Consider the following 57,369-nt stretch of genomic DNA (forward strand, 5'->3'; position numbering starts at 1 on the left):
GGCCAGGCCAGGTGGGCCAGGCCAGGTGGGCCAGGCCAGGTGGGCCAGGCCAGGTGGGCCAGGCCAGGTGGGCCAGGCCAGGTGGGCCAGGCCAGGTGGGCCAGGCCAGGCAAGGGCGGGTCCGGGGCGGGTGGGTCACGGTCGGCGGACGCCAGGCAGGACAGGCCAGGGCGCACCCGGCCAGGGCAGGGGGCGGGCCAAGGCCGGGCTGTGGCCGAAGTTGCAGGGTCGGGGCAGAGCGGGGTGGCGAGGGCCGCTGAGCACCGAGACCAGAGGCCGAGCGCCGAACGAGGCGTCAGCCCGCGAGTGCCGAGTCGCACCCAAGTGCAAGCCCCGAAACCGGACGCTGGACGGGCGTCCAGCTTGCAAGGGCGCTGCAACGGCCCTCTGGCCGCGGCTCAGCGCTCCGCGAGCTGGTCGCCCCTCAGCCCTTCCGACCTGAGCGCCTCGGTCACACGGGCTCCGTCGGTCAGCCTCGCTCAGCCTCTGCCTGCCTCCGTCGTCTCTCAGCCCTGCTCGGTCAGCCCTGCTCGGTCAGCCCTGCTCGGTCAGCCCTGCTCGGTCAGCCCTGCTCGGTCAGCCCTGCTCGGTCAGCCCTGCTCGGACTCGGTCAGGCTCCGTCGGTCAGGACTTCGCGAGCTGGGCGCGGACCTCGGCTGCGACGCGGCCGCCCTCGGCCCGGCCGGCGACCGCGGCCTGCGCGGCCTTCATCGCCTTGCCCATGCTCGCCATCCCGCTCAGCCCCTCCGCCGCGAGAGCGTCGCGCACGATGCCGGCGAGGTCGTCGTCGGAGAGCTGGGCAGGCAGGTATCCGGCGAGGATCTCCTCCTCGGCCCGCTCCTTCGCCGCCTGAGCCTCCCGGCCCGCGCCGGCGAAGGCCTCGGCGGCGTCGCGCCGCTTCTTCGCCTCCTTGGTGAGCACCGAGAGGATCTCCTCGTCGGACAGCTCACGGGCGGCCTCGCCGGCCACCTCGGCGTTGCGCACCGCGGTGATCGCCATCCGCAGGGTCGAGGTCACCAACCCGTCGCGGGCCTTCATGGCCGTGCGCAAGTCGGACTCCAGGCGCTCCTTCAACATGAGGCAAGTCTATCCGCGGGGTCTGACACAAATTCGGTTGTAAAGGGCCGCTGAGGGCAGCCCGGTACGCTGAAGCAATGCGCTCGAAGACTGTCCGGCGACTTGCCGTCGGTACCGTTGCGGCCGGTGCCGCCACATTTGCCTATGCCTCGCTCGTCGAGCGCAACATGTTCACGCTGCGCAGGTTCGACGTGCCGGTGCTCGCGCCCGACGCGGAGCCGCTGCGGATCCTGCACCTGAGTGACTTCCACCTCACCCCCGGCCAGCACCGCAAGCAGCGCTGGATCGCCGAGCTCGCCGGCACCGATCCGGACCTGGTCGTCGTCACCGGTGACAACATGGCGCACGTCGATGCCGTCCCCGCGGTGGTGCGAGCGCTGACGCCCCTGCTCGATCGGCCCGGCGCCTTCGTGTTCGGCAGCAACGACTACCGCGGTCCGGTGCTGAAGAACCCGTTCGGGTATTTCGATCGAGACAAGCCGTATGTGCAGGGCGCCGTCCTGCCCACCGAGGAGCTGCGCGACGTGCTCACCGGCTCGGGCTGGTCGGACCTCAACAACGCGCGGACGACGATCAAGGCCGGCGGCCGCACCGTCGAGCTGGTCGGCGTCGACGACCCGCACATCGGCCGCGACGACTACGACAGCGTCGCCGGGCCGGCCTCACCGGACGTCGACGTGCGCATCGGACTCACGCACTCGCCGGAGCCCCGCGTCCTGGACCGCATGGCCGACGACGGCTTCGACCTGCTCCTGGCCGGGCACACCCACGGCGGGCAGGTCGCGGTGCCGTTCTTCGGGGCGCTCGTGACCAACTGCGGCCTCGACCGGCGCATGGCGAAGGGCCTGCACCGGTGGCCGTTCTCCTCGGCGTTCCTGCACGTCTCCGCCGGTCTGGGCACCCACCCGACCGCGCCGGTCCGGTTCTCGTGCCCGCCGGAGGCGTCGATCCTGACCCTCGTCCCGCGATGACCGCCACGCCGGCCGTCCCCGCGGCGCCCGCCGCCGTCCGCAAGTGGCCCCGCCGGGCCGCGTACGCGGGCGTGGCTGGTGCGGCCGGGCTCGCCGTGCTGCTGCCGACGGGCACCGCGGGCGCCGGCTGGCTCCTGGCCGGTCAGGTCCTCAACGCCAATGCCGTGCGGGCCTGGCCGGTGCGGGTTCGCGCGTACGCCGGCAACCGCATCACCTTGACCCGCACTCCCGACACGGCCCGCTCGATGCCGCTCGCCTTCGTGTGGCCCGCCGGCCACGCGGTCCTCGGGCCCGTCATCGCCGCCGACCGGGCGAGCGTGACCCGTGAGATCACGTCACTGACCCGCGGCACACTGACCAGCGGGCTCAAGGGGTACACCACCGGCTATGTCTATGAAGGTGACCCCATGTCGGCCCGTGGGCTCCCTTTCGACGAGGTCCGCGTCCCGGCCGAGCTCGGCGACTGTCCGGCGTGGCTCGTGCCGCCGACGACCGGTCCCGCCGATGACACCTGGATCGTCGCCGTCCACGGCCGCGGCGCGCCGCGCGGTGAGGCCCTGCGCATCCTGCCGACCCTGGCCGCGTCCGGGCACAACACGCTCGTCGTCACGTACCGCAACGACCCGGAGGCGTTCCCGAGCCCCGACGCCCTGTTCCACCTCGGCCACACCGAGTGGCGTGACGTGCTGTCGGCGATCGACTACGCCCGCGCCGCCGGAGCCCGCCAGGTGATCCTGTACGGCTGGTCGATGGGCGGAGCCGCGATCCTCAACCTGCTGCGCTCGTGGGACCACGGCGGCTTCGTCCGCGGGATCGTCCTGGACTGCCCCGTCGTCGACTGGATCGCGACGTTGCGGATGAATGCCCGCCAGCTCAACGTCCCGCCCCTGTGGACCTGGACCGCCCTCAAGCTGATCCAGCACCGCCTGGGCGTGCGCTCCGCCGATCTGAACTACCGCGACGTGCCCCTGGACGTCCCGACCCTGCTGTACGTCGACCACGACGACCGCACGGTCGCCCCCGAACCGACGGTCGCCCTGGCCACGGCCTGCCCATCCGTCCAGCTCGTCGAGACCCGCGAGGCCGGTCACTGCCGCAGCTGGAACCTCGATCCGGCCGCTTACGAGTCCACCGTGAGCACCTTCCTCAAGTCCCTCTGACGCGACAGGGGATACCGAGTTGGAGCCCTGCCGAGCGTGGGCTACGATTACCCGGCACGCTCGGGGTATAGCGCAGCTTGGTAGCGCGCTTCGTTCGGGACGAAGAGGCCGTCGGTTCAAATCCGGCTACCCCGACAGCGTCCAGGGCCGGTCTTCCACACGGGAGGCCGGCCCTGACTCATTTTTTTGTCGTACCCCCGTGGGATGCTGCGGGCATGAGCAAAGGTGACCTCCACCGCTATCTGCAGTCCGGCCGCGATGCGCTGCTGTGGAAGCTGGAAGGGCTATCGGAATATGACGTACGGCGCCCGTTGGTGCCGACGGGCACCAACCTGCTCGGTCTGGTGAAGCACGTGGCGAGCGTCGAGTCGGGCTATTTCGGCGTGACGTTCGGCCGGCCGTTCGAGGAGCCGATGCCGTGGATCGGTCCGGGCGCCGAGCCGAGCGCCGACACGTGGGCCACGCCTGACGAGAGTCGCGAGCAGATCGTCGCCCTGTACCGGCGGGTGTGGGCGCACTCCGACGCCACGATCGAAGCGCTGCCGCTCGACGCCGCCGGGCAGGTGCCGTGGTGGTCCGCCGGGCACCGCGACGTGACGTTGCACCGGGTCCTGATCCACATGATCGCCGAGACGGACCGCCACGCCGGTCACGCCGACATCATCCGCGAGCTGATCGACGGCGCCGCCGGCTTACACCAGGGCAACGACAACCTGCCGGCCGAGGACAAGGCCTGGTGGGCGAGCCACTACAACCGCGTGGAGCGCGCGGCGAAGGAGGCCGTTGACGGGTGACGCTTGCGTTCCGGTGGCGAGCGCGGCCGTCGTGGCGAGCGGAGCTGTCGTGTTCATCGAGGGCGCGGCGGTAGGAGCCCCAGCAGCCGCGGGTCGCACCTGCGCCGGTGGGCGCGGCGGCGTCGGGACCTGTCGGTGTGGGCATCCGTCCGCGTTGGCATCCGTCCGCGTTGGAGACGGTGAGATTGCGGGCGGCTACCGGCTGGCCGGCGGCGGTGGCTACTGGATGTGTCGCAGGGCGGTGATGGCGACCGTGGTGTAGGGCATCGTGAAGGTGCCGCCGAGGTGGTCGATGGCGGTGCCGACGCTGTCCAGGATCTCGGTCAGGCGGTCCTGGGGCACGCGGGTGAGGGAGCCTGACGTGGGGAGCTGGTCGAGCCAGGTGGCCGTGGTGTAGGTGTGCTCCCAGGAGAAGGTCCACTCCTCCGGCGCGGTGAAGGCGCCGGTCGCGCGGATGCCGTCGGCGGCCTGGACGAACATCGGGCGGTACATCGCCACGCCTTGCACCGATGCCTGGATGGTGAAGGGGGTGTCGGGCAGGACCCGGTGGTAGACCTCGGCGAAGGTCTCCGCGACGGTCGGAGGCAGCTCCCAGGTGTGCCAGAAGGCCGCCAGCAGGCCGCCCGGCCTGAGCACCTCAGCGGCCTTGGCCGCGCCCGCCGAGGCGTCCACCCAGTGCCAGGCGGTGGCGGCGACGACGGCGTCGAAGGAACGGCCTGCGGGGTCCCAGGACTCGAAGGTCGAGACCTCGGCGTCGATGCCGGCGGCGCGGGCGACGGCGGCCATCCGGGGGTCCGGCTCGACGCCGAGCACCGTGTGGCCGGCGGCTCGCAGCTGGCGGCTCGCGATGCCGGTGCCGCAGCCGACGTCGAGGACGTCTGGGCCGGGTGCGGTGGCGGTGATGCGGGCGATCAGCGCCTCCGGGTAGGCGAGGCGGGTCCGGTCGTAGCGCCCGGCGTCCACGCCGAACGACTCGGCGACCGCCCGGCGCTGCTCCGGGCTCGGACCCGGCTGCGACGACAACAACGCCGGACCCGGCCGCGACGAAGACCCCGAACCCAACGAAGACCCCGAACCCAACGAAGACCCCGAACCCAACGACGGCCCCGAACCTGACGACGGATCCGGACCTGACGACGGACCCGAAGCCGGCAACGGACCCGAAGCCGGGTCGAGGGACGGAGGGGGCGCGGGCGAAGACGGCGGTAGAGTGACCATGCGCCCACTATAAATGGGCAAGCGCCCATTCGGAATGGGCGAGCGCCCACATGTAGGGGCGCGAGCCCGGAACAGCAGGACGGAGACACGGTGCCGACTGGGGTGGCGTTACGCGACGCGCGGCAGCAGTTGCTCGACGCGGCGGAGCGGGTGCTGTTGCGGGACGGGCCGGGGGCGTTGACCAGCAGGACGGTCACGGCGGAGGCGGGCTGCGCCAAGGGCGTCCTGCACCGGCACTTCAAGGACTTCGACGACCTGCTCGTCGAGCTCGTCCGCGACCACGCCGGGCGGACGATGGCCCGCGGGGAGGCCCTGAAGGCCGCCGTGGGCACGGGCACCGTCCAGGACAACGTCGCCGAGGCGTTGGAGGAGTTGTTCACCTCGGTGGCGGTGGCGGTGGTGCCGCTGATGACGTTCCGGGACGAGCTGCGTGCCAGGCTGCGCCAGACCTGGCCCACGAGCCTGCCGGTGTTGCAGGAGGCGGCGGATTCGATCGCCGCCTATCTGGCCGCCGAGCGTGGCCTCGGCCGCATCGCCCCGGGGGCCGACACCGACACCCTGGCGAGGATGCTGATCGGCACGGGTCATCTGCTCTACGCCGACCGCCGCGTCGCCCCGCCGGCCGCCGAGACGGTCCGCGCGACCATCAGCGCCGCCCTACCGATGCGAGGCTGACGGGCGCGCGGCGCCAGAAGATGCGGCGTCAGAAGATCTTGCCGGGGTTGAGGATGTTGTCGGGGTCTAGGGCGGCCTTGATCGAGCGGTGCGCCTTCAGGCCGGTGGGGCCGATCTCCCGGGCGAGCCAGTCGCGCTTGAGGAGGCCGACGCCGTGCTCCCCGGTGGAGGTGCCGCCGAGGGCCAGGCCCAGGGACATGATGGCGTCGAAGACCTTCTGGCCGCGGGCCAGGCTGGTGGGGTCGGAGCGGTCGATGACGATGATGGGGTGGAGGTTGCCGTCGCCGGCGTGGCCGACGGTGGCGACGACCACGCCGTGGGTCGCGGCGATGGACTCGATGCCTTCGATGAGCTCGACGAGCCGGGTGCGCGGGACGGCGACGTCGTCGACCATGATGCCGCCGCCGCCCGGGTAGAGCTGCGCGGCGAACTGCTCCAGCGCGGGGTGGGCGAGGCGGCGGGCGGCGAGGAGGGCGTCGGCCTCGACGCTGTCGGTGGCGACGTGGACGTCGGAGGCCTGTGCGTGGCGGCAGAGGGCGGCGATCGCGGCGAGGTCGTCGGGAGCCCGGCTGCCGGAGTCGACGGCGGCGATGAGCAGCGCGGCGGCGGTCGTGGGCAGGTCCATGGGGCGGTAGGCCTCGATGGCGCCGAGGCTGACCCGGTCGATGACCTCCAGCATGCTGGGCTGCAGGCCGGAGGCGATCACGGACGAGACGGCGGCGCCTGCGGCGGGGAGGGTGTCGAAGACGGCGACGAGGGTGAGCGAGTCGGCGGGCGCGGGGCGCAGCTTGACGGTGATCTCGGTGATGACGCCGAGGGTGCCTTCGGAGCCGACGAAGAGGCTGGTGAGGTCGTAACCGGCGACGCCCTTGGCGGTGCGCCGGCCGCAGTTGAGGACCTCGCCGCTGGCCAGGACCACCTCGAGGCCGATGACGTGGTCGCTGGTGACGCCGTACTTGACGCAGCACATGCCGCCGGCGTCGGTGGAGACGTTGCCGCCGATGGTGGACTGCTCCCAGGAGCCGGGGTCGGGCGGGTAGTAGAGGCCCTTGTCGGCGACGGCGCGGCGGAGCTGGGCGTTGACGACGCCGGGCTGGACGACGGCGACACGGTTCGCGGCGTCGATGTCGATGATCTCGTTCATGGCGACGAGGGACAGCACGATCGCGCCGTCGATGGCGTTCGCGCCGCCGGCCAGGCCGGAGCGGGCGCCCTGCGGGATGACGGGGACGCGGTGCCGACTCGCGGCGCGGAGGACGGCGGAGACCTGGCCGGTGGTCCGGGGACGGACGACGACCGCGGGGGTGCCGTACGCGCACAGGTCGGCCTCGTCGTGCTCGTACGAACGCAGCAGGTCCGGGTCGGTGAGGACACCACCCTCGTGAGGCAGTGCGGCACGGAGCGCCTGAATGAGATCCATGCTGAGATCCATGTTTGGCAGGCTAGTAGGCGTGCTCTACATCGACACGCCGCGGTGGCCGGCGCACGGCAGGTTCTGGGCCCATCTGATCAGCGACGTGTCGGTGGCGGAGCTGCACGCGTTCGCGGAGCTGCTGGGGGCGCCGCGGCGTGGGTTCGAGCGGGATCACTACGACGTGCCCGCCGAGATGGCGCAGCGAGCCGTCTGGCTGGGTGCGGAGCGGGTGACCGGCAAGGAGATCGTGGCGCGCCTGAAAGCTGCCGGGCTGCGTCGGCCACGACATTTGTCCGGTTCAGCGGACGCATCCAGGACAGTGAAATAGCTGCTCAGGGGTTGTTTTTGGGGGTAACTTAGGCGACCCTTGCTTAGGTAAGGCTAAGCGAGGAGTGCAACCGTGTATGTCTGCATCTGTGCCCGCGTCCGGGAGTGCGAGATCCGGCGGGTCATCCGCGCCGGGGCGCACAGCGAGGACGCCGTCGGCGACGAGTGCGGTGCCGGCACCGGCTGCGGGACCTGCCTCGATCGGGTGGCGGACCTGATCGAGGCGGAGGCGCCGAATGCTGTATTGCCCGCTTTGGCCTAGAAAAGCGGCTACCCTGCCCACATGCAGGGGGATGCACGAGTCATTGAATTTCTCAACGAACAACTGACCGCCGAGCTCACGGCGATCAACCAGTACTTCCTTCACGCCAAGATGCAGGAGAACTGGGGATACACGGTCCTGGCGAAACACACCCGGCACGAGTCGATCGACGAGATGAAGCACGCCGAGGTGCTGACCGACCGGATCCTGTTCCTGGACGGTCTGCCCAACTACCAGCGCCTCTTCGCGCTGCGGATCGGCGAGACCGTCCCGGAGCAGTTCAAGTGCGACATGCAGATCGAGATGGAGGCCGTCGACCGGCTGCGGCGCGGCATCGAATACATGCGCTCGATCGGCGACGTGACGTCGGCCAACATCTTCGAGGAGATCCTCGAGGACGAGGAGCACCACGTCGACTACCTGGAGACCCAGCTGGCCCTCATCGAGAAGCTGGGCGAGCCCTTGTATCTGCAGAACGTCACGGAGCACCCAGAAGCGTCGTGATCTCGGCCCGCAGGTTGTCGTGTGCGCGGGCGGTCCACTCCGCCCGCGCCGGCACCGCGCGGAACAGCGATGGCTCGGCGAGGAACGACCCCAGGATCTGTGCCCGCCCGGAGCGGAAGGCTTCCTCAGGAACGGCCGCGTACTCCGCTCGTACAGACGCCGCATAACGGGCATAGTCCGCCGGCGGCGCCGCGAGAATGGCGAGGTCGGCGTCCGCGAGCAGCGCGCCGTTGCGGTCACCGCCGGCGACGGTGTGGCCCGCCGTGAGACGGACGAGCCGGGCCACCTCGGCCACCCGGTCCGGCGGGACGCCCAGGCCGGGCAGCACGTCCAGCGCCAGGGCGGCGCTGCGCTCCTCGTTGTCGGCGGCGAACGGCTCGTAGACCGCGTCGTGGAACCACGCCGCCATCCGCACGGCATCGACGTCGTCGGCGGCATCGCCGTGATCGTCGATGACCTGGAGCATGAATCCCAGGTGGTCGAGGGTGTGGTACCGCCGGTGCGGCTCCGACCAGCGGGCGATCAGATCGGCCCCGATCGAAGCATCACCGGGAAACAGGCGCTGCCAGTCAGCCAACGACACCATACGAGGACTGTAGGGCCTCCACGATGTGCTCGATGCTGACCGCCCGGCCCGCGGCGCGGTCGCGCTGGTGGTCCGGCAGCAGCGGCAGCGTCACGGAGCGCAGCGTCTGCGCGTCCGGCGGCTCCGTGAGCCGGTGCCGGGCCCGCAGGCCGTCCGCGGCGCCGATCAGCCGCGCCGCGTGCCCCGGGTCGTCGGCCGCGACCAGCGCCGCGACCACGTCCAGCGAGATCGCCAGGTCCAGCCGGTCGCCGACCTCGTGCCGGGTGACCAGTGCGGTCACCAGCAGCCGCAGCGCCTCGACCCGGTCGCCCTCCAGCCGGGCGGCGAGGCCGAGCTGGTGCTGGGCCATCGCGGCGCCGAACGCGTCGCCGATCTGCCGGCTGAGGGTGAGGCTCTCGTCGAGGGCCTCGCGGGCCGCGGCGATGTCGCCCCGGGCGAGCATGATCTGCCCGAGGCACTCCAGGGCGAGCAGGATGCCCCGCGTGTTGCCGGCGGCGCGCTCCAGCGCGAGGCACTCGGTGGCGTAGCGCTCGGCGACCGCGATCTCACCCTGCGACAGGGAGACCTTGCTCAGGTTGCCCAGCGACGCGGCGACCCCCTGCGGCACGTCGAGCTCCCGCCAGATCGCCAGGCTGTGCCCGAACTGCTCGGTCGCGCCCGCGTGGTCGCCGCCGCCGATCGCCGCGATGCCCATCGCGTTGTGCGCGTGGCCCACGGTGGCGCGGTCCCCCGCCGCGGTCGCCTTCTCCAGGGCGGAGGCGCCGTAGCGGAACGCCTCCTCGTGCTCGTCCTGGGTCGCGGCGAGGATGGCGGCGGCGTGCAGCAGCCGCGCCAGGGCGCCGTCCTCGAGTCCCGGGGCCGCCAGCAGCGCCGTGAGCCATTCGCGACCCTCGTTGATGTGGGCGCCGTTTCGCCAGTACCGCCAGAGCCCCAGACAGATCCGGGTCTTGATGCCCACGCCCGCGTGCGCGAAGGCGGCCCGCACGTTCTGGTAGTCCGCCTCGACCCGGCCCGTCCACTCGACCTGCTCCGGCCCGGACAGGCCGGCGGCCGACGCCTCCGCGAACTCGGCGTAGAAGTCGGCGTGCCGGTCCAGGGGCGCGGCCTCGTCGCCGAGCCGGTGCCTGGCGTACGAGCGGATCGTCGACAGCAGCCGGAACCGGCCGTCGTCCTCGTCCCGGACGACCAGGTGCTTGTCGACGAGCCCTTCGAGCCGCTTGACCAGCAGGTCGAGGTCGCCGCCGGGCAGCGTGACGGCGAGCGCGGCGGCGGCCGTCCAGCCGCCGGCGAACACGGACAGCTCCGTGAGCAGCCGCTGCCCCTCGGCGTCGAGCAGCACGAAACTCCAGTCGATCGCCCCGCGCAGGGTCTGCTGCCGCGCCGGCAGGTCCCGCGGCCCGGCGCCGCCGAGGGAGTCGAGGTCGCGGTCGAGGTGCTCGGTGAGGTGGTTGAGCAGCTCGTCGGGGGTCCAGCGGTCGATGTGCGCGGCGGCCAGCTCGATGGCGAGCGGCAGGCCGTCCAGGCGCCGGCACAGCGCCGCGACCGGCAGCGCCGTGTCGATGGTGATCTCGAAGTCGGCGTCGACGGCCCGGGCGCGCTGCTCGAAGAGCGTCACCGCGGGCGAGTCGGCGAGCGTCGGCACCTGGTACACCTGCTCGCCGTAGAGCGAGAGCCGCTCCCGGCTGGTGACCAGGGCGCGGACCCCCGGCGCCGCGGCCAGCAGGTCGCTGACGAGGGCCGCGCCGTCGTCGACGACCTGCTCGAAGTTGTCCAGGACCAGCAGCAGCTCCGACTCCTCGAGCTGGTCCAGCACGGTGTCGAAGAGGTGCTGGTCGGGCAGCTCGCTGACCTGCAGCGCCCGCGCCAGGGCGGCGGTCATCTGCTCGGCGTCGGTGCTGTCGGCGAGCGGCACGAACACGGCGCCGCCCTCGAAGTCGTCGGCGGCGACGGTGGCGGCCGCCAGCGACAGGCGGGTCTTGCCGATGCCGCCGGGGCCGACCAGCGTGACCAGCCGCGCGTCCCGGATCAGGGCGGCGACCTTCGCGGTCTCCCGGTCCCGTCCGACGAGCCGGGTCATCGGCACGGGCAGCCGGCTGCGGCGGCGCCTCGCCTTCGGTGGCTTGACCGTCCAGGTGCCGTCGGAAGCGCCGATGAGCTCGCCCTGCGACCGCAGCCGGGCCAGCTCCGCCTCGGCCTTCGCCGGCAGGCCGCCGGAGCGCTCGACGAGCCGGTCGACCAGCGCCTTGCTGGGCTCGCCGGCCAGGGCGATGCGCATCCAGATGCGCAGCGTCGCCGGCGACCACGGGGTCAGCTCGACGACGGCCTCGCGCAGCCCGGTGCGGCGCGGGTCGTCGTCGCGCGGGTTCGTGGTCGCGTACACGATCGCCGCGGCGTCCCCGAGCTCCGGCAGCGGGTCACCCACGTCCGCCAGCAGGATGCATCCGGGGGTTCGCTCCGCCGCCAGTACCGCCGGAAAACCGCGCAAACGGGCGATCTGGGCGACTTCACGGAGGAAACGGGTGTGGCCCGCGCCCGGTGGGCCGACGATCCGCAGGGCGGCGTGGCCACCGGCGGCGACCCGCGTGAGGAACTCCTGCGTGCTGCTCAGCGCCGCGTCGCGCTCCCACAGCCGGGACGAGCCGCCGCCCTGCCCGCCCGAGACCTCGACGTCGTCGCCGACCGCCTGCCCGCGGCCGCGGCGCTTCGCGAGATAGTTGCGGCGGTCGGCGGCGGCGATCAGGGTCTCGCCGTCGGTACCGTCGACGGGGCTGGTCGCCACGCCGAGGCTGATCGACAGGTGCAGCGGCGGGGTGCCGGCGAACTCCCGGGCGCGGATCTCGTCGGTCAGCCGGATCGCGAGGCGCAGCGCCTCGTCGGCGCCGGTGTTGGGCAGCAACAGCACGAACTCGTCGCCGCCGTAGCGGAACAGCATGTCGTCGGTGCGGATGAGCTCGGCGATCCGGTCGGCGAGCTGGCGCAGCAGCAGGTCGCCACGGAGGTGGCCGAAGGCGTCGTTGACCGTCTTGAAGTGGTCGACGTCGAACAGCAGCAGGCTGCACCCGGCGACGTCGTGCAGGGCGCCGTCCAGCGCGGCACGCGAATGAGCACCGGTGACTGGATCCATCGTCACCGGTGCTGGGCCGCCCTGCACGTTCATTGTCAACTTGATCGGCCTTCCGGGGTCGCCGATGAGGTGTTCAGCAGGTTTTGGCCGTCCGGTGTCCACCCGCTGGATGTTCGTCGGCGCCGAATGTCCCTTTGCGTCCGCGCGACGTGACTATCTGTGAACGCTCCCGCATGTTGGGTGAGCCAAGGTCGGCGCCTCCGGTGGCGCCGTGGACGTCTCGCAGGTCATCGCCGGGATCGACTGGGCCGTGCAGCACCGCAACGACGACAAGGCCAACCCGATCCGGATCATCACCCTCGCGTACCCAGCCGACCTTCTACGACCCGCTGAACTACGCCGTCGAGAACGCGTGGCGCAACGGTGTCGTCGTCGCCGCGGGCGGCAACGCCGGCACCGTCGCCACGCTCACCAACCCGGCCAACGACCCGTCGGTGCTGTCCGTCGGCTCGGCCTCGGTCAACAACACCGTCAGCAGCGCCGACGACACCGCATCGTCGTTCAACTCCCGCGGTGTCGCGCGCAACCTGGACCTGCTCGCACCCGGCGAGCAGATCGTGTCGCTGCGTGACCCGGGCTCCCACCTCGACCAGACCTACCCGGGCGCCCGCGTGGGCGACCGGTACTTCCGGGGCAGCGGCAGCTCGCAGGCCGCGGCGGTGACGTCCGGCGGCATCGCCCTGCTCCTGCAGAAGCGCCCCACCCTCACCCCCGACCAGGTCAAGGCGCTGCTCAAGAGCACCGCCACGGCGCTGCCGGGCGGCGTGGGCGAGCTCCAGCACCTGGTCCGCGAAGCGTTGGAAGTGAGGTGTTCGTCCGGCCGGGCCTGACGTCTGCGCTTTTCTTTTTCGTCAGCGTTTCAGTCGCCTCTTTCGTCAGCGTTTCAGTCGCCGCCGCCTGAGTCGCCGCCTGAGTCGCCGCCGCCCCAGTCGCTGCCGCCGTCGTCGCCGTCGGCGTCACCGTCGGAGCCGCCGCGGCCCCTGCGGCGTCCGGCGCCGCGCCGGTTGTTCCGGCTCGACCGCGCCACCTGCCCGCCGGCGAGCCGCGCCCGGCGCAGCACCTCCTCGCGGCTGAGCTCCCGCCGTCCCGACCTCTTCGCGGCGGCGACCGCCACGATCACCAGCAGCAGCACGATGCCGACCCCGATGCCCCACACCATGCGAGCATCATCGTCCGGTTTCTATGCCGGACGCTGCTCGGACTTCGTCAAGGTCTGCTCATTTCTCCCGCGACCGCCGTGCAACCGCCGTGCGGCCTTCATGCGGCCTTCATGCGGTCTTTATGCGATCGCCGTGCGGTCTGACCGGAAGCCGCGGACGTCCGGGACGCCGAGGCGGGCGGCGTCGGCGGTCAGGTCGTCCGGCATGCGCTGCGACTCCTGCTCCGCCGCGACCCGTGCCAGGTAGTGGTCGATCTCCGTGGACCGGGTCGCGGCGTCCCAGCCGAGCACCTCGCCCATGATCGCGGCGGTCTCCGAGGCCGAGGCGGCGCCGCGGTGGTCGGTCTCGAAGGAGATCCTGGTCCGGCGGGTCAGCACGTCCTCGAGGTGCAGGGCACCCTCGGCGAGCGCCGCGTACGCCACCTCGGCCGCGAGGTACTCCGGCGCGCCGGGCAGCGGGCGGCGCAGTGACGGGTCCAGGGCGAGGACGTCGAAGGCGAGCGAGCCGTACCGCTCCAGCAGGTGCTCCAGGACGCCGACGGAGATCCCGTGCCGGCGGGCGAGGTCGGCGCGGTTGGTCCACAGCGAGTGGTAGCCGTCGGCGCCGAGCAGTGGCAGGTCGGCGGTGCGGGAGGCGGGGACCAGCCCACCGTGCCGGCGCAGGCCGCCGAGGCGGTGCGCGACGCGGTCGATGACGTCGGCGGCCATCACCCGGTACGTCGTGTACTTCCCGCCGGCGATCAGCATCAGCCCCAGCATCGGCTCGACGACGGCGTGGGTGCGCGACAGCGCGGAGGTCTGCTCGTCCTTGCTGTGCGGCTGCCGGTGGCGGGCCTCGCGGGACAGCAGCGGCCGGAGGCCGGCGTAGACGCCCTCGATGTCGGCGGTCGACAGCGGCCGGTCCAGGACCTCGTTGACCTGGCCGAGCAGGTATGAGATGTCGGTCGCCGAGGCCGCCGGATGGCCACGGTCGAGGTTCCAGTCGGTGTCGGTGGTACCGATGATCCAGTGCCCGCCCCAGGGGATGACGAACAGCACCGACGTCTGGGTGCGCAGGATCAGGCCGGCCTCGCCGGTGATCGCGGAGCGGGGCACCACCAGGTGGACGCCCTTGCTGGCGCGGACCTGCATGCCCGCCGACTCCCGCGGGCCGGTGCCGGACAGCAGGCCGGCGATGTCGTCCATCCACACGCCGGTCGCGGCGACGACGGTGCGGGCGTGGACCTCGAACTCCTCGCGGGACTCCAGGTCACGGACCCGCACGCCGGTGACCTCGCGCGCGTCGCGGAGCAGCCCGACCGCGCGGGCGCTGGGCACGACGGCCGCGCCGAGGCTGGCGGCGGTGCGCGCGAGCGTCGCGACGAGCCGGGCGTCGTCGACCTGGCCGTCGTAGTACTGGATGGCGCCGCTGATCGCGTCCTCACGCAGCGACGGGAAGCGGCGGTGGGTCTCCGTGCGGGACAGGTGCCGGTGCAGCGGCATCCCCCGCGGCGCGGACCCGTGCAGCTGGGCGGCGGTGGCGAACGCGTCGTAGAGGCCGACGCCGGCGCCGTAGTACGCCCGCTGCCAGACCCGCTGGACGACGCCGGTCAGCCCCCGGTGCGCGGGCAGCGGCACCAGGATCGGCACCGGCCGCACCAGGTGCGGCGCGAGCCGGGTCGCGAGCAGCCCGCGCTCCTGCAGCGCCTCGGCGACCAGGCCGAACTCGAGCTGCTCCAGGTAGCGCAGGCCGCCGTGGATCAGCTTCGAGGACCGGCTGGACGTGCCGGAGGCGAGGTCGCGGGCCTCGACGAGCGCGACGGACAGCCCGCGGGACGCGGCGTCGAGCGCCGCCCCGGCGCCGGTGACCCCACCGCCGATGATCAGGACGTCGAAGCGCTCCCGGCGCAGCCTGGAGACGTCCTGCGCGCGGCGGGCGGGCGACAGGCGGCTGGCCTCGAAACGGGACGTGGAGGGTTCACGGCGCACCTCACTACGGTAGCCGCGCCCGTCACGGGGCATCACATCATCGTGTCCATCACCGAACGCATCATCAACGCGCCCGTGGAGCAGGTCTTCGCCGTCCTGTCCGACGGGTGGACCTACAGCGACTGGGTCGTCGGCACCGCGCACATCCGCGACGTCGACCCGGCATGGCCCGAGCCCGGCTCGCGGCTGCACCACAAGGCCGGCCCGTGGCCGATGTCGATCAAGGACCACAGCGAGTCGCTGGACTGGATTCCCGGCCGGATGCTGCTGCTCAGGGTCCGTCTGTGGCCCGCGGGCGTGGGGCAGGTGCGCTTCACGCTCGACCCGCTGGACGCCCAGGCGACCCGGGTGACGATGCAGGAGCAGTTCACCAGCGGGCCGATGCTCGCGGTCCAGAACAAGATCGGCGACGTGGTGCTGCACTACCGCAACGGCGAGGCGCTGACCCGGCTGGCGGATCTCGCGGAGCGGTCACCGGTCGCCCGCCGCCTGGCTCACCGGTAGATCGCCCGCATCGCCCTCCCGATGCCCGCGGCGTAGGCGTCGCCGAGCAGCGGACGGTGGCGGGCCAGCGCCGCCCGGGCCGCGTTGGCGCCGGCGGCACCGTGCACGCCGCCGCCGGGGTGGGCGCTGGAGCTCGCCAGGAACAGCCTGTCCACGGGCGTGTCCGCGCGTCCGAGACCGGTCACCGGCCGCCAGACGAGCTGCTGGAACGCCGCCGCGGTACCCCCGTTGATCGCGCCGTCGACGAGGCTCGGGTTCTTCTGCGCCAGCTCCGCCGGGCCGCTGACGTGCCGCGCCAGGACCAGGTCGTCGAAGCCTGGCGCGTGCCGGCGCACCGCGTCCTCGACCCGGGCGATCTGCGTGCGGACCATCTCCGCGTCGACCTCGCCGGGCTTCGCGGGGCGCGGCAGGTGCGTGTAGGCCCACAGCGACTCCGTGCCGGCCGGCGAGCGGGTCGCGTCGGCCGTCGTCATCTGCCCGATGAGCAGGAACGGGTCCTCGGGCGCGCGGCCGGCGGCGAGGTCCGCCGCGTACCGCTGGGGGTCGGTGCCGAGGTGGACGGTGCCCGCGCCCGCGACGTCCGGCGAGATCCACGGGACCGGGCCCGACAGCGCCCAGTCGATCTTCAGCGTGGCGTTGTCCCAGCGGAAACCCTCCAGGTCCTGCAGCAGCCGGACCGGCAGGTGCTCTTGCAAGATCAGGCTCTGGTACAGGGTGGGCGCCGGCACGTCCGCGACGACGGCGCGACGCGCGCGGACCAGCCGGCCGTCGGTGCACCGGACACCGAGCGCCCTGCCGCCGCCGACGACCACCCGGTCGACCATGGCGCCCGTGCGGATCTCGCCCCGGCGCCCGAGGCGGCGGACCAGGGCGTCGGTGAGCTGCTGGGCGCCGCCGACGGGCACCGGGAACCCGTGCTGCTGGCCGAGCATCGCGAGCAGCCAGCCGAAGCCGCCGCTGGCCGCGTCGTCGGGGGCCAGGTCGGTGTGCAGGGCCAGGCCGGTGAGCAGCAGCCGGCCGCCGTCGCCGTGGAAGAGCTCCTCGCCGAGGACCCGGGCCGGGACGAGGAACCGGCGGCCGAGGCGAAGCGCCTCGCCGAGCCCGGCGCGGGCGGCGAGCCGCACCCCGGAACGGACCGGGGGAAACGGGGTCAGCAGCGACGGGAGGAGGTCGGCGGAGAGTCGGCGCCACTGCTCGTACACCTGCCGCCAACGTGAACCGTCGCCCGGTGCGAACCGCTCCAGCGACTCCGCCGTGAGGTCCAGCTCCCGGCTGAGCACGGCCGCACGCCCGTCCGGGAACAGGTGCGCGACGACCTCGGGCGCGTGCGTCCAGCGCAGCCCGTGCGCCTCGAGGTCGAGCGCGAGCAGCGGCGGCGACCCCGCGCCGAGGGGGTAGAACGCGCTGCACAGGTCGCTCAGGAAACCGGGCGCGGTGATCTCCGCCGAGCGGACGGCGCCGCCGACGTGCCCGGTGCCCTCCAGCACGAGCACGTCCCAGCCCGCGTCGGCGAGCATGTTGGCGGCGACCAGACCGTTGTGCCCGGCGCCGATGACCACCGCGTCGACCGTTTCCCGCATGCCCCTCAGTTTGCCCCCGCGGCTCATCCGAAACTGTCGTAGGCGAGTCGTAGAGTGCGGCCATGGGTCGATCACGGGGTTGGGCGCTGGGATTGACCATTGTCCTCGGCCTCTGGGCGGTGGCGGTCACGGTCGCCGTCCACGCCGGGGTCTGGGTCGTCGGCGAGGGCCTGCTCGCGCTGGGATTCGAGCTGCCGTCGTTCGTGTGGCCGGCCGCGGGCTGGCTCGCCGCCCTTCTGGTCGCGGGGCCCGCCTTCCTGCTCGCCCGGCTGTCGCGTGTCGCGTTCGCCCAGGTCGCGGGCAGGCAGTGGGCGCTGACCGCGCTGCTCGGCGGGCTGCTCGGCACGGCGCGGATCATCCCGACCACCGCCCACGAGGGCTATCTGGCGCTGCTCGCCGTGACCGCCGCGGTCGCCGCGACCGTGCACCGCGCCGTCCGGGGGCGGGCGCCCCGGTCCAACGGCTGGCTGTTCTGGCTGTGCCTCGCGATCGGGCTGGTCGCGCTGCTGCCGTGGCTGTGGGTCGGAGCGTTCGGCGGCCAGATGGAGACGGTCCTGGCCGCGCTCGCCGCGGTGGCGGTCGCCTGGCTCGCGGTGCGACCGGCCACGGCGCTCGCCGACGCCGGCTCCTCGATCCGCAGCGTCTGGGGCGGCACTGCCATCGGCGGCCTGACCGCCGGGGTCGGCCTGGTCACGCTCGTCGCGGGCGCCGGCGAGCCGGCGGTGCAGCTGTTCGCGATGGTGGCGGTGCCGCCGCTGGCGTTCGCGCTGGCCGCGCTCGCCCGCCGCGGCCACCCGTCGGCGCTCGCCCTGCTGGCGCCCGCGCTGTTCGGCCCGCTCGCCCTGGTCGACCCTGAGGAGACGTCGCTGCTGCTCGGGCTGCGCGACGTGGCGTTCTGGTCGGCGATCGGCGCGCTGGCCGGCCTGGTCCTGGCGCTGGTGGTCGCCGCGGCGGCGGTGCCGGCGACCGGGCGGATCGTATGGCGGCCCGGGTTCGCCGCGCTCGCCGCGGCCGTCGTGCTCGCGGGCGGCGCCACCGTGTATGCGACGCTCGGCCAGCCCGGCTTCCACGGCGAGCACCTCTTCGTGATCATGAAGGAGCAGGCCGACCTGAGCGGCCTCCGCGAGGTGCCCGACCGCACCACCCGCATCCGGCAGACCTATGAGCGGCTCGTCGGCACCGCCGAGCGCTCGCAGGCGTCGCTGCGCGGCGCGCTGCGCTCCAGGGGCATCGACTACACGCCCTTCTACCTGGTCAACGGCATCGAGGTGGCCGCCGGGCCGCTCGCGCGGCGCTGGCTGGAGGGCCGGCCCGAGGTCGACCGCGTCCTGCTCAACCCGCGGCTGCGCCCGCTGCCGGCCGTCGCGGCACCGACCCGCGGCGTGCTGCCCGCGCCGACCGCCCCGCCGTGGAACCTGACCCTCATCAAGGCCGACCAGGTGTGGTCCCACTTCACGACCGGGCGCGGCATCGTCGTCGGCAGCTCCGACTCCGGCGTCGACGTCACCCACCCGGCGCTGCGCACGTCGTTCCGCGGCTCCGACGACTCCTGGTTCGACCCTGTCGACCACACCGCCGCCCCCGCCGACCACAACGGCCACGGCACCCACACCCTCGCCACCGCGGTCGGCGCCGGCGTGGGGGTCGCTCCGGGAGCGCAGTGGATCGCGTGCTCCAACCTCCCGCGCAACCTGGGCAGCATGGCCAACTATCTGAGCTGCCTGCAGTTCATGCTGGCGCCGTTCCACCCGGGCGCCGACCCCATGCACGACGGCCAGCCCGACCGCGCCCCGCAGGTCCTCACCAACTCCTGGGGCTGCCCCTCCGTCGAGGGCTGCGACACCCGCTCCCTGCGCCACGCCGTCGACGCCTTCGCCGCCGCCGGCATCTTCTTCGTCGCCGCCGCCGGCAACACGGGCCCCGGCTGCGCCACCGTCACCGACCCCCCGGCCAACTACGCCGCCACCTTCACCATCGGCGCCGTCACCAGCACGTCGCAGGTCGCCTCCTTCTCCAGCCGCGGCCCCACCCCCGACAACCTCCCGAAGCCCGACCTGATGGCCCCCGGCGCCGCCGTCGTCTCCGCCCTGCCGGGCGGCGGCTATGGCGCCCTGAGCGGCACCTCCATGGCCACCCCACACGTGGCGGGCGTGGTCGCCCTGATGTGGGCGGCGAACCCCGCCCTCATCGGCAACATCGAACAGACCCGCGCCATCCTCATCCACACCACCCAGCCCGTCGACATCTCCACCTCTTCCTGCGGCCCCACCGACACCGCGGGCGCCGGCCTCGTCGACGCCCTGGCCGCCGTCACCGCCGCCACCGCCACCCACCCGACCCCTTAACCCCGCCGCTGCTCGACCTTCCCCTGCGGCCCTCCGCCACCCGCCCTCGCCAACACACCGGTCACGCCAACCAACCTCTGAACCTGCCGTCCACCGCTCCTCGGCTTCCCCTGCGGCCCCTTCGACACCGGCCACTGAACCAACCCCTAGCCGGACGCCACCCACCGCTTCACGGTCTTCCCCACGGCTCCGCCGACGCCGCCAGCGCAGGCCTCGCCAGTACACCGCCCAACCAACCCTTAGCCCGGCGCTGTCCACCGCTCGTCCGTCTCTCCTACGGCTCCCCCGAAACCGGCCTCATCGACGCACCGGCCACCGCCACCACCCGATCAACCCCTTGCCCGCGGCCCTCCGATACCGCAGCGCCGGCCTCGCCGACACCGGCCACCGCCGATCCCCAATTGACCTGCGCCCCCGTGCAACAGCGCGGACGCCGGCCTCGCCGATGCATCGACCACCGTCGTCGTTGCCACCCAAACCAACCCTTAGCCTTCGAACCCCTCCGGCGCTGCGGCGCCAGCCTCGCCGATACACCGGCCTCCATTACCCAACCAATCCCTGAGATCCGGACGCTGCCTACCGCTCCTCGACCTCCCAATGCGGCCCGTCCGACACCGCCGACACCGGTCTCGCGGACACTCCAGCCGCCGTTACCGAACCAACCCCTCACTCGACTCCACCCACCGCTTCACGGCCTCCCCCTGCGGATCCGCCGGCGCCGGCCTCGCCGACACACCGGTCAATGGCACCGACCGACCAAACCCTCAGCCCGACGCCGCCCACCGCTCATCGGTCTCTCCCCACGGCTCCGCAGAAACCGGCCTCATCGACGCACCCGCCACCGCCACCACCCGACCACCCTTTGCCCGCGGCCCTCCGACACCGCAGCGCCGGCCTCGCCGATACACGGACCGCCGCCACCCAACCAATCCCTCAACCCGCCACTGCCTGCCGCTCCTCGGCCTCTCCCGGCCTCTCCCTTCAGCCCCTCCGACACCGCCGATGCCCACCTCATCGACGTCACCCGCCGAACCCCTTAACTTGCGCCCTCTTCCAACACTGCGGACGCCGGCACACCGGCCACCGCCGCCGCTGCCGCCCAAACCGATCCCTTGACCTTCGGACCCTCCAACACCGCGGCGCCGGCCTCGCCGATACACAGCCCGCCGTCACCCAACGCCGCGCACCGCTCCACGGTCTCCCACTGCGGCTCCGCTGACACCGCCGGCGCCAGCCTCGTCGTCGTGCTGGCCAGCCCTCAACCTGCCGCTTTCTCCGCGCCTGTCCAGCCTCCGCGGTATCGGTTCGCATCGGCGGAGGCCCCGACACGGGCGCCGGGTGGCTGGCGAAGCTGCGGATGGCGCGCTTTGATCAAGGTGACAGGGTCGGGGCGGTCGAACAGTTAGGTATGTTTACCAAATGATCGGTGAGTGGGTGGGTGGGCCTGAGGTGGCTCGGTTGTGTGCGGGGGCGCTGGACCTGCCGGAGGATGCCCGGGAGGCGGAGGAGCTGGTAAACCGGCTGGCGGCGCCGCCTGAGGGGCGGGTCGCCGTGCGGCTGGTGGAGCTGGACGACGCGGGGGACGCGGTCGGCGTGGTGTTCGGGTCGATCAGCGACAGAGACCCAGCGCTCGGGCACATCGAGCTGCTCGCGGTGGAGCCCGGGCGGCGGCGGGAGGGGATCGGCAGCGGGTTGCTGGCGGCGGCGGAGCGGCGGTTGGCGGAGGTCGGGGCGCGGAGAATCCGGATCGGGGGCAACCCGCCGTGCTACGCGTGGCCGGGGATCGACGTGCGGTACACGCCGGCGGTGTGCCTGGCGGAGCGGGCCGGGTACCAGCGGACCGACACCGCCTGGAACATGACGGCCGACCTGAGCCAGGTGAGCGCGACGCAGCAGGCGGACGAGGAGCGGCTGGAGAAGGCCGGGGTCAAGGTCCTGCGGGCGGGCAGCGACACGCCGGAGTGGGTGCGGGGCATCTGGGGCGACGGCTGGGCCTGGGAAGCGGCGCAGTCGATGGGGTGCTGGGTCGCGGTGAGGGACGGCGAGATCCTAGGGTTCGCGGCGTACGGTGCGAACCGCCCCAGCTGGTTCGGGCCGATGGGCACCGCGCCCGCGGCGGAGGGGCTCGGGGTGGGACGGGTGCTGCTGCGGCGGTGCCTCGCGGACCAGTTCGACGACGGGCACCTGACGGCGCAGATCGGGTGGGCCGGGCCTGTCGCGTTCTACTCGAAGACGGTCGGCGCCCGGCTCGAACGCATCTTCTGGATCTACACGAAAGACGTACACCTGCCGCAAACGCAATAAGCGCATGAAGGGCAGGCCGTGGGTTCGCCACGATCCTGCCCCGCACACGTCGCACCAGCGCCCAGTGATCCCCCGTCATGCCACGGGCGGCCGGTGCCGTCTCAACACCCGACTCGAAGTCCCAGGGGCTGGGTCAGCGGTCGGGCTGGTTGGCCCGCTTGTCCTGCGCGGTGGTCTGCTGCTCCTGCTGGAGCTTCTTTGCCTGCATGGTGGCCGTGTTCGCGGTCGCCTGCTGTCCCGTGATGTCCGCGTCCGGGGTGATCATCATGTCGTCGGAACGGTCTGGGTCCATGTAGCCGAGGTCGTCTTCGCTGCGGTGCATGCCGCGGCTGTCGAAGTTGCTGTTCTTCTGTGACTTACCCATGGCTTCCCCCTCGTGTAGGCCGCTCCCACCATATGAGGACCGTTCACGTGATGCGGGCAAATTCCACATTTCGCATCTAGAGTCGCGGGGATGAGCGGTGCGATACCAGTAATCGACGGCCACAACGACCTGCCGTGGCGGCTGCGGATGCGCGGCCCGGCCGACATCGCGGGTCACGCCGCAGGGCTGCACACGGATCTCCCCCGCCTCCGGCAGGGCGGCGTCAAGGCGCAGTTCTGGTCGGTGTACGTCCCGTGCGGCATCCCTCAGTCCGAGGCCACCGTGAAGGTGCTCGAGCAGATCGACCTGGTGCACCGGCTGGTCGACGCGCACCCCGGCGAGCTCGCGCTGGCGACGACCGCCGACGAGGTCGAGCGGATCAGCGAAACCGGACGGATCGCGTCGCTGCTCGGCGCCGAGGGCGGGCATTGCATCGATGACTCTCTCGGCGTTTTGCGCAGTCTGTACCGCCTGGGCGTCCGCTACCTCACGCTCACCCACGGCAAGAACACCGCCTGGGCCGACAGCGCGACGGACGAGCCCGCGGTCGGCGGCCTGTCGGCGTTCGGCGTGGAGGTGGTCCGCGAGCTGAACCGGCTCGGCATGATGGCCGACCTGTCGCACGTGGCCCCCGAGACGATGCACGCGGCGCTCGACGTGTCCACGGCGCCGGCGTTCTTCTCGCACTCCTCCGCCCGCGCCCTGTGCGACCACCCGCGCAACGTCCCCGACGACGTCCTCACCCGGGTCCGCGACACCGGCGGCGTGGTGATGGTGACGTTCGTGCCGTTCTTCCTCAACGAGACCTGCCGCCAGTGGGGCGACGAGCTCGTCCGCGTGGAGGACGCCATCCCCGCCGAGTACGGCTCCCAGGAGTTCGAACGCCTGCAGCGCGACTGGATCGCCGCCAACCCCTGCCCCCCGTCCACCGTCCGCGACGTCGCCGACCACGTGGAGCACGTCCGCGACGTCGCCGGCATCACCGCGGTCGGCATAGGCGGCGACTTCGACGGTACGGAAGTCCTGCCCACCGGCCTCCACGACGTGTCGACGTACCAGTCCCTGTTCGAGGAGCTACGGACCCGCGGCTGGTCCGACGCCGACCTGCGCCGCCTGGGCTGGGAGAACACACTGCGCGTCCTGCGCGACACCTGCGGCTGACCCCCACACCCCAGCCATGATCGAAGGACGGATCCGGCCGCCCGCACAACCAGATCCGTCCTTCGATCATGGCTGGAGGACGGAGACGCCACGACGCCGCGCTGATCACGGCAGGCAAACCGCAGACAAGAACGCAGCCCGGGTAACCAACCGCGGGCGAATCACCGCGGGGCCGACCAGCGCGGCGCCGAAGCATCGCCGCCGGACCGACCAAACGCCGGCGCGACAAGCCACAGGCGGAATCGCGGCCCACCGACCTGCACCACCTGGGCTGAGAGAACACGCTGCGCGTCCTGCGCGACACCTGCGACTGACCCACCACGCCCGGCCGCCAGCCGCTACACCCCCGCCATGATCGAAGGACGGATCCGGTCGTGCTGGCGGCCAGATCGGTCCTTGGATCATGGCTGGAGGACGGAGACGCCACGACGCCGCGCTGATCACGGCAGGCCAACCACAGACAAGAACGCAGCCCTGCCCAGCCAACCACGGCGAATCGCCGCAGGACCGACCAACGCGGCGCGAAGCGTCGCCGCCGGGCTGACCAAATGCCGGGCGACAACCACGGACGGAATCGCGGCCCGCCGACCTGCGCCGCCTGGGCTGAGAGAACACGCTGCGCGTCCTGCGCGACACCTGCGGCTGGCCCCACGCCCCCGCCGCCAGCCGCCCCGCCCCGCCATGATCGAAGGACGGATCCGGCCGCCCGCACAACCAGATCCGTCCTTCGATCATGGCTGGAGGACGGAGACGCCACGGCGCCGCGCTGATCACGGCAGGCAAACCGCAGACAAGATCGCAGCCCGGGCAGCCAACCACGGACGAATCGCCGTGGGGCCGACCAGCGCCGGGGCGACAAACACCGAGCGGAATCGCGACCGGGCCGACCAACCGCCGGAGGAAGGCGGCCAACCACAGGCAGAAGAACCACGGTTGGGCCGACCAGACGCCGGAGGGCGGCCGACCACAGGCGGAATCGCCCGGTCAGAGAGGGCCCGGTCAGACGCCGAGCGGCGGAGACGGCCCGCCGCGCAACAAACCGTCAGCGACGGGCGGGGCCAGCGGCGGACCGTCAACGCCGGGGCTGGAGCCGGCGGCAAACCGTCAGCGGCGGGGCTGAGGCCCGCGGCAAAACCGTCAGTGGCGGGTCGGAAGTGTGTGGACAGCAAGAAGGGCAGGCCCGGAACGGGCCTGCCCTTCTTGGAAGAGCTGGACTCAGAAGTCCATGTCGCCGCCGCCGGGGGCGCCCGCGGGGGCCGGGGTCTTCTCCGGCTTGTCCGCGACCACTGCCTCGGTGGTGAGGAAGAGCGCCGCGATCGAGGCGGCGTTCTGCAGGGCGGAGCGGGTGACCTTGGCCGGGTCGATGATGCCCTCGGCCAGGAGGTTCACGTAGTCGCCGGTGGCGGCGTTGAGGCCCCAGCCGGCGTCCAGGTTGCGGACCTTCTCGACCACGACGCCGCCCTCAAGGCCGGCGTTCACGGCGATCTGGCGCAGCGGCGCGTCAAGGGCGACCTTGACGATGTTGGCGCCGGTGGCCTCGTCGCCGACCAGGTCCAGCTTGTCGAAGGCCGACTTGCCGGCCTGGACGAGCGCGACGCCACCGCCGGGGACGATGCCCTCCTCGACGGCCGCCTTCGCGTTGCGCACGGCGTCCTCGATGCGGTGCTTGCGCTCCTTGAGCTCGACCTCGGTGGCCGCGCCGACCTTGATGACCGCGACACCGCCGGCGAGCTTCGCCAGGCGCTCCTGCAGCTTCTCGCGGTCGTAGTCCGAGTCCGACTTCTCGATCTCGGCACGGATCTGCGCCACCCGGCCGTTGATGCCCTCGGCGTCGCCGGAGCCCTCGACGATGGTGGTCTCGTCCTTGGTGATGACGACCTTGCGGGCCTTGCCGAGCAGGTCGAGCGACGCGTTCTCCAGCTTGAGACCGACGGTCTCGGAGATGACCTGACCGCCGGTCAGGATCGCGATGTCGGTCAGCATGGCCTTGCGGCGGTCGCCGAAGCCCGGGGCCTTGACGGCGACGGACTTGAACGTGCCACGGATCTTGTTCACGATCAGGGTCGCGAGGGCCTCGCCCTCGACGTCCTCGGAGATGATCGCGAGGGGCTTGCCGGACTGCATGACCTTCTCCAGCACGGGGAGGAGGTCCTTCACCGCGGAGATCTTCGACTCGACGATGAGGATGTACGGGTCGTCGAGGACCGTCTCCATCCGCTCGGTGTCGGTGACGAAGTACGGCGAGATGTAGCCCTTGTCGAAGCGCATGCCCTCGGTGAGCTCCAGCTCGAGCCCGAAGGTGTTGCTCTCCTCGACGGTGATGACGCCTTCCTTGCCGACCTTGTCCATCGCCTCGGCGATGATCTCGCCGACGGTGGAGTCACCGGCGGAGATCGAGGCCGTGGAGGCGATCTGCTCCTTGGTCTCGACGTCCTTGGCAAGGTTGGCCAGCTCCGACGCGACGGACGCGACGGCGGCCTCGATGCCGCGCTTCAGCGCCATCGGGTTGGCACCCGCGGCGACGTTGCGCAGACCTTCACGGACCAGCGCCTGGGCGAGGACGGTCGCGGTCGTCGTGCCGTCACCGGCGACGTCGTCCGTCTTCTTCGCGACCTCCTTGACCAGCTCGGCGCCGATCTTCTCGTAGGGGTCCTCGAGCTCGATCTCCTTGGCGATGCTCACACCATCGTTGGTGATGGTGGGCGCGCCCCACTTCTTCTCGAGGACGACGTTGCGGCCCTTGGGGCCCAGCGTCACCTTGACGGCGTCGGCGAGGGTGTTCATGCCCCGCTCGAGGCCGCGGCGCGCTTCCTCGTCGAACGCGATAATCTTGGCCATTCGGCGTTGTCCTCCTGGACACTCCGGCTACGCCTCGCGACCCACGTGGGGCCGGCGGCTCACCGCCTGCTTTCGCACCTTCAAGGACCCAGCGGGATCCTCAATGGTCGGGCCGGATGAGCCCGCGACGACCAGCCCCTCGACGCTCCCGCGCCCAGGCGCTGCACCGCCCCGACCGTTGGCACTCACCTGTTGCGAGTGCCAACTCCTGTTTAGCACTCTGGCCCGTCGAGTGCAAGCAAAGCCGAGGTGACGGCCAGGGTGGTCGAAGCGTGCAAACACCTACAAATCAGGCATGAATGGCACGAACAATGGCGGAAAAGACGCAGGGCACCGTTCCTCATCAATGAGGACGGTGCCCCGGCGGGGGTGGACGAACGATCTGTCAGGCGAGGTGACGAACCTTCTCGGCCTGCGGGCCCTTCTGGCCCTGCGCGATCTCGAACTCGACGCGCTGTCCGTCTTCCAGCGATTTGTAGCCATCCATCTCGATCGCGGAGAAGTGGACGAAGACGTCCTGCCCCCCGTCGACCGCGATGAAGCCATAGCCCTTTTCGCTGTTGAACCACTTGACGGTGCCCTGTGCCACGGTGCACTTCCTCTGCTTTCGGTCCCTCTTCGTACTCCGGCTGGCTGTGGGGACCAGCCTTGAGGTCCTCGGCCGGCACGCCGGGCCATGAGCGTGGCACCGGCGCGAGGATCGACGACCGAAACGGACGGTACACGAGACAACCCGAGACCCGACAGCCCCAAATCGGACAGCAAGGTCACGGTTCATGCGCACGCAAAAGGTTTCCGATGGGACCTTTCTTGAGCGGTCCGACAAATGCCAGCGCATCGTCAGGCGTCGAATCGTACCGGTAAAGAATAAGCAAAATGTCAGACGAATGTGGATGGAAGCGCCGATCTTGCGGTTGTGCCAGGAAGCCGTGACTGGAACCACGCAACCGCCCACAACCGCAAGATCGGCCTACTTCCGCACTGCTTCCGTGCCCGCGGAAGGTGCGGACGTCAACTCGCGGAGCTTCCGCAAGGGTGACAGAACGAGCGGCACCACCGAAACCAGCATTCCGGCGCACGCCACCCAGATGGTCTCGTGCACGCCGATGACGGTGCCGAGCGCGCCGCCGACGAGCCCGCCGATCGGCATCGTGCCCCAGACGATGAACCGCATCGTGGCGTTCATCCGGCCGAGCAGGTCGTCGGGCGTGATCGTCTGCCGGAAGCTGACCTGGGTCACGTTGTAGACCACGACGCCGATGCCGAAGACGATGCTGCCCGCCGCCGCGAGCCAGAGCCGCCAGTCGTCGCGCGCGAACGGCACCAGCAGCTCGCCGAGGGACGCGGCGAGCATCGAGATCCACATCGCCGGCCCCTGCCCGAACCAGCGCACGAACGGCCCGACCAGGAACGCGCCGGCCAGCGCGCCGAGCCCGGTGACGCTGAACCACAGGCCGATGACCGCCGGCGACAGGGCGAGGTCCCGGGCGAAGTAGACGATCAGCATCGCGCCGTACATGGAGCCGAAGAAGTTGCCGGTGCCCGTGCACATGGAGATCGCCCGCAGCAGCCGGTTGCCCACGACGAACCGGAGGCCCTCCAGGATCTCCCGGCCGAGGTGCGCGTCGGGCTTGCGGGCCGGGCGCTCCTCGATCTTGCGGATCCGCCACAGGAACAGCGCCGACAGCACGTAGCTGGCCGCGTCGGTGGCGAGGGCGAGCGGGCCGCCGAGCACCTTGACCAGGCCGCCGGCGACGCTCGGGCCGCCGATCTGGGAGGTGGAGCGCACCATCTCCAGGATCGCGTTGCCCTCGACCAGGCGGTCCTTGCCGACCAGGAACGGCAGGTAGCTCTGGTACCCCACGTCGAAGAAGACCGTGCACACCCCGCAGAGCAGGCCCACCACGTACAGCTGCGGCATCCGCAACGTGTCGCTCCACCACGCCAGCGGCACGGAGGCGAGCAGGACCGCCCGCAGGAGGTCGGCGACGATCATCGTCTCGCGCCGCCGGAGCCGGTCCACGAGGGCCCCGGCGGGCAGTCCGACCAGCAGGAACGCGGCGGTCTCGCAGGCGGCCAGGACCCCGACCTCCAGCGCGGTCGCGTCGAGCGTGAGCACGGCGACGAGCGGCAGCGCGAGCAGGGTCACCTGGGTGCCGACCTGGCTGATGGTGTCGGCGGTGAAGAGCAGCCGGAAGTCGCGATCGCGGAGCAGGCCGAGTCTCACGGACCCACTGTCGATGACCGATTGGGAAAAGTCAATCGTTAGACTCGGACGATGCGGCGACCAGCGACCGACGCGGAGGCCAAGGCACTCGCCTCCGGCGTCCGCCTGCGCATCATCCGGCTCTGCCTGGACCGTGCGCTCACCAACAAGGAGATCGCCGAGCGGCTCGACGCCAACCCGGCGACCGTGCTGCACCACGTCCGGACGCTGGTCGCGACGGGGTTCCTGGTGCCTCAGGAGGAGCGCCGCGGGCCGCGCGGCACGCGCGAGGTGCCCTACCTGTCGACGACCAAGTCGTGGCAGCTCAGCCTCGGCGACCAGGGCGCGGGCACCAACCGGGCGATGCTCGACGCGTTCAACGACGAGCTGGCGATGCTGGACGGTCAGGCCGACACGGTCAACTTCGCCCGGCTCGGGCTGCGGCTCACCCCGGCGGAGTGGCAGGAGCTGCAGGACCGCTTCGAGACGTTGCTCGACGAATACGCCGGCCGCGAGCGCACCCACGGCCGACCTTATTCGATCTTCCTCGCCATGTACGAGGACCGCTCACGCGACTGACGCCTGCCAGTTGGCCCACCGGTCGAGCGCGCGGAAACCCATCGCCTCGTTGATCGCGATCATGTGCGAGTTGACCTCGGCGTTGAACGTGTCGACGATCCGGACCGCCGGCTCCTGTGCGCGCATGGTCTGCAGGTTGACCAGCTTGGAGATCAGGCCGAGCCGGTGCCCCCGGTGCGCCGGGTGCACCAGGGTGATCTGCTGCCACGCGTGCCAGTCGACGGTCTTGCTCATCCGTAGCGCGCTCAACGCGACGAGCCGGCCGGTCGCGTCGTGGATGACGCCGGTCTCGTACGGGCGCGCACCGTAGCGGGCGCGCGTCTCGTACACCCGCCGCAGACGATCGGCGTCGACCTTCTCCGCCTCCAGGTCGAGGTCACCCTTCGGCGCCTCGTCGAGGAAGGAGCTGTCCAGCAGCGCCATGTCCTCGAGCAGCTCCTCGGGCGGCGTGTTGCCCCACTGGACGGTGCTGTAGCCGGCCGCCTTCGGCCAGCTCGTGGCGAGCATCCTCGCCAGCTCGGCATCGTCGGCGGTCGACAGGTCGAGCCGGCGGCGCACGTCCAGGAGCTTGTTGTCCAGGCCGAGCGCCGCGGCGAACGGCGCCGAGGAGCCGGTCGGCGCGCCACCGGCGTCGGTGATCACGCTGAACCCCATCACCGAGGTGCGACCACGGGCCAGGCCGAAGCCGACCGCGTGCCGGAACAGCGCCCGCCCGACGCCCCGCCGCCGGTGCTCCTTCAGGACCAGCACGTCGAGGAACGATTTGTTCAGATTGTCGAATATCGGGAGATCCGCCTGTACGAGCCCGACCGCGAGACCGTCGCGATACGCCAGGAACGTGTGCCGGTCCGTGCCCGGCATCGGCAGGCGGACCCGGACCTCGTGCTCGGCCCGGCAGCTCGGTGGGAAGTCCGGCAGGTCGGCGAGGATCGCCTCGTTACCGATGGTGAAGGCCGCGTCGACCGCCGCCGGGTCATCGGCGTCCAGCTCGACGATGCTGAGGTCCTGACTCATGCCCGCCAGCGTGGCGCAGAGACGTATCGACGGACAACAGATATACGGGGACCGGTGGAAATGGTCGAGAGGACGCTCGCCAACACCTCCGGTGTTGTGGTCGCGGGCCTGGACCAGGGTCCGGGCCTCGCGGCGACACGTCCTCCCGCACCGAGCATCCTGGCGCGCGGTCCTGAGGTCGTCAAGTCCCTCGCCGGGTGGCTTCGAGACGCACGGCTTGAGCGCGGTCACACTGCGTCGCGACCGGCTCCGTCGATCGGCTGAGTCGCCCCTCGTCCAAGGAGTGAAAGCGCTCTCTCAGCCGCACCCGAGCCGACACCGTCCGTCACGGCGTCGGCGGGTTGCGCGAAAAAATCAGCCCTCAGCCGAAATGGCCCGGACCTCAGCTCACCAGCCCGGCCTCGCGGACGGACTTCAGCGAGGGCTTGACCCGGTGCGTCGGGCCGACCGTGCCGGCGACCGCATCGAGGGTCTTCAGCCCGTCGCCGGTGTTGAAGACGACCGTCTCCTTCGACGGGTCGAGCCTGCCGGTCTCGACCAGCTTCTTCAGCACCGCGGTGGTGACCCCGCCGGCGGTCTCGGCGAACACGCCGGTCGTGCGGGCGAGCAGCTCGATGCCGGCGCGGATCTCGTCGTCGTCGACGTACTCCATCCAGCCGCCGGTGCGCCGCACCGACTCCAGCGCGTAGACGCCGGCCGCCGGGTCGCCGATGTTGAGCGACTTGGCGATGCCCGTCGGCTTCACCGGGACGATCTCGTCGGTGCCCTTGTGCAGCGCCACCGCGATCGGGTTGCAGCCCGCGGACTGCGCGCCGAACACCGTCCACTCCGTGTCGGGCACGAGCCCGATCTCCACCAGCTCGCTGAACGCCTTGTCGATCTTCGTCAGCAGCTCGCCGCTGGCCATCGGGATCACGACCTGCGCCGGGATCCGCCAGCCGAGCTGCTCCGCGACCTCATACCCGAGCGTCTTGGACCCCTCGGCGTAGAACGGCCGCACGTTGACGTTGACGAACGCCGTGTCCTCGAACTCATCGGTCTCGGTCAGCTCCGAGCACAGCCGGTTGACGTCGTCGTAGGACCCCTCGATCGCCACGACGTCACCGCCGTACACAGCGCTCATGACGACCTTGCCGGGCTCCAGGTCCGACGGGATGAACACCGTCGACGGCACCCCGGCCCGCGCCGCGTGCGCGGCGACCGAGTTGGCCAGGTTGCCGGTGGAGGCGCACGAGTAGCGGGTGAACCCCAGCGCCTTCGCCGCCGTCAGCGCCACCGAGACGACCCGGTCCTTGAACGAGTGGGTCGGGTTGGCCGAGTCGTCCTTCACCCACAGCGCGCCGGTGATGCCGAGCTCCTTGGCCAGCAGATCCGCCTTGACCAGCGGGGTCAGCCCCGGGTCGAGGGTCACGCGGCTGGCGGGGTCGGTGCCGACCGGCAGCAGCGGCGCATAGCGCCAGATGTTCTGGGGGCCGGCTTCGATCTGCTCGCGGGTGACCCGGCCGAGCGCCTCGGCGTCGTAGCCCACCTCGAGCGGGCCGAAACACTCGTAACAGGCGTGCTGCGCGGCGAGCGGGAACTGGGCGCCGCAGCCACGGCAGACCAGGTGGCGGGCGGGAGAGTCGGTGAAGACGCCGAGCGTCGAGGTCATGGAGGCCTTCCTCTCATCTTTCCCAGGTGCATGGCCTTGCGCACCGGGACGGATTTGGCACCTACCGCGACCGGACTCAGCGTCGAGACGTGTCGCAGGGGTTGCCGGGGCTTCATCGGGCCGTATCCCTCTGCCCCTCTGGATGAGGTATTCAGTTGTGACGTGCTGTTCGCGTGGTTCGTATTCGAGTGTAAGGGCCGACACGGGTGCCGCTGTATGAGTCATCTCACGAGATGGACCTGACTACGGTTTCACTCATGCATCCCGACGCGGCGGACTGGTTCGCCAAGCGCACCTCGGCATGGCGCGACTGGCCCCTCGCCGACCTCTACGACCGCAAGGGCGACACCCGGATCAGCGTCGTGCTGCCGGCGCTGGACGAGGAGCCGACCGTCGCCGAGATCGTCACCGGCGCGCGCACCCTCATGCCCCTCGTCGACGAGGTCATCGTGGTCGACTCGGGCTCCGTCGACCGGACCGCCGAGGTCGCCCGCCAGGCCGGCGCCACCGTCCACCACCGCGACGACATCCTCCCCGGGACCGGCTCCCGCCCCGGGAAGGGTGAGGTGCTCTGGAAGGCCCTGGCCGTCGCGACCGGCGACATCCTGGTGTACGTCGACGCCGACCTCACCGACTTCCGGCCGCACTTCGTCACCGGCCTCCTCGGCCCGCTGCTGGACGACCCGGCCACCCAGATGGTGAAGGCCTTCTACGACCGCCCCCTCCTGGACGTCTCGGCCGGCGGCGGCGGGCGCGTCACGGAGCTCGCCGCCCGCCCGCTGCTCAACGCCTACTTCCCCGCCCTGGCCGGCGTCGTGCAGCCCCTCGCCGGCGAGTACGCGGCCCGCCGCTCCCTGCTGGAGTCCCTGCCCTTCGCCGCGGGCTACGGCGTCGAGACCGGCCTGCTCATCGACACCTACCGCACCGCCGGCCTGGACGCGGTCGCGCAGGTCGACCTCGGCCAGCGCACCCACGGTCACCAGGACACCGCGGCCCTGGGCCGCATGGCCGCCACGATCCTGCACACCATCCACGCCCGGGTCACCCCCGGCGCCCCGGTCTGGCCGACCCTCACCCAGTTCGTCAGGCGCACCGGCACTGTCACCCCGGCCGACCATCCGGTCGCCCACCCGGACCGCCCCCCGATGACCACGATCCCGGGCTACCAGAGGCCGCTCGCCTAGCCGTTTCCCGTCGCTGGTACGCCGTGCGCAGGCCCCGTGGTCAGAGGGGGTCGGTGGCGGGGGTGAAGCCCCAGAGCGTCGAGGTGGTGATGGCGGCGCCGGCCAGGGCGGTCAGGACGGCGAGCCACTCGGCGGCCAGGAGCCAGACCGGGGTGTCGATGACGGCGGCCGGCGGGTCGCCCGTCAGGGTGGCGACCACGACGACCACCGCGACCAGCGACAGCAGGACCAGGGTCAGCACCACGGTCAGGCGCAGGGCCCAGTGGCCGAAGGTGCGGCCGGTGGCGAAGAGCAGGGCGCAGACGGCGACCAGCGACGCGGCCGACGCCGAGGCCAGGGCGCCGATGAGGGTGAAGATCTGAGCGGTGAAGGCCTCGGCGGGGCCGCTCATCGCGTTGGAGGAGGCGACGTATGAGGTCCAGGCCGCCAGGTTGGCCTGGTCGTAGTAGAGGGTGCCGGAGAGCGCCGCGAGGCCGAGGACGAGGAGCCAGGCACCGCGGAGCGCCGAGGTTCGCATGGACCGGCACCCTACCGGTCAGTACGCGAGACGCATTCAGCTCACCACGTCTTTTCGCAGAAAGCGCCACCACGCGAGGGAGAAGAAGACGGTGGCGTAGGCGAGGGAGGCGATGCAGCCCTTGACGATGTCGTCGGTCTGCAGCGGGGTGGAGAGCAGGCCGAGCCAGGCGTCGTTGTAGTGGGTGGGCAGGAAGTTGCGGAGGTTTCCGAGGGCGGTGATCTGGTCCAGGATGCTGGACAGGATCTGCAGCAGCACCGCGCCGCCGACGGCGCCGAGCGGGGCGTCGGTGGAGACGGAGAGCAGGAACGCGAGCGAGGCCACGACCAGGAGCGACACGCACAGGTAGCCGACGATCTCCAGGAGGCGGACGACGCTCGTGCCGGCGGCGATCTCCCCGCCGATGGGGGCGTTGAGCGGGGCCCAGCCGTAGCGCAGGGTGCCGGCCAGCATCGCGGTGCCGACCAGGACCAGGACCGCGAGGAGGCAGTAGAGCAGCGCCGCGGTCACCTTGACGCCGAGCAGCCGGGCCCGCGGGACGGGCATCGCCAGCAGGTACCGCAGGCTCCCCCACGACGCCTCGCTCGCCACCGTGTCGCCGCAGAAGAGGGCCACGACGACGACCAGCAGGAAGCCGGACGAGACGAGCAGGGTGAAGAGGGTGAAGTTGGCCCCGCCGCCGGTCGCGAGGTCGGCGAGGCGGGAGAACTCGCCGTTGTTGCCGCCCTCGTCGTCGCCGCCGCTGTCGAGCTGGAAGGCGATCAGGATGATCAGCGGCAGCAGGACCATGAAGCCGAGCGCCATCTGCGTGCGGCGGCGGGCCGCCTGGCGGCGGATCTCCGTCCAGAGGGAGAGGGTCGCGCCGGGACGGTAGCCGGGTGCGCCACCGACGACGCCGCGCTCGGAGGAAGAAGAGGAAGAGGAAGAAACAGCAGAAGTACTCATGACCGCTCTCCACTGGCCTTGGTGTCGCCGCCGACGAGCGACAGGAACGCGTCTTCGAGCCGCCGCCGCGGCGTCACCCGGTCGACGCCGACGCCGGCCCGGACCAGCGCGGCGACGACCTCCGAGCGCGGCACGCCGTCGATGTCGACGACCAGGCCGCCGTTGCTGCCGGCCGGGATGACCGTGCGGACGCCGTCGAGCTCGTCGAGGACCTTCGTGGCGGCGTCCACGTCGGTCACGTCGATCTGGGCGGTCGGCGAGTCGCCGACGATGTCGTCGACCTTGCCGGTGGCCACGACCTCGCCCCGGTGCATGACGACGACGTCGGTGCAGGTCTGCTCGACCTCGGCGAGGAGGTGGCTGGAGACCAGGACGGCGCGGCCGCCGGTCGCGTACCGGCGCAGGACCTTGCGCATCTCGGCGATCTGCGGCGGGTCGAGCCCGTCGGTGGGTTCGTCGAGGACGAGCAGCTCGGGGAGGCCGAGCATGGCCTGCGCGATGGCGAGGCGCTGGCGCATGCCGTGGCTGTAGGTCTTGACCCGCCGGTTGACGGCGGTGCCGAGACCCGCGATGTCGAACGCCTCGTCGAAGTGGGCGTCGTCGAGCGGCCGGCCGGTCGCCGCCCAGTACAGGTGGAGATTCTGCAGACCGGTGAGGTGCGGCAGGAAGCCGGGCCCCTCCACCAGGGCGCCGACCCGGGACAGCACCGGCGCGCCCGGCAGAAGCTGATGGCCGAAGACGAGGATCTCGCCCTGGCTCGGCCGGGTCAGCCCCATCAGGACCCGCAGCGACGTGGTCTTGCCGGCGCCGTTGGGGCCGAGGAGGCCGACCACCTGCCCGCGCTGGACGGTGAAGTCGACCTTCGCGACGGCGACGAAGTCACCGTACGTCTTGCGCAGCCCCCGCACGACGAGCGGCGTGTCCACGTGCTCGGGGTCGACGCGGCGCTCGATCCGCCGGGCGCGGGCGCGGGCGACCAGGATCGCGACGGCGAGGCCGACCACGATGAGGGCGACGAGCGCGGCGAGGACGTAACGCCAGATGACGTCGGGGTTGGCGATCGGCGTGCCGGCCACGTCGGGCAGGGTCAGCGCGCCTTCGACGGCGACCTGGTAGACGAGCGGGTCCGGCGGCGACCAGTACGCGCTGTCGGCGGCGGCGACGGTGACCCGGACCCGGCTGCCGGCCTCGAACCGGTGCACGACCGCGGGCAGCGTCACGGCGATCGGCTGCGCGTCGGCGATGTCCTTCGGCAGCCCGGTGAGGCGCACCGGCGCGATGAGCCCGTCCGGGATCGACGGGGCACCCTTGGCGGGCACGTCGTAGAGCTTGACGAAGAGCACGGCCTCGCCGGTCGGCGACGCCGCCCGGATGCGGACCGTGGGCGCGCCCGCCACGTCGAGGGTGTCGGGCAGCGGCGCGGACGTGTAGTCGGCGTGCTGGCCGGGGATCTCGGCGGACACGCCGCTGCCGAGCAGGCTCGCGATGTTGGCGATCGGCAGCGAGGAGATCCCGGACGGGGTGCCGTTGGGCGGGTTGGCGATGCTCGTCGGGACGCCGATCAGGGCGACGCTCTCGGTGGAGGTGCCGCCGGTGCCGGGGTAGGTCGACGTCGACGACGCGGTCGTGACGAGCCCGCGCCCCCGGGCGTTGAGGCCCGACACGCGCGAGTAGGTGAAGCTGGTCGGCGGCGCCTCGCCGTTGCCCTTGATGTAGTGGTCGAGCCACTGCGCGGTCAGGTACCGCAGCCGGTCGACCTCGGACTGCGGCCCGGTGCCGCCGTCGTGCCCGCCGGTGAACCACGCGACCCGCACCGGGGTGCCGGTGGCGGCGATGCCGCGGGCGTTGGCGTCGCTCTCGCTGAGCGGGAACAGGGTGTCGACCTGCCCCTGTACGAGCAGCGTGGGCGCCTTGATCTGGTCGAGCACGGACGCCGGGCTGGACCGGCGCAGCAGCGCGATCGCGTCCTTGTCGGCCTCCCCGGTGGTGGCGATGTCGAGGTACGCCTCGCAGACGTCCTTCGCGAACCGTCCGCACTGGGCGTCGCCGGTCGGGGTCCGCTGCGGGGCGGCCTGGCTCGTCAGCGCCGAGCTGTCGGTCAGCGCGTTGCCGGAGCCGAAGAACAGTCCGGCCCACTGCTTCTTGAACACGCCGCCGGACGGGTCCTTGCCGGTGGCCTCGGGCAGGAAGGCCCGCGACAGGTCGTTCCAGGTGATCATGGGCACGATCGCGTCGACCCGCTTGTCGTGCGCGGCGAGCAGGAGGGCGAGGGCTCCACCGTACGAGCCGCCGACCGCCGCCACCCGCGGGTCTCCGGAACCGTCGGTCTGGATGTCGGGCCGGGCGGCGAGCCAGTCCAGCAGCCGCTGGGCGTCCTTGACCTCCCAGTCGGGGCTGTCGAGGTGGATCTCGCCGGTGGAGTCGCCGAAGCCCTGGGCGGTCCAGGTGAGCACGGCGTAGCCGAGGTCGGCGAAGTCCTCGGCGTCGGACTTCACGCTCCGCTTGGTGCCGCCGAACCCGTGCGCGAGCAGGATGGCGGGCTTCTTGCCGCTCTTCTTCGGCAGGTACAGCGTCGTGTCGAGGGTCACCTCGGTCGCGTCGTCGGGGCCGGTGCGCACGGTGATGCGCTGCTCCTGGGTGCTGAACGTGGCGGGCGAGGGGACGACCGCCCAGCCGACCAGGCCGACCAGCAGCAGGGCGGCCACCGAGCCGGCGATGACCCTGCGCCGGTTGAGACGCGGTAAGAGACGCATCGGCCAAACGTACGCAACACATGTTGCGCGATGTCGAATTCCTCAGCAGGTTCACAGCAAGCGGGCGAGTTATACGCTCGGTGCGTGGCCGCGACCTTGACGCTCACCGCCAGCCTGCGCCCCGCGGCCCTCGACGCCCGCCGCGGCGTGGTCCGGCTCCACCCTGAGGTCCTGGCCGCGCTGGGCCTGCGCGCCGGCGACCCGATCGCCCTCACCGGCCGCCGCGAGTCCGCCGGGATCGCCGCGGTCGCCGAGGCCAGCGCCAGTCGCGCCCTGCTCTACGCCGACGACCTCCTGCTGGGCAACCTGGGCCTGCGCGACGGCGGCCAGGTGACGGTCGCGGCGGCGCCGCTGCGGGCCGCGGCGTCGGTGACCCTGTCCGGCCCGCCGGAGATCGTCGGGGTCGTGTCGCCGGAGATGCTGCGGCTCGCGCTGCTGGGCAAGGTCGTCACCGTCGGCGACAACGTCTCCCTGCTGCCGCAGGACGTGTCGCTGACCTCGCTGGACCCCGGCGTGTTCGAGGCGGCGCGGCGCAGCCTGAAGAACACCGTCGGCTACGGCTGGACCAGCGCCCTGCTCACCGTCGTCGCCGCCGGCCCCGGCGCGGGCGCGCTGGTCACCATGGACACCGCCGTCGGCTGGCACCACGGCCACGCCACCCACGCGCCCGGCGGCCTCGTTCCTGTCGCGCCGCCGGCCGCCGCACCGGAAGCGGTCGCGCTCGACGACCTGCCCGGGCTCAGGGCGCAGGCCGAGCAGCTGGGCGAGCTGCTGGACCTCGGCTTCCACCACGGCGAGGTCCTGGCGAGGCTCGGCACGACGGTGGCGCTGGGGGTGCTGATCACCGGCCCCGCCGGCTCCGGCAAGTCAGCCCTGGTGCACGCCGTCGCGGCGAGCGTCGGGGCGCGGGTCGTCCCCCTGTGGGCGCCGGAGCTGGCGGCGCTCACCAACAATGCCGCCGCCGCCCGGCTGCGGGAGGCCGCCGGCGAGGTGCGGGCCGCCCGCCCGGCGATCCTGCTCGTCGCCGACGTGGAGGCCCTCGCGCCGCGCGACCAGCCGGGCCCGCTGTCGACGGTCTTCCGCCAGCTGATCGGCGAGCTCGTCCGCGAGGGCGAGGCCGTCGTCTGCACGACCAGCCGCCCCGAGTCCGTCGACCCGTCCCTGCACTCCCCCGGCCTGCTCGCCCACGGCATCGCCGTCCCGCTCCCCGACGCGGCCCTGCGCCGCGAGCAGCTCGCCGTCCTCACCCGCGGCATGCCGCTCGACGACGACGTCCGGCTCGACGACATCGCGGGCCGCACCCCCGGCTTCGTGGCGGCGGACCTCGCCGCGTTGTCGCGTGAGGCCGGTGTACGAGCGGCGCTGCGTCACCGCCGCGACGGGGACGGCACCGGCGTGCTGATGGCGGACTTCGAGGCCGCCCTCGAGGTCGTGCGCCCCACGTCGATGGCCGAGTCGTCGCTGGAGCTCGCCAAGGTCACCCTGGACGACGTCGGCGACATGGTCGAGGTCAAGCAGACCCTGACCGAGTCCGTGCTGTGGCCGCTGTCCTACCCGGACGCGTTCTCCCGCCTCGGCATCGAGCCGCCCCGCGGCGTGCTGCTCTACGGCCCGCCGGGCTGTGGCAAGACGTACCTGGTCAAGGCGATCGCCGGCACCGGCAAGGCCAACGTCCTGTCGGTGAAGGGCGCCGAGCTGCTGTCGAAGTGGGTCGGCGAGAGCGAGCGCGCGGTCCGGGAGCTCTTCCGCCGCGCCCGCGAGGCGGCCCCCACCCTCGTCTTCCTCGACGAGGTCGACGCCCTCGCCCCGACCCGCGGCCAGGCCACCGACGGCGGCACCACCGACCGGGTCGTCGCCGCCCTCCTCACCGAGCTCGACGGCGTCGAGTCCCTGCGCAACGTCGTCGTCATCGGCGCCACGAACCGCCCCGACCTGGTCGACCCGGCCCTGCTGCGCCCCGGCCGCCTCGAACGCCTCGTCTTCGTGCCGCCCCCGGACGCCGAGGCCCGCACCGAGATCCTCCGCGCCGCCGCGAAGTCCGTGCCCCTCGCCGCCGACGTCGACCTGCCCGCCCTGGCCGCGTCGCTGGACCGCTTCTCGGCCGCCGACTGCGCCGCCCTCATCCGCGAGTCCGCCCTGGCCGCCATGCGCGAGTCGCTGGAGGCCACCGAGGTCACCGCCGCCCACGTGGCCCTCGCCCGCGACCGCGTCCGCCCTTCCCTGGACCCGGTCCAGGTCGCCTGGCTCGCCGCCTACGCCGAGCAGCAACAGGCCCGCTGAGCGCCCGCCGTTTTCGCCGTCGCGGCGCTCAGCGGCGGCGGGAGCGGGAGGCGCGGAGGCGGCGGAGGCGCTGGACGACGACGGGGTCGTGGGCCAGGGCCAGCGGGTCGTCGAGGAGCGTGTTCAGCAGCTGGTAGTAGCGGGTCGCCGACAGGTTGAAGGTGTCGTGGACGGCCTGCTCCTTGGCGCCCGCCTGGCGCCACCACCGGCGCTCGAAGGCGAGGATGGCCTTGCTGCGCTCGTCGAGCTCCGGGGGCTCCTCGGCCGTCGCGAGATCGGGGCCCGCGTCAGGGTCCTCGTCGGTGTCCGCGACGTCGGTGTCGACGAAGTCGTCGGGGTCCTGGGTCGGGGGCTGCGCTGGGACCCGGGCGGCGGTGAGGTCGTCGCGCTGCATCGCCCCACAGTACCGGCGGGACGGGTCAGGCGGTCACGATCTTGACGCCGGCGGCGGCGAAGGCGGCCAGGGTCTCGGGGGTGGCGTTGAAGTCGGTGACCAGGGTGTCGATGCGGTCGATCGGGCAGATCCGGGCGAACGCGTGACCGCCGAGCTTCGAGCTGTCGGCGATGATCACGACGCGGCGGGCGCGGGCGACCATGAGGCTGTTCATCGCGGCCTCGCCCTCGTGGTGGGCGGCGGCGCCGAGGGTGACGTCGAGCGCGTCGACGCCGAGCAGGGCGATGTCGAGGGTGACGTCGCGCAGGATGTTGCCGCCGAGCGGGCCGACGAGCTCGAAGGACTGCGGGCGGACCACGCCGCCGGTCACGACGATCTTCATGCGGGAGCGCACGAGCAGCTCGTTGGCGATGTTGAGGGCGTTGGTGACCACGGTGAGCTGGGCGTCGTCGACGCCGCCGGTGAGCTCGGGGCGCACTGCGAGCGCGCGGGCGACCTCGGTGGTCGTCGTGCCGCCGTTGAGGGCGACGACCATGCCGGGCGAGACCAGGGCGGCCGCGGCCGCGCCGATGCGCTGCTTCTCGGGTGCGTGCTTCGCCGTCTTGTACCGCAGCGGCAGGTCGTAGGAGACGCCGTTGGCGACCGCCCCGCCGCGGGTGCGGGTGATCATCTGCTGCTGCGCCAGCTGGTCGAAGTCGCGGCGGATCGTGGCCTGCGAGACGTCGAGGCGCTCGGCCGCGTCCTCCACGCTGATGCGCCCGCTGTCGGTGAGGATCTCGAGGAGCGCATTCCAGCGCGCGTAGCGGTCCACGAGCCCCTCCCTGCGCGTACGGTGCGAGATGTGTGCACAATAATGCGCGAAACTACGGGTAAACGCAAAGGCAACTGCTCAAACTAACCTCAGGGGTACGGTTGCCAGCCTGCCCGACAGTGCGCAATGATGCGCGAACCCGCCCGGCTTCATGCCACATCGATCAGCGCGAGGACGAGCTACACATGACGCAGACCGTGATCGCCCTCGATGTCGGGGGCACCGGGATCAAGTGTGCGCTGGTCGGCGCCGAGGGCGAGGCTACACACCAGGTCCTGCACGCCGAGCGGCACGCCACCGGCCGCGAGCGGGGGGCCGAGGCGGTCATCGCGACGATCCTCGACATCGCCGAGGGCCTCGCCACCACCGCGCGCGCGAAGGGCCTCGACCCGCGGGCCGCCGGTCTGGCCGTCCCGGGCGTGATCGACGAGCGCAACGGGATCGCCGTCTGGGCCGCCAACCTCGGCTTCCGCGACGTGCCGCTGAAGGCACTGCTGGAGGAGCGGCTGGGTCTGCCCGCCGCGCTGGGCCACGACGTGCGCGCCGGCGGGCTCGCCGAGGCGCGGCTGGGCGCCGGGCGCGGCCACTCGTATGTGCTGGTCATCCCCATCGGCACCGGCATCGCCGCGGCGAACGTCGTGCACGGGCAGGTCTACACGGGCGCGCACGGCGCCGCGGGCGAGATCGGCCACATCGTCGTCCGGCCCGGTGGGCCGATGTGCGGGTGCGGGCAGCGCGGCTGCCTGGAGTCGATCGCCTCCGCGTCGGCCGTCGGTCGCCGGTACGGCGAGCACGCCGGCCGTCCCGCCACCGCCGAGGACGTGGCCCGGCTGGCCGCGGAGGGCGAGCCGGCCGCCGTCGCGGTGTGGCAGGAGACCATCGACGCCCTGGCGGACGGCCTGATGACGGGCATCGCCCTGTTCGACCCGGCGGTCATCGTCCTCGGCGGCGGCCTCGCCGAGGCGGGCGAGGCACTGCTCGCCCCGCTGCGGGCGGGGGTCCACGCCCGCGTCACGTTCCACCGCGAGCCGGAGATCACCCGCGCCGCGCTCGGCGACGAGGCCGGCTGCCTCGGCGCCGCCCTGCTCGCCCTGGACGCACTGCAAGACCAGCGCAACGACAGCACAGGAGGAACGGCATGACGGTGGTGTCCGGCGTACGGGTGATCGCGGGCGACCGCGTCATCGACAACGGCTTCGTCCGGGTCGAGGGCGACCGCATCGCCGAGGTCGGGCAGGCCTTCACCGGCGCGGTCGACGCGACGGCCGGCACGGTCGTGCCCGGGTTCGTCGACATCCACGTCCACGGCGGCGGCGGTGCCACGTTCACCACCGGCGACCCCGAAGCGGCCCGCGTCGCCGCCGCGTACCACCTGAGCCACGGCACCACGACGATGCTGGCGAGCCTCGTCACCTCGCCCCCCGACCTGATGCTGTCCGCCACGAAGGCGTTCGCGCCGCTGGTCGGCGAGGGCGTCCTGGCCGGCGTGCACTTCGAGGGCCCGTACCTGTCGCAGGCGCGGTGCGGCGCGCAGAACCCGGCGCACCTGCGCCACCCGTCGCTGGACGAGCTCAACTCGCTCATCGACGCGGGCGAGGGCGCCGTGCGCATGGTCACCGTCGCCCCCGAGCTGCCCGGCGCCCTGGACGCCATCAAGCTCCTGGTCTCCCGCGGCGTCGTCGCCGCCCTCGGCCACACCGACGCCACCTGGGAGGAGACCCTCGCGGGCGTCGACGCCGGCGCGACGGTCGGCACCCACGTCTTCAACGGCATGCGCCCGCCGCACCACCGCCAGCCCGGCCCGGTCTTCGCCCTCCTCGGCGCCGCGCCGGTCACGTGCGAGTTCGTGGCGGACGGCGTACACCTCCACGACGGCACCCTCGCGTTCGCCGCCTCCGTCACCGGCCCCGCCCGCGCCGCCCTCATCACCGACGCGATGGCCGCCGCCGGCATGCCCGACGGCGAGTACGAGCTGGGCGGCCAGAGCGTCGCCGTCGCCGACGGCGTGGCCCGCCTCACCCGCGACGGATCGATCGCCGGCAGCACGCTGACGATGGACGCCGCCTTCCGCCGCGCCGCGGGCGCCGGCCTGTCCCTCGTCGACGCCTCCCGGATGGCCTCGGCCACCCCCGCCGCCGCCATCGGCCTCGCCGACGACCTGGGCACCCTACGCCCCGGCCGGCGCGCCGACCTCGTCCTCCTGGACGACGCCCTTCACGTCACCCGCGTCATGCGCTCCGGCGCCTGGGTGTCCTGAACCGGGCCTGACCAGCGGGCGAGCCGGCGCGGCAGCGGGATCGTGTCCCACGGGACCCGTTGCAGGATGCGGTCGAGGACGAGGCCGAGGCAGATGGCGGCGAGGCCGTCGGTGACCCAGTGGAAGCTCAGGTATGTCGTGGTGAAGAGCACGATCGCCGGGGCGCCGTAGCGGATGGCGCGCAGCTGGCCAGGGCGGAGCAGGCCGCCGAGGAGGATGGCGAGCACGCCGTACCAGACGATGGCGTTGACCACGTGCCCGGACGGATACGACATGCCGGTGGGCACGTGGAAGAGGTACTCCGGGTGCACGACCTTGTGGTCGCTCGCGGCGGTCCGGTCGGTCCACACCTTCAGCGGGCCGATCGTCAGGTACGTGATGACGAAACCGCCGATGACCGGCAGCGCGGGGCGCACGGAGTGGGTGCGCCGGCCGACGACCAGCGCGGTCAGCACGGCCAGGGGGGTGAGGACCTGGCCGCCCTGGCCGAGGTAGTTGAAGACGCGGGCGGTCCAGTAGGCCCACGAGGGGCGGTGCGCGTCGACGAGGTCGCGGACGGCGAGGTCGAGTGACAGCAGCGGCGTCCGGAGCGCGAGCGCGACGGTGATCGCGGCGAAGAGTGCCAGAAGCACCAGGTCGAACCACAGGGCCGGGCGCACGTTCCGCATGCCGCAAGACGCTACCCGACAGCGGGAACGGCGCCCGGACCCTGCACAGGACCTTTACACGAGGTTCCTGATGTCCGCCGCGATGCGGTCCATGCGGACGCCGGAGTTGGGGCAGCCGCCGAAGTGGTGCAGGGCGATGACCTTGTTGGTGCGGCGGGAGATGACGGGCGAGCCGGACGAGCCGCCGTCGGTGTCGCAGTAGTACGACATGTCGGTGTCGACGTCGTAGCCGTTGTACGCGGGGTTGGCGACCGCGCAGTTGCCGGAGCGCTCGCTGCTGTCGTAGGTGGTGATCACGGTCGGCATGCCGCGCGGGTGCTGCGGGATGTAGAGCTCCTCGCCGCGGACGGGGGCGCGGTCGTCCATCTGGAGGTAGCCGAAGCGCGCGATCGCGTCGAAGTTGCGGACCGTGAAGAGGGTGTAGTCCAGGACGTCGTCGGTGGCGAGGACCTGGTCGGCCATGACCTTGACCGGGCGCAGGGTGGGGCCGCCGCCGCACTGCGCGCACTCGTAGTTGAACCACACCTCGGTGTTGCGGGCCTCGCGGGTGGTGGTGAAGCAGTGCGCGTTGGTCATCATGCGGTTCTTCGTGCCGACGCGCCACGCGGTGCACAGCTCGACGCCCTGGATGAGGATGCGCGCGACCGGCTTGGAGTTGGCGTACGCGACGGGGTCGGCCGACTTGTAGCAGGCGGCGTTCTCCTTCTCGTCGCTGTCGCAGATGCTCTCCGTGTGCGGCGCCGCGGCGGCCAGCCGCTCGGCGGCGGCCTGCTCGGCGGGGGTCTGGCCGCGGGCGATCTTGTCCACGCTCAGGCCGAGGCCGGCGAGCTTCGACTTGATGCCCAGCGGGTCGCCGGCCCGCTCGACGCTGACCGTGGCCGACTCGCCCGAGACGGACATCGTCCAGTTGTCCGCGTCGCGCAGCTGGGCCGCGCTGTACCGGTGGACCTCGTCGCCGGTCGCGTCGCTGACCTTGACCGTGTCGCCGGGCTTGAGCTGCAGCCGGGAGAAGTGGACCTTCACGTAGTCGGCGCCGGGGTAGCGGAACGTCGACGCGTCGCCGGTGATCGGCTCGATGACGCCCGACACCGTGGCGGCGGGATTGTCGTGCGCGGGCGCCGCGAACGCGGACGCCGTCGCCGGCTGTCGTGCGGGGACGAACGAGGTCGCGGCCGCGACGCCCGCCCCGGCGAGCGCCACGATGGCGCACGCCCCGGTGACCAGCAAAACCCTACGGCGCATGAGCGCGATCCTCCCGATGGTCCGCATGAAGGAACCGCCCGGACTGTTAGGGGTAAATCGGGCGATCCGCCTCATTCAACGACGGATCCGGTGCGGAGGAGGCGGGAAGTCAGGGAGTTGGGTCGACCGTCCCGCCGGTCTGAGCCAAAAGGTTGCCCAGCCCCACCCGGGTCGCCACCACGATGAGCAGGTCACCGGCGCACAGCACGTAGTTCGGCGGCGGGCTCCAGACGGTCTGCCGCCCGTCGTCGGTGGTGACCGCCAGCACCCGGACCTCGCCGACGTCCTCCGCGGAGCCGACCGGCCCGCCGTCGAGGTCGGAGGCGGCGACCACCGGCACCTCGGCCAGCAGCAGCACCTTGCGGTCGACGGGGATGGTGCCGATCACCTCGCGCTCCAGCAGCGCCGCCGCGAAGGCCGGGGCCGCGAGGAACGACACGCTCCGCGAGGCGGTGATGCCGAACGCCTGCTGCACCCGGTGCGCGAACGCGCCGTCGAAGAGCCGCAGCACGACCCGCAGGTCGGGCTTGAGCTCGCGGCTCTCCAGGGCCGCCTCCAGGTTGGCCTGGTCGTCGGTGGAGACCACGACCAGCGCCCGGCTGGTGTCCACCGACGCGGCGCGCAGCGTCGCGACGCGGCTGGCGTCGCCGACGATGAACGGCACGCCGCGGTCGCGGGCGGACTGCGCGCCCCGGGCGTTCTCGTTGCGGTCGATGACGACGACGGGCACGCCCAGGTCGACGAACGCGTGCATGACGCGGGTGCCGACGTTGCCGAGTCCGACGAGCACGACGTGGTCCGACAGCGGCTCCCGCAGCCGGCCGAGCGCGATGGCCAGCTTCGCGTTGACGATCGTCTCGACGACCGCCGCGGTGATGACCGGCACCAGCGCGATGCTGACCAGGCTCAGCAGGACCGTGACGAGCTTCTCGGGCCAGCGCGCCTCCAGGTCGGGGCCGGCGCCGACGAGCTCGGACAGCAGCGTCACGTAGGCCGCGTCCCACCACGGGACGTCCCTGAAGCTCGCGATGATCGCGGTGCCCGCGGCGAGCAGGCCGGCCATGATCAGTGAGGTCGTCCAGAGCCGGCGGCCGACGAGTCCCTGGTACGCGCGGAACGGGTCGCGCAGCCACCGCCAGCGGCGCCGCCGGTGCACCTGGCGGATGTCGTCCTCACGGGCGACGACGGTGCTGACGGGCTCGCCGGTCGCGACGGCCAGCACGAGGTCCGCGGCGCCCTGGTCGGCGGGGAGCAGCACCGGCTCGCCGTCGCCCTCGGTCACCGCCAGCCCGCAGATCACGTCCTCCGCCCGCACCTCCGGGCGGCGCGCGACGAAGAGGGTGCGGCGCGCGACGCGGACGTGCACCGGGGCGACCTCGCCGAGCGCCTCCGATACGAACGCGGGCGCCGCCATCTGCGCGTCGGACAGGACGCGGAGGTCCGCGAAGTTGCGCCGGACGCTCTGCCCGAGGCGCAGGTTGAACATCCGGATGACGAACCGCAGCCCGGGGTTGATCTCCTGGGCCTGCAGCGCCGCGTCGAGGTTGCCGATGTCGTCCTGCTTGACCAGCGCGAGCGCGTCGGCGGTCGCCAGCCCCGCGAGCTCGAACGCGTCCCGGTCGGGGTTCGCGGCCTCGATGACCCGGCCGCCGCGCTCGCGCAGCAGGCGGGCGATGCCGGGCCCGTAGCGCTGGTCGACGCTCGGCAGGATCGCCGTGACGTGCACCCCGTACTGGTGGATCAGCTCCTCGATCAGGCGATACGCGAGGGGATCGTCACCACAGACGACGATGCGTTTCGTGGCCGCGAGCCGAGGGGGGCGGCGCGGATCCGAGAAGGGCTCGACCCACCACGGACGGGTGATCGCCTGAGCGTTGGGAAGGCCGCTGCGGAGCCGGCGCATCAACCATGATTCGGACTCCACAGGGCGATCCTAACGAAGATCACCAACGCCCGGGGGCCCACTCGATCGACAACTGCCGCGTCACTTTGTCCGGGTTGGTCGTTGAACAGGCGATCGGATTTGTCGACCAGATTGGTTTACGAGGATGAACACGTGGTTTCGCCGGGCGGTCGGCACCGTCGGTGTGGCCGGCGGCATTTTGCTGCTCGGTGCCGGTGCCGCACACGCCGATGACGCCCTGGTGCCCGGCCAGCTGGACGATCTCTTGTCGCCCGCCGGCGGCCCCAACAACCAGTCGCTGCAGCTCGAGGCGCACGGCTCCCGCATCGACACGAGCGCGGACAGCAGCACGCAGGCGGGCCGCCGCACCACCTCGACGCAGATGAGCAGCCCCCGGCTGCCCAGCGTGCTGGACATGATCCCGACCGAGATGCTGGGGCTGCCCCGCGCGACGTCGAGCAAGGTCTCCAACCTGCAGTCGGTGCCGAACCAGCTGCCGGCCGAGGGCTCGGTGGCGGCGCTGCCGCTGGTCGGTTCGCTGCAGCAGTTCGGTCTGCCGGGGGTTTCCGGTGTACCGGTCGCCGCCGGTGACACGCTGCACGGCACGTCGATCGCCGACACCCGCACCGCGTTCCCCGGCGTCCCGGGCGAGGCGACGAGCCTCCCGCTGGGCAACACCGCCGGCGGCGGGCTGCCGCTGGTCGGCGGTCTCGGCGGCGGCACGGGCGGCCTCCCGCTGGTCGGCGGGCTGCCGGTGCAGGGCACGCTCAAGCCCGTCGACGACTTCGCCATCCCGGTCGGCACCGGCGGCAAGCGCTCGGGCAACCAGCGGATCTCGGGCACGGAGGCGGACTCGGGCCTGCCCATCGGCGAGCTCCCGCTCGGCGGCAGCGACGTGCTGAAGAACGACTCGATCACCGGCGTCCCGGTGATCGGCGGCGTCGGCCCGACCCCGGGCGTCAGCACCACCGCGGTCGCGAACCGTCTCGTGCCCACGACCGGCGCGCTGCCGCAGGCCGCGAGCCAGCTGCCGCTCGTCACCGAGAAGACCTACGCGCCGCGGCACGCCTCGGCGTACTCCCCGCGGCACTCCGCCGGCGCTTCCGCCTCGGCCTCGGCCTCGGCGGGTGCTTCGGAGGAGGCGCTGCCGGTGGTCGGCGGGCTGCCGCTGCTCAACGGCATCGCCGGCGGCAACCTCCCGCTGGTCGGCGGGCTGCTCGGCGGCCGCTGACCGTCCTCGCACAAGGAACGGCCGGCGGTCGCCGACCGTCATACAGAAAGGCCGGCGGTCACCCGCCGACCGTCCACATGAGAAGGGCCGGCGGTCATCCGCCGGCCCTTCTTCACTTCCGTAGCGGCGCCCCGGCGTCGTGCAGGTGGCGCAGCGCCTGCGAGTAGGAGTCGACGAACGTCGCCGACAGGTACGGCACGCCGATCTCCGCGCAGTGCCGCTCCACGATCGGCTGCGCCTTGCGCAGGTTCGGGGTCGGCATGTTGGGGAACAGGTGGTGCTCGATCTGGTAGTTCAGGCCGCCGAGCAGCACGTCGACCAGGACCCCGCCGCGCACGTTGCGGGAGGTGAGCACCTGCTTGCGCAGGAAGTCCAGCTCGTCGTCGCCGGTCAGGGTCGGCATGCCCTTGTGGTTCGGCGCGAAGGTCAGCCCCAGGTACAGGCCGAACAGCCCCTGGTGGACCGCGATGAACGCGACCGCGATCCCGGGCGACAGCAGCGCGAAGACGGCCACCAGGTAGGCGGCGAAGTGGCCGTACAGCAGGAAACCTTCGAGCTTGGAGCGCTTGATCCTGCCGATCGCGCGGGCGCTGGACACGTGCAGGTTGAACCCTTCCAGCAGGAGCAGCGGGAAGAACAGCACCGCCTGCCAGCCGCCGATGAGCCGGGCCAGGCCCTTCGCCTCGCTCGCCTGGCGGGTCGACCAGACCAGGATGTCGGGCGCGACGTCGGGGTCGTGCTCCTCGTGGTTGGGGTTGGCGTGGTGGCGGGTGTGCTTGTTCATCCACCAGCCGTAGCTCATCCCGATGCCGAGGTTGCCCACCAGCATGCCGAGGATCTCCGAGATCCGGGACGTGCGGAACACCTGCTTGTGCGCCAGGTCGTGGGCGACCAAGGCCACCTGGGCGAACGCGACGGCGAGCAGCGCGGCGGCCAGCAGCGCCCACCAGGACGAGCCGATGAGGGCGAGTGCGGCCCACCCGCCGGCGTAGAGGGCACCCACCAGGGTGAACCGCAGGGCGTAGTAGCCGGGGCGGCGGTCGAGCAGACCGGCCGCACGGATGTGGCGGGACAGTGTCGTGAAGTCTGAGGTGCGGTCGGCCAGCAGCGTCATGCGTCAAGCCTCGCGATCGCGGGCCTCCGGAACGAGCCGGGCAGCCCCGCTGTTTGTGGTGGTGCTGCCCCTACCCTCGGGCCCCGTTAGGGTTGGAAAGGTGCCAGTGCTCATCGGCTCCTACGCCGACCAGATCTCGTTCTTCGACGACGACTTCAAGCCGTCGGCCCCGCCGATCCGCGCGTCGTCGCCCTCATACCTGGCCGCCTCCGCCGACGGCGGTGTCATCTACACGGTGGCCGAGCTGGACGAGGGTCACGTCGCCGCGTTCCGCCTCGACGGCACCCCGCTGGGCTCGCTGCCGACGGGCGGTGCCTCCCCGTGCCACCTCGCGGTCGCCGGCGGGTTCGTCCTGTCCGCGAACTACCAGGGCGGCAGCGTCTCCGTCTTCGCCCTCGACGCCGGCGGCGGCCTGGCCTCACGCACCGATCTCGTGCAGCACACCGGCAGCAGCGTGAACCCGGACCGGCAGAGCGCGCCGCACGCCCATCAGGTGACCGTGCGCGATTCCCGCGATCCCCGCGATTCCACGGTGTACGTGGTGGACCTCGGCCTCGACCAGATCGTCCACTACCGCCTGACGTCCTCGGGCGTCCTGGAGCGGCAGCGCGCCACGTCCGTCACCCCGCTGGGCAGCGGGCCGCGGCACCTGGTCCTGCACCCCGACGGCCGGGTCTTCGTCGCCAACGAGCTCACCTCGACGGTCGCCGTGCTGGACCGCGGGTTCGAGATCCTCGACGTCCAGCCGTCGGTGCTGGTCCCGCCCGCGGGCGACAACTTCCCCAGCGAGCTGCTGCTGTCGGCCGACGGCACGCGCCTCTACGTCGCCAACCGGGGCAACGACACCATCACCACGTTCGCCGTGACCGCCGGCGGCCTGTCACCGCTCGACGAGGTCTCCACCGGCGGCACCTGGCCCCGCCACTTCGCCCTGCTCGACGGCGCCCTCGCCGTGGCCAACCAGCACTCGGACACCGTCACGCTGCTGGAGCTGGACCCCGCCACCGGCGTCCCGCAACCCGGCCGGACGGTCCTGGAGCACCCGTCCCCGAGCATGGTCCTGCACCTGCGCTGACGTCTGCCTCAGGCGCTCGCCTCCTTGACCACCATCGGCGCGGCGTTGAACTCCATGGCGTCGAGGGCGGCCCGCAACCTGGGCAGGTCGCCCTCGGCCAGCTGAAACGACGCCCGGCAGATCTTGTCCACCCACAGCGACACCACCACCGTGCCGCGCATCGGATGGCACGTCACCCGCATGGTGCGGTCGTCTCCCCGCACGTCCTCAAACACGTCGCCCGACTTGGGCAGCGCAACCAGCTCACCCATGTCCTCCATGCTGCGACACTGAACGCTCGTTCTACAAGCCTCCGGACGGCTTCTCCCCCACCGCGTCATCCGCCGCAGCGCCGACCGCACGGTCCCCGGCCGCCCCCTCGCTCGCCACGAGGGCGCATCGCGCCGGATGGAGGCGGGCATCCGCCGCCGCGGGCTGGGTCTCAGGCGGCCTCGGTCAGCGAGGCGTTGCGGGCCTCGAGGACGGCACGGATGTCCTGGGTGCGGTCGGGGTCGGAGGTGGCCGCGGGGTCGGCGCCGGGGCGGGCGGTGTCGGTGGCGCGGGCATTCTTCGTGCGCTGCTGCGGGACGCGGCGCTGCTTGCGGGTGACGGTGGAGGCGGTGATCGCGGACTGGCGGGCGGCGTCGAGCGTGTCGCGCAGCTCGGCCGCCTCCTCGGCGACCCCCGCGGCCTCCTCGGCCAGGGCCTGGGCGGCGACGACCGCCACGTCCGCGGCCTTCACGGCGGCGCGCTCGGCCGCGGCGGCCGCGTCGTACAGGCGGCGGGCGCGGCTCTCGGCGGAGCGGCGCAGCTCGATCTCGCGGGCCTGCAGCTCGTGCAGCGGGTCCCAGCCGGACGCGCCCTTGAACACGGACTCCAGGGCGTCGACGGTGATGTCGCCGCGCTTGAAGGCGGCGAGGGCGGCGCGGGACACCTCGCGCTTGCTCTCCTCGTCCTCGTCGCCGGCGTCGCCGGAGGTGGCCGCTGCGGCCGCGTTCAGGGCCTCCTCGTAGGCCTTCTGCGCCACGTCGAACGTCGTCCAGGCCACCTCGCGGGCCTGCTGCGCGGCGAGGGCGCGGGCCTGGGCCTCGCCGACCTCGAGCTGGGCGCGCTTCGCGGCGGCGGCGGTCGCGGCGGCCTGGCGGATCAGCTCGCCGGCCTCGACGCGGAGGCGGGCGCGCTCGGCGGGGCTGAGGCTGGCGTCGGCCTCGGCGACCTCGGCCCGGCGCTCGGCCCGGTCGATGCGGGCCAGGCTCCAGCGGGACAGGATCGCGGCGAAGAGGATGAACAGCACGATGACGCCCATCAGTGCGGCCCAGACCACGAGGGCGCCGGTGACGGGGTCGAGACCGAGGATGCCTCTGCCGCCGTCGAGGGTCCAGGGCAGGCCCTGACCCGAGGATGACCCGTGCGTGGCGGGTGCGGAAAGAGCCACGGCGCGACCTCCGGCTGTGCGTGTCGCTACAGCGTAAAGGTCATGACCCAGGCAGGGCGACCCATCGAAGGGTGACAATCCAATGAAAACCCGGACACGAATTGTCACGCCCACGCGTAAAAGAGCCGGTCAGCAGGGGTAACCCGGCGACGGACAGTGATGATCACCACGGCGCAGGCGGCCAGTTGTCACCAGAACGTGATCGTGGCTGGTAAATCAGGTGTCCCGCCGGCGGGTGATCGCTAACGTGCCCGCCATGTGCTTGCGTGTCGTGCTTTCGCCGCCCATCCGCTAGCGGGCAGGCGAACGACCCGGAGAAGCGTCACGGCCTCGCGCCGCGGCGCCGGTGACGGCTGCCCGAATCCCCAGCTCTGGCAGCGTCACGACAATTCGGGAGTAAGACATAAATGGGACATAACAGAGGACTGTTCTGTATCGCATTCGCGGGATTGGCCTGGGGTGTCGGCGGGTTTGTCGCCGCCGTTCTGTACGACCACAGCGGACTCGGCCCGATCGCGGTCACGTTCTGGCGGTACCTCGGCGGCATCGCATTGCTCGCGGCCATTCGGCCATTCCAGAAAAACGGACAAAAACCACTTAACAAGCGCCGGCTGGTCCTCAACGGGCTGGGCATGGCGCTCTACCAGACGGCGTACTACGTGGCGATCGACCTCACCGGCGTCGCCGTCGCCACGGTCGTCGTGCTCGGATCGGGGCCGGTGCTGGTCGCGATCGGCGACCGGATCCTCTTCAAGGAGCGCGCCAGCGTCCCGACCGTCGCCCTCGCGGTGACCGGCCTCGTGCTGCTGGTGGGCGTCGACACCGTCGACGTGGCGGGCCTCGCCGTGGCGTTCGTGTCCGCGGCCGGCTACGCCGGCGTCACGCTGCTCAACCGGGCGGGCAAGGAGGACCCGTTCGACTCGGCGCTCGGCGGCTTCGCGGTCGGCACCGTGGTGCTGCTGCCCCTGGCGCTGCTGGAGGGCCTGCTGCCGACCAGGGGCGGGACCGGAGAGACGGTGGCGCTGCTGGCGTTTCTCGGGGCGGTGCCGACCGCCCTCGCCTACGCGCTGTTCTTCGCGGGCCTGACGGTCGTGAGGGCCACGACCGCGGCGGTCGTGGCCCTCGTCGAGCCGCTCGCCGCGGTCGCCCTCGGCGTGCTGGTCCTGCACGAGCCGCTGACGGGCTGGTCAGCGGCAGGTGCCGGACTGTTGTTGCTGTCGGTGGTGGTCGGTGGTCAGTTGGAGCGCCGCAGCCGCACGACGGCCGTCACCGCGAACGCCCCCGCCGCCACGGCCGCCGCCAGCCCCCACCACCAGAGGTGGGAGGACTCCCGTTCCGGAGCGGCGGCAGCCGCTGCGGACGCGGGTGGCGGCGACTGTGCGAGGCGCGACGTCACCACCGCCGTGGCGGAGACCGGGTTCGCACCCGGCCCCGTGACCTTGACGGTCCACGTGCCCGGTGAGAGCACCGGGCCCGAGGTGTAGAAGCCACGCCCCTCCGCCGCAGCGTTCAGTTGCAGCGGACCCACCGTCCGGCCGCCGTCCGCCGAGGCGGTCAGCACCAGACGGATGTCGCCCTCGGCGGGGCGGCCGTCCGCACTCAACGCGCGGACGGTCACCCCCTCGGCGCCGTCCCCGGCGACCTCGAGACTGAGGTCGCCGGGGGCGAACGTCAACGCCGCCATCATCAGCAGCGCGAGCACAACCTTCACAGCTTGCCGTTCTTCTTCACCCGGCTCGGGTCCTCGTCGAGCCGACCCGTGCCCTGCAGGGACTTACCGGTGTTGGCCTTCACACCGGCGTTGCTGGGCGGGGTGCCGCCGAGCCGCAACGTCATCGCGTCCGCGTCGCGGATCAGCGTGTCGCGGACCTCGGCCTCGGGCACCAGCTTGGCGGTCAGCAGGTCACGGAAGGACGCGAGCTCCTTCAGGGCCTTCTTGTCGTTCCCGCTCGCCTCGGCCTTGCGGGCCTTCGCGAGCTGGTCCGACAGCTGGGTGTACGCCTTGCTGGTCAGGCGGCTCGTCGCCTTGAACCGGTCCAGCAGGTTCTGCATGTCCCGGAACGAGGTGGTGACGAAGAACCGGACGGTGCTGGTGGTGGCGTTGCCGGCGTTGTCGGTGCCGACGACGACCAGCTCGTGCAGGCCGAGGTCGAGCTCGTACATCGCCTGCAGGGTGCCGGTCTGGTAGGCGCCGCCGTCCAGCGAGCCGGTGACGGACCTGATCCCGGAGACCGGGTCGATGGCCTGCCAGGTGACGCGGACGTCCTGGCTGTCGCCGTAGAGCTGGCCGTCGGCGAGGCCGGCGACGATGACCGTCGGCGCGGTGCCGTCGATCTTCAGGATCGCCGACTTGAGCGTCTCCGCGTTGCCGGCCGCGTCGGTGGCCTTGTAGAGCAGCTCGTGCTGGCCGTTGCCGGTGACGTTGACCGGCGTCGTGTACGGCGTCCAGGGGCCGCCGTCCAGGGACCACTCCACCTTGGTCACGCCGGAGCCGGCGTCGGTGGCCGCGAGGGTCACCGGGGTGGCCCCGTTGTGCCAGCCGGCGTCGGACGCCGGCGCGAACGCCGCCGTGGTGACCGGCGCGGTCGCGTCGATCTTCACGGTCGCCGTCTGCACGGCGGAGACGTTGCCGGCCTTGTCGGACGCGCGGAACCTGACGCTGTGCGTGCCGTCGCCGCTGACGGCGACCGGGGCGGTGTAGGCCGTCCAGGTGCTGTCGGCGTCGACCTGGTACTCAACCTTGTCGACACCCGAGCCGCCGGCGTTGTCGGTCGCCGCGAGGGTCACGGTGACCGGCCCGGTGTACCAGCCGTTCGCCTGCGGACCATCCACAGTGGACGTGGCGACGGGTGCCGTCGTGTCCACCGAGGCGGTGCTGATCCGGAAGTAGTCGAACGACGCCGGCTTCGACGCCTTCTGCCCGGCACCGAGGGTGTACAGGCCCACCTTGGCGTTGGTCGCCACCGCGGCGTTGGTGAGCTTCTCCAGCGCGGTGTAGGTGACGCCGTCCGCCGAGTACGAGGCGGTGTAGACGTTACCGGCCTTGGCCAGCCGCAGGTACCAGACCGCGGCGGTCAGGTTGCTCGCCCCGGGCTGCGGGTTCTGCACGGCGCCGGCGATCTCGCTGCGGAACTCGATGCGCCGCGTGACCGTCTGACCCGCCTGGTTGTCCGCGACGAAGTCGAACTTGACGTAGTTGTCGTCGTCGCCGTAGACGATCAGGCCGCCCTGCTGGTACTGCTCGTTGAACAGCGAGCCGTCGACCTTCGTGTCCAGCGTGAAGTCACCCGTGGGCGCCTTCTGCAGGATGAAGTTGGACGGGTTGGAGTTGTCGGCGCCGTAGATGTCGCCGTTGGGGACGTCGATCTGCAACGCGCCGTTGCTCACCCGGTACTTCGTGGAGTCCTCCCGCAGGATGGCGTTCCACCGGCAGTGGTCCAGAGTGGACCCGGTGAACTCGTCATTCGGGTTGACCGCGCCGGCCGGCTCGTCCGGGACCAGCTGGAAGTAGTCGAAGCTCGCGTTGACGACCGGCGCGGTGGTGCCGCCGTTGAGCGCGAACAGGCCGACCTTCGGGTTGGCGATCCCGGCGAGCGCCGCGGACCGTCCGACCGGGGTGAACGTGGTGCCGTCGGTGGAGTAGGACGCGGTCAGGTTGGTGCCGTCGGAGGCGATCCGCACGTAGTACGTGTCGCCGGGCTGGGCCGGGATCGCGTCGGCGCCCTCGTTGCGCGGGGTGCCGGCGGTCTCACGGATGAACTCGACCTTGCGCGAGTCGGCGTAGAGCAGGTCGACCTTGGCGTAGTTGTCGTCGTCGCCGTAGACGATCAGACCCGCCTGCTGGTAGTTCGCCGACGTGGCCAGGGTGATCTTCGTGGTGGCCTGCCACGCGCCACTGGGTGCCGGCTGCAGCACCAGGTTGGTCGCGTCGTTGCGGCTGCCGTAGAGGTCACCGGAGGCGGTCGGCAGGATCAGCGAGCCGCCCGCGACGGAGAACGTCTGGTTCTCCCGGACGACCGTCCACTTCGCACGGTCCAGCGTGGACCCGAGGAAGTCGTCGGACTTCGCGCCGAAGCAGGACGTGTTCGGCGCCTCCGCCTTGACGGTGACGCTCTTGTAGCCCTTCGCTCCGCGCGAGTCGGTGACCGTCAGCGTCGCGGTGAAGGTGCCCGGTGCCGTGTAGGTGTGGCTCGCGTTCGCCGTCGTGGCCGTGCCGCCGTCACCGAAGTCCCACGCGTAGGTCAGCGGCGTGTCGCCCTCGGCGTCGGTGGCGGAGCCCGTGAACGCGACGTTGAACGGCGCGGTCCCGGTCGGCGGGGTGGCGGTCGCGGTGACCACCGGCGGCGCGTTGTCCGTCACGCCGCGACCGATGAAGTCGACCCAGTTCACGTTGTAGCCCGCGCCCGATCCGGTGGCGATGAAGTACAGCGGCCCACTGGAGGTGCTCGGGGTGACGTCGAGGGTCAGGTCCACATAGGTCTGCCAGCCGCCCGTGCCCGGCACCGCGACGGAGCCCACCACGGGACCGTCGAGCGCGCCGGTGCGGACCTGGATCGTGCCGCCGCTGGCGTTGTTGGAGGCGGCGCGGATCCGCATCTGGGTGATGCCGGTGAGGTTGGCCGGGGCGAAGGAGAACCAGTCGCCCTCCTCGACGAAGCCGATGTTCTGGAAGCCGCCCTGCGGGTCACCGGTCGTCTCGGTGCGCACGCCCGGGTCGCCGCCGGCGGTCGAGCCCGGCACCCGCCCGGTGGCCGCGAAGTACTCGGCCTGCTTGCGCTTCGGCTGCAGCTGCACCAGCGACCGCCCGGTGAGCGGGGCGGCACCGCCGACGCCACCCTTGTCCACATAGGACGCCTCGATGACGGCGAACACGTTCGCGTCGGCGCCGTGCCCGCTGGCCAGGGACGTCTGGATGGTGCCGCTGCAACCGGTCAGCTGGTTGAGCGGGTGGGCGTGCTCGTCGTGGCCCAGCAGGTACTGGACCTGGACCTTCGAGCAGTCGACCGTGCCGTCCTCCGGGTCGGTGACGGTGACGGTGAACGCGACCTGGTCGCCCCACTCGTAGAAGCCGCCGTTGGGCGGCAGCGTGATGGTGACCTTCGGCGCGGTGTTGCCGACGGTGACGGGCACGTTCGCGGTGGCGCTGCGGCCCTCCGAGTCGGTGACCGTCAGCTGGGCGGTGAAGTTGCCGTTGCTCGTGTACGTGTGGACCGGGTTGGCCTCGGTGGACGTGCCGCCGTCGCCGAACGCCCACGCGAACGTGATCTGCTGCCCGTCGGGGTCGCGGGAGCCGGCGCTGGAGAAGTGCACCGCCAGGGGCGCGAGGCCGCTGGTCGGGTCGGCCGCCGCCTGGGCGATCGGGGCCCGGTCACCGGCGGTGTAGTCGATGCGGTAGACGCCGGAGTCGTCGTTGTTGCCGCCGAAGCCGGTGCCCCACTCGATGAGGTAGAGCGAGCCGTCGGGGCCGAACTCCATGTCCATCGGCCGGATCGTGCTCATGCCGGCCAGCAGCTGGTTGATGTCCACAAGGGACTTGCCGTCGGCGCTGACCTGCATCGTGTACAGCTTGTTCTGGTTCCACTCGCCGAAGATCGCCTTGCCGTCGTAGTACGCCGGCCACTTCGTCTCGGAGGTGGAGTCGGCGTTGTAGCGGTAGACGGGGCCGCCCATCGGCGCGCCGCCGCCACCGATCTCCGGGAAGCGCGGGTTGGCGTCGTAGTCGTAGTCGACGGTCGCCGCGATGGCCGGCGGCAGGTTCGTCAGGCCGGTGTTGTTGGGCGAGTTGTTGACCGGTGC

At 72.0% G+C, this 57,369-nt stretch carries 46 protein-coding genes, 1 tRNA gene and 1 riboswitch (1 of these 48 running past the window's edge); of the genes, 21 read left to right on the forward strand and 26 right to left on the reverse strand.

What is annotated here, in order from left to right:
- Positions 1–624: 624 nt before the first annotated feature.
- Positions 625–1,077 carry a GatB/YqeY domain-containing protein gene (locus ABZ321_RS03550; protein WP_344514212.1) on the reverse strand — a complete coding sequence of 151 codons (453 nt, stop codon included), beginning with the start codon at positions 1,075–1,077 and terminating at the stop codon, positions 625–627.
- Between the two features lie 77 nt (positions 1,078–1,154).
- On the opposite strand from ABZ321_RS03550, the gene ABZ321_RS03555 reads away from it, so the two are divergent.
- From ABZ321_RS03555 to ABZ321_RS03570, 4 genes are all read left to right on the forward strand, one after another.
- Positions 1,155–2,048 carry a metallophosphoesterase gene (locus ABZ321_RS03555; protein ID WP_344514214.1) on the forward strand — a complete coding sequence of 298 codons (894 nt, stop codon included), beginning with the start codon at positions 1,155–1,157 and terminating at the stop codon, positions 2,046–2,048.
- The gene (locus ABZ321_RS03560; protein WP_344514216.1) at positions 2,045–3,208 is read left to right on the forward strand and encodes a prolyl oligopeptidase family serine peptidase; all 1,164 of its coding nucleotides are present in this window, start codon (positions 2,045–2,047) and stop codon (positions 3,206–3,208) included. Before ABZ321_RS03555 ends, ABZ321_RS03560 begins: the two co-directional genes overlap by 4 nt.
- A gap of 61 nt (positions 3,209–3,269) precedes the next feature.
- Positions 3,270–3,343: transfer RNA gene (locus ABZ321_RS03565), tRNA-Pro, on the forward strand.
- A gap of 80 nt (positions 3,344–3,423) precedes the next feature.
- A complete protein-coding gene (locus ABZ321_RS03570; protein ID WP_354889097.1) occupies positions 3,424–4,002 on the forward strand; it encodes a DinB family protein in 579 nt (192 codons plus the stop codon).
- Between the two features lie 219 nt (positions 4,003–4,221).
- Here ABZ321_RS03570 and ABZ321_RS03575 read toward each other — a convergent pair whose 3' ends face one another.
- Positions 4,222–5,028, reverse strand: a complete 807-nt coding sequence (locus ABZ321_RS03575) for a class I SAM-dependent methyltransferase (RefSeq protein ID WP_354889099.1) — start codon at positions 5,026–5,028, stop codon at positions 4,222–4,224.
- 282 nt (positions 5,029–5,310) lie between these two features.
- Here ABZ321_RS03575 and ABZ321_RS03580 point away from each other — a divergent pair, with 282 nt between their 5' ends.
- Positions 5,311–5,895 carry a TetR/AcrR family transcriptional regulator gene (locus tag ABZ321_RS03580; RefSeq protein ID WP_354889101.1) on the forward strand — a complete coding sequence of 195 codons (585 nt, stop codon included), beginning with the start codon at positions 5,311–5,313 and terminating at the stop codon, positions 5,893–5,895.
- 28 nt (positions 5,896–5,923) lie between these two features.
- Here the strand turns inward: ABZ321_RS03580 and ABZ321_RS03585 are convergent, their stop codons facing one another.
- Complete coding sequence (locus ABZ321_RS03585) at positions 5,924–7,315, reverse strand: FAD-linked oxidase C-terminal domain-containing protein (RefSeq protein ID WP_344514224.1); 1,392 nt, start codon at positions 7,313–7,315, stop codon at positions 5,924–5,926.
- A gap of 31 nt (positions 7,316–7,346) precedes the next feature.
- Between ABZ321_RS03585 and ABZ321_RS03590 the strand changes: the two genes are divergently transcribed.
- The 3 genes from ABZ321_RS03590 (at position 7,347) to bfr (ending at position 8,402) form a co-directional block, all read left to right on the forward strand.
- Complete coding sequence (locus ABZ321_RS03590) at positions 7,347–7,637, forward strand: DUF4031 domain-containing protein (RefSeq protein WP_344514226.1); 291 nt, start codon at positions 7,347–7,349, stop codon at positions 7,635–7,637.
- Between the two features lie 72 nt (positions 7,638–7,709).
- Positions 7,710–7,898: a (2Fe-2S)-binding protein gene (locus tag ABZ321_RS03595; RefSeq protein WP_344514228.1), complete on the forward strand. Its 189-nt coding sequence runs from the start codon at positions 7,710–7,712 to the stop codon at positions 7,896–7,898.
- Positions 7,899–7,919: 21 nt separating this feature from the next.
- Entirely contained in the window at positions 7,920–8,402 is a 483-nt protein-coding gene (bfr, locus tag ABZ321_RS03600) for a bacterioferritin (protein ID WP_344514230.1), read from the forward strand.
- On the opposite strand, the gene ABZ321_RS03605 is transcribed toward bfr, so the two are convergent.
- Positions 8,377–8,988, reverse strand: coding sequence for a metal-dependent phosphohydrolase (locus ABZ321_RS03605; protein ID WP_344514232.1), 612 nt, complete (start codon positions 8,986–8,988; stop codon positions 8,377–8,379). The genes bfr and ABZ321_RS03605 overlap by 26 nt on opposite strands.
- Complete coding sequence (locus tag ABZ321_RS03610) at positions 8,972–12,112, reverse strand: diguanylate cyclase (RefSeq protein ID WP_354889699.1); 3,141 nt, start codon at positions 12,110–12,112, stop codon at positions 8,972–8,974. Before ABZ321_RS03610 ends, ABZ321_RS03605 begins: the two co-directional genes overlap by 17 nt.
- Positions 12,113–12,315: 203 nt before the next feature.
- Between ABZ321_RS03610 and ABZ321_RS03615 the strand changes: the two genes are divergently transcribed.
- A complete protein-coding gene (locus ABZ321_RS03615; RefSeq protein WP_354889105.1) occupies positions 12,316–12,942 on the forward strand; it encodes a S8 family serine peptidase in 627 nt (208 codons plus the stop codon).
- A 53-nt stretch (positions 12,943–12,995) separates the two neighbouring features.
- On the opposite strand, the gene ABZ321_RS03620 is transcribed toward ABZ321_RS03615, so the two are convergent.
- Positions 12,996–13,271: a hypothetical protein gene (locus tag ABZ321_RS03620; RefSeq protein ID WP_344514236.1), complete on the reverse strand. Its 276-nt coding sequence runs from the start codon at positions 13,269–13,271 to the stop codon at positions 12,996–12,998.
- Between the two features lie 120 nt (positions 13,272–13,391).
- Positions 13,392–15,272: a glycerol-3-phosphate dehydrogenase/oxidase gene (locus ABZ321_RS03625; RefSeq protein WP_344514238.1), complete on the reverse strand. Its 1,881-nt coding sequence runs from the start codon at positions 15,270–15,272 to the stop codon at positions 13,392–13,394.
- 9 nt (positions 15,273–15,281) lie between these two features.
- On the opposite strand from ABZ321_RS03625, the gene ABZ321_RS03630 reads away from it, so the two are divergent.
- Positions 15,282–15,743: an SRPBCC family protein gene (locus tag ABZ321_RS03630; protein WP_354889107.1), complete on the forward strand. Its 462-nt coding sequence runs from the start codon at positions 15,282–15,284 to the stop codon at positions 15,741–15,743.
- Here ABZ321_RS03630 and ABZ321_RS03635 read toward each other — a convergent pair.
- Complete coding sequence (locus ABZ321_RS03635) at positions 15,734–17,323, reverse strand: NAD(P)/FAD-dependent oxidoreductase (RefSeq protein WP_344514242.1); 1,590 nt, start codon at positions 17,321–17,323, stop codon at positions 15,734–15,736. The genes ABZ321_RS03630 and ABZ321_RS03635 overlap by 10 nt on opposite strands.
- A 62-nt stretch (positions 17,324–17,385) precedes the next feature.
- On the opposite strand from ABZ321_RS03635, the gene ABZ321_RS03640 reads away from it, so the two are divergent.
- On the forward strand, positions 17,386–19,668 hold the full coding sequence (locus ABZ321_RS03640; RefSeq protein ID WP_354889109.1) for a S8 family serine peptidase: 2,283 nt from the start codon (positions 17,386–17,388) through the stop codon (positions 19,666–19,668).
- A 1,419-nt stretch (positions 19,669–21,087) separates the two neighbouring features.
- Positions 21,088–21,972: a GNAT family N-acetyltransferase gene (locus ABZ321_RS03645; RefSeq protein ID WP_354889111.1), complete on the forward strand. Its 885-nt coding sequence runs from the start codon at positions 21,088–21,090 to the stop codon at positions 21,970–21,972.
- A gap of 133 nt (positions 21,973–22,105) precedes the next feature.
- Here the strand turns inward: ABZ321_RS03645 and ABZ321_RS03650 are convergent, their stop codons facing one another.
- Positions 22,106–22,336, reverse strand: coding sequence for a hypothetical protein (locus tag ABZ321_RS03650; protein ID WP_354889113.1), 231 nt, complete (start codon positions 22,334–22,336; stop codon positions 22,106–22,108).
- A 90-nt stretch (positions 22,337–22,426) separates the two neighbouring features.
- Between ABZ321_RS03650 and ABZ321_RS03655 the strand changes: the two genes are divergently transcribed.
- Entirely contained in the window at positions 22,427–23,497 is a 1,071-nt protein-coding gene (locus ABZ321_RS03655) for a dipeptidase (RefSeq protein WP_344514250.1), read from the forward strand.
- Positions 23,498–24,712: 1,215 nt separating this feature from the next.
- On the opposite strand, the gene groL is transcribed toward ABZ321_RS03655, so the two are convergent.
- The 3 genes from groL to ABZ321_RS03670 all read right to left on the reverse strand — a co-directional run bounded on the left by groL (position 24,713) and on the right by ABZ321_RS03670 (position 28,562).
- Positions 24,713–26,335, reverse strand: coding sequence for a chaperonin GroEL (gene groL / locus ABZ321_RS03660; protein ID WP_344514252.1), 1,623 nt, complete (start codon positions 26,333–26,335; stop codon positions 24,713–24,715).
- Positions 26,336–26,720: 385 nt separating this feature from the next.
- The gene (locus ABZ321_RS03665; protein ID WP_203848689.1) at positions 26,721–26,924 is read right to left on the reverse strand and encodes a cold-shock protein; all 204 of its coding nucleotides are present in this window, start codon (positions 26,922–26,924) and stop codon (positions 26,721–26,723) included.
- A 381-nt stretch (positions 26,925–27,305) separates the two neighbouring features.
- Positions 27,306–28,562, reverse strand: coding sequence for an MFS transporter (locus tag ABZ321_RS03670; RefSeq protein WP_354889116.1), 1,257 nt, complete (start codon positions 28,560–28,562; stop codon positions 27,306–27,308).
- A 51-nt stretch (positions 28,563–28,613) separates the two neighbouring features.
- Here ABZ321_RS03670 and ABZ321_RS03675 point away from each other — a divergent pair, with 51 nt between their 5' ends.
- Positions 28,614–29,120 carry a helix-turn-helix domain-containing protein gene (locus ABZ321_RS03675; protein ID WP_344514258.1) on the forward strand — a complete coding sequence of 169 codons (507 nt, stop codon included), beginning with the start codon at positions 28,614–28,616 and terminating at the stop codon, positions 29,118–29,120.
- On the opposite strand, the gene ABZ321_RS03680 is transcribed toward ABZ321_RS03675, so the two are convergent.
- Together ABZ321_RS03680 and thrC are read right to left on the reverse strand one after the other, a co-directional pair.
- On the reverse strand, positions 29,109–30,134 hold the full coding sequence (locus ABZ321_RS03680) for a GNAT family N-acetyltransferase (protein WP_354889118.1): 1,026 nt from the start codon (positions 30,132–30,134) through the stop codon (positions 29,109–29,111). The genes ABZ321_RS03675 and ABZ321_RS03680 overlap by 12 nt on opposite strands.
- A gap of 382 nt (positions 30,135–30,516) precedes the next feature.
- Positions 30,517–31,785, reverse strand: a complete 1,269-nt coding sequence (gene thrC, locus ABZ321_RS03685) for a threonine synthase (protein ID WP_344514262.1) — start codon at positions 31,783–31,785, stop codon at positions 30,517–30,519.
- Between the two features lie 10 nt (positions 31,786–31,795).
- A riboswitch (SAM riboswitch) is annotated at positions 31,796–31,934 on the reverse strand.
- 108 nt (positions 31,935–32,042) lie between these two features.
- On the opposite strand from thrC, the gene ABZ321_RS03690 reads away from it, so the two are divergent.
- On the forward strand, positions 32,043–32,969 hold the full coding sequence (locus ABZ321_RS03690) for a glucosyl-3-phosphoglycerate synthase (RefSeq protein WP_344514264.1): 927 nt from the start codon (positions 32,043–32,045) through the stop codon (positions 32,967–32,969).
- Between the two features lie 40 nt (positions 32,970–33,009).
- Here ABZ321_RS03690 and ABZ321_RS03695 read toward each other — a convergent pair whose 3' ends face one another.
- From ABZ321_RS03695 to ABZ321_RS03705, 3 genes are read right to left on the reverse strand one after another with little or no spacing between them, the layout of a single operon-like run.
- Entirely contained in the window at positions 33,010–33,486 is a 477-nt protein-coding gene (locus ABZ321_RS03695) for a hypothetical protein (RefSeq protein ID WP_344514266.1), read from the reverse strand.
- A gap of 36 nt (positions 33,487–33,522) precedes the next feature.
- On the reverse strand, positions 33,523–34,431 hold the full coding sequence (locus ABZ321_RS03700; protein ID WP_344514268.1) for an ABC transporter permease: 909 nt from the start codon (positions 34,429–34,431) through the stop codon (positions 33,523–33,525).
- Positions 34,428–37,184 (reverse strand): alpha/beta fold hydrolase, encoded by a 2,757-nt coding sequence (locus ABZ321_RS03705; protein ID WP_354889121.1) that lies wholly within the window; start codon positions 37,182–37,184, stop codon positions 34,428–34,430. Before ABZ321_RS03705 ends, ABZ321_RS03700 begins: the two co-directional genes overlap by 4 nt.
- Before the next feature lie 84 nt (positions 37,185–37,268).
- Here ABZ321_RS03705 and ABZ321_RS03710 point away from each other — a divergent pair, with 84 nt between their 5' ends.
- Positions 37,269–39,464, forward strand: a complete 2,196-nt coding sequence (locus ABZ321_RS03710; RefSeq protein WP_344514272.1) for an AAA family ATPase — start codon at positions 37,269–37,271, stop codon at positions 39,462–39,464.
- Between the two features lie 28 nt (positions 39,465–39,492).
- On the opposite strand, the gene ABZ321_RS03715 is transcribed toward ABZ321_RS03710, so the two are convergent.
- Both ABZ321_RS03715 and ABZ321_RS03720 read right to left on the reverse strand, forming a co-directional pair.
- Positions 39,493–39,858, reverse strand: coding sequence for a DUF3263 domain-containing protein (locus ABZ321_RS03715; protein ID WP_344514274.1), 366 nt, complete (start codon positions 39,856–39,858; stop codon positions 39,493–39,495).
- A gap of 25 nt (positions 39,859–39,883) precedes the next feature.
- Positions 39,884–40,669: a DeoR/GlpR family DNA-binding transcription regulator gene (locus tag ABZ321_RS03720; protein ID WP_344514276.1), complete on the reverse strand. Its 786-nt coding sequence runs from the start codon at positions 40,667–40,669 to the stop codon at positions 39,884–39,886.
- Positions 40,670–40,854: 185 nt separating this feature from the next.
- On the opposite strand from ABZ321_RS03720, the gene ABZ321_RS03725 reads away from it, so the two are divergent.
- Both ABZ321_RS03725 and nagA read left to right on the forward strand, forming a co-directional pair.
- Positions 40,855–41,811, forward strand: a complete 957-nt coding sequence (locus ABZ321_RS03725; protein WP_344514278.1) for an ROK family protein — start codon at positions 40,855–40,857, stop codon at positions 41,809–41,811.
- Complete coding sequence (gene nagA / locus ABZ321_RS03730; RefSeq protein ID WP_354889124.1) at positions 41,808–42,926, forward strand: N-acetylglucosamine-6-phosphate deacetylase; 1,119 nt, start codon at positions 41,808–41,810, stop codon at positions 42,924–42,926. Before ABZ321_RS03725 ends, nagA begins: the two co-directional genes overlap by 4 nt.
- Here the strand turns inward: nagA and ABZ321_RS03735 are convergent.
- The 3 genes from ABZ321_RS03735 to ABZ321_RS03745 all read right to left on the reverse strand — a co-directional run bounded on the left by ABZ321_RS03735 (position 42,884) and on the right by ABZ321_RS03745 (position 46,760).
- Positions 42,884–43,594, reverse strand: coding sequence for a phosphatase PAP2 family protein (locus tag ABZ321_RS03735; RefSeq protein ID WP_354889126.1), 711 nt, complete (start codon positions 43,592–43,594; stop codon positions 42,884–42,886). The genes nagA and ABZ321_RS03735 overlap by 43 nt on opposite strands.
- 54 nt (positions 43,595–43,648) lie before the next feature.
- Complete coding sequence (locus ABZ321_RS03740; protein WP_344514287.1) at positions 43,649–44,836, reverse strand: serine protease; 1,188 nt, start codon at positions 44,834–44,836, stop codon at positions 43,649–43,651.
- 109 nt (positions 44,837–44,945) lie between these two features.
- Complete coding sequence (locus ABZ321_RS03745) at positions 44,946–46,760, reverse strand: NAD-binding protein (protein WP_354889128.1); 1,815 nt, start codon at positions 46,758–46,760, stop codon at positions 44,946–44,948.
- Positions 46,761–46,884: 124 nt separating this feature from the next.
- On the opposite strand from ABZ321_RS03745, the gene ABZ321_RS03750 reads away from it, so the two are divergent.
- A complete protein-coding gene (locus ABZ321_RS03750; protein WP_354889130.1) occupies positions 46,885–47,970 on the forward strand; it encodes a hypothetical protein in 1,086 nt (361 codons plus the stop codon).
- Positions 47,971–48,082: 112 nt separating this feature from the next.
- On the opposite strand, the gene ABZ321_RS03755 is transcribed toward ABZ321_RS03750, so the two are convergent.
- Entirely contained in the window at positions 48,083–49,084 is a 1,002-nt protein-coding gene (locus ABZ321_RS03755; protein WP_344514292.1) for an acyl-CoA desaturase, read from the reverse strand.
- Positions 49,085–49,184: 100 nt separating this feature from the next.
- Here ABZ321_RS03755 and ABZ321_RS03760 point away from each other — a divergent pair, with 100 nt between their 5' ends.
- Positions 49,185–50,159, forward strand: coding sequence for a lactonase family protein (locus ABZ321_RS03760; RefSeq protein WP_354889132.1), 975 nt, complete (start codon positions 49,185–49,187; stop codon positions 50,157–50,159).
- Positions 50,160–50,167: 8 nt separating this feature from the next.
- On the opposite strand, the gene ABZ321_RS03765 is transcribed toward ABZ321_RS03760, so the two are convergent.
- Together ABZ321_RS03765 and ABZ321_RS03770 are read right to left on the reverse strand one after the other, a co-directional pair.
- On the reverse strand, positions 50,168–50,410 hold the full coding sequence (locus ABZ321_RS03765) for a hypothetical protein (protein WP_354889134.1): 243 nt from the start codon (positions 50,408–50,410) through the stop codon (positions 50,168–50,170).
- 170 nt (positions 50,411–50,580) lie between these two features.
- Positions 50,581–51,573 (reverse strand): hypothetical protein, encoded by a 993-nt coding sequence (locus ABZ321_RS03770; RefSeq protein WP_344514296.1) that lies wholly within the window; start codon positions 51,571–51,573, stop codon positions 50,581–50,583.
- A 407-nt stretch (positions 51,574–51,980) separates the two neighbouring features.
- Between ABZ321_RS03770 and ABZ321_RS03775 the strand changes: the two genes are divergently transcribed.
- Complete coding sequence (locus ABZ321_RS03775) at positions 51,981–53,057, forward strand: EamA family transporter (protein ID WP_354889136.1); 1,077 nt, start codon at positions 51,981–51,983, stop codon at positions 53,055–53,057.
- A gap of 223 nt (positions 53,058–53,280) precedes the next feature.
- Here the strand turns inward: ABZ321_RS03775 and ABZ321_RS03780 are convergent, their stop codons facing one another.
- Positions 53,281–57,369 carry the 3' portion of a ThuA domain-containing protein gene (locus tag ABZ321_RS03780; RefSeq protein ID WP_354889138.1) on the reverse strand. It continues 1,581 nt past the right edge of the window, so the window shows 4,089 of its 5,670 coding nt (coding positions 1,582–5,670); the start codon falls outside the window, past its right edge; the stop codon is at positions 53,281–53,283.

This window comes from Dactylosporangium sp. NPDC006015 (assembly GCF_040614215.1).
Taxonomy (GTDB): domain Bacteria; phylum Actinomycetota; class Actinomycetes; order Mycobacteriales; family Micromonosporaceae; genus Dactylosporangium; species Dactylosporangium maewongense.

Bases quoted from the DNA above. Each gene is read 5' to 3' on its own strand.
- ABZ321_RS03550 (WP_344514212.1), bottom strand. From the start codon at position 1,077: ATGTTGAAGGAGCGCCTGGAGTCCGACTTGCGCACGGCCATGAAGGCC.
- ABZ321_RS03555 (WP_344514214.1), top strand. From the start codon at position 1,155: ATGCGCTCGAAGACTGTCCGGCGACTTGCCGTCGGTACCGTTGCGGCC.
- ABZ321_RS03560 (WP_344514216.1), top strand. From the start codon at position 2,045: ATGACCGCCACGCCGGCCGTCCCCGCGGCGCCCGCCGCCGTCCGCAAG.
- ABZ321_RS03570 (WP_354889097.1), top strand. From the start codon at position 3,424: ATGAGCAAAGGTGACCTCCACCGCTATCTGCAGTCCGGCCGCGATGCG.
- ABZ321_RS03585 (WP_344514224.1), bottom strand. From the start codon at position 7,315: ATGGATCTCATTCAGGCGCTCCGTGCCGCACTGCCTCACGAGGGTGGT.
- bfr (WP_344514230.1), top strand. From the start codon at position 7,920: ATGCAGGGGGATGCACGAGTCATTGAATTTCTCAACGAACAACTGACC.
- ABZ321_RS03605 (WP_344514232.1), bottom strand. From the start codon at position 8,988: ATGGTGTCGTTGGCTGACTGGCAGCGCCTGTTTCCCGGTGATGCTTCG.
- ABZ321_RS03610 (WP_354889699.1), bottom strand. From the start codon at position 12,112: ATGGATCCAGTCACCGGTGCTCATTCGCGTGCCGCGCTGGACGGCGCC.
- ABZ321_RS03620 (WP_344514236.1), bottom strand. From the start codon at position 13,271: ATGGTGTGGGGCATCGGGGTCGGCATCGTGCTGCTGCTGGTGATCGTG.
- ABZ321_RS03625 (WP_344514238.1), bottom strand. From the start codon at position 15,272: ATGCCCCGTGACGGGCGCGGCTACCGTAGTGAGGTGCGCCGTGAACCC.
- ABZ321_RS03635 (WP_344514242.1), bottom strand. From the start codon at position 17,323: ATGCGGGAAACGGTCGACGCGGTGGTCATCGGCGCCGGGCACAACGGT.
- ABZ321_RS03640 (WP_354889109.1), top strand. From the start codon at position 17,386: ATGGGTCGATCACGGGGTTGGGCGCTGGGATTGACCATTGTCCTCGGC.
- ABZ321_RS03645 (WP_354889111.1), top strand. From the start codon at position 21,088: ATGATCGGTGAGTGGGTGGGTGGGCCTGAGGTGGCTCGGTTGTGTGCG.
- ABZ321_RS03650 (WP_354889113.1), bottom strand. From the start codon at position 22,336: ATGGGTAAGTCACAGAAGAACAGCAACTTCGACAGCCGCGGCATGCAC.
- ABZ321_RS03655 (WP_344514250.1), top strand. From the start codon at position 22,427: ATGAGCGGTGCGATACCAGTAATCGACGGCCACAACGACCTGCCGTGG.
- groL (WP_344514252.1), bottom strand. From the start codon at position 26,335: ATGGCCAAGATTATCGCGTTCGACGAGGAAGCGCGCCGCGGCCTCGAG.
- ABZ321_RS03675 (WP_344514258.1), top strand. From the start codon at position 28,614: ATGCGGCGACCAGCGACCGACGCGGAGGCCAAGGCACTCGCCTCCGGC.
- ABZ321_RS03680 (WP_354889118.1), bottom strand. From the start codon at position 30,134: ATGAGTCAGGACCTCAGCATCGTCGAGCTGGACGCCGATGACCCGGCG.
- thrC (WP_344514262.1), bottom strand. From the start codon at position 31,785: ATGACCTCGACGCTCGGCGTCTTCACCGACTCTCCCGCCCGCCACCTG.
- ABZ321_RS03690 (WP_344514264.1), top strand. From the start codon at position 32,043: ATGCATCCCGACGCGGCGGACTGGTTCGCCAAGCGCACCTCGGCATGG.
- ABZ321_RS03695 (WP_344514266.1), bottom strand. From the start codon at position 33,486: ATGCGAACCTCGGCGCTCCGCGGTGCCTGGCTCCTCGTCCTCGGCCTC.
- ABZ321_RS03700 (WP_344514268.1), bottom strand. From the start codon at position 34,431: ATGAGTACTTCTGCTGTTTCTTCCTCTTCCTCTTCTTCCTCCGAGCGC.
- ABZ321_RS03705 (WP_354889121.1), bottom strand. From the start codon at position 37,184: ATGCGTCTCTTACCGCGTCTCAACCGGCGCAGGGTCATCGCCGGCTCG.
- ABZ321_RS03715 (WP_344514274.1), bottom strand. From the start codon at position 39,858: ATGCAGCGCGACGACCTCACCGCCGCCCGGGTCCCAGCGCAGCCCCCG.
- ABZ321_RS03725 (WP_344514278.1), top strand. From the start codon at position 40,855: ATGACGCAGACCGTGATCGCCCTCGATGTCGGGGGCACCGGGATCAAG.
- nagA (WP_354889124.1), top strand. From the start codon at position 41,808: ATGACGGTGGTGTCCGGCGTACGGGTGATCGCGGGCGACCGCGTCATC.
- ABZ321_RS03735 (WP_354889126.1), bottom strand. From the start codon at position 43,594: ATGCGGAACGTGCGCCCGGCCCTGTGGTTCGACCTGGTGCTTCTGGCA.
- ABZ321_RS03740 (WP_344514287.1), bottom strand. From the start codon at position 44,836: ATGCGCCGTAGGGTTTTGCTGGTCACCGGGGCGTGCGCCATCGTGGCG.
- ABZ321_RS03750 (WP_354889130.1), top strand. From the start codon at position 46,885: ATGAACACGTGGTTTCGCCGGGCGGTCGGCACCGTCGGTGTGGCCGGC.
- ABZ321_RS03755 (WP_344514292.1), bottom strand. From the start codon at position 49,084: ATGACGCTGCTGGCCGACCGCACCTCAGACTTCACGACACTGTCCCGC.
- ABZ321_RS03765 (WP_354889134.1), bottom strand. From the start codon at position 50,410: ATGGGTGAGCTGGTTGCGCTGCCCAAGTCGGGCGACGTGTTTGAGGAC.
- ABZ321_RS03775 (WP_354889136.1), top strand. From the start codon at position 51,981: ATGGGACATAACAGAGGACTGTTCTGTATCGCATTCGCGGGATTGGCC.